Annotated in this window: 51 protein-coding genes and 1 tRNA gene (2 of these 52 cut by a window edge); 35 read left to right on the top strand and 17 right to left on the bottom strand. The window is 66.0% G+C overall.

What is annotated here, in order from left to right; all coding sequences use genetic code 11:
* From rplM to G452_RS0105950, 3 genes are all read left to right on the top strand, one after another.
* Positions 1-334, top strand: the 3' portion of a protein-coding gene (gene rplM, locus G452_RS0105960) for a 50S ribosomal protein L13 (protein ID WP_022661350.1). 95 nt of this gene lie to the left of the window's left edge; the window shows 334 of its 429 coding nt (coding positions 96-429); its start codon lies beyond the left edge, outside the window; it ends in the stop codon at positions 332-334.
* Positions 335-349: 15 nt separating this feature from the next.
* Entirely contained in the window at positions 350-742 is a 393-nt protein-coding gene (rpsI, locus tag G452_RS0105955) for a 30S ribosomal protein S9 (RefSeq protein ID WP_040368340.1), read from the top strand.
* A 190-nt stretch (positions 743-932) separates the two neighbouring features.
* On the top strand, positions 933-2,198 hold the full coding sequence (locus G452_RS0105950; protein ID WP_022661348.1) for a radical SAM protein: 1,266 nt from the start codon (positions 933-935) through the stop codon (positions 2,196-2,198).
* Positions 2,199-2,292: 94 nt separating this feature from the next.
* On the opposite strand, the gene purM is transcribed toward G452_RS0105950, so the two are convergent.
* The 3 genes from purM to G452_RS18280 are packed head-to-tail and all read right to left on the bottom strand — an operon-like array spanning position 2,293 to position 7,067.
* Entirely contained in the window at positions 2,293-3,342 is a 1,050-nt protein-coding gene (gene purM, locus G452_RS0105945) for a phosphoribosylformylglycinamidine cyclo-ligase (protein WP_022661347.1), read from the bottom strand.
* A 59-nt stretch (positions 3,343-3,401) separates the two neighbouring features.
* On the bottom strand, positions 3,402-5,987 hold the full coding sequence (locus tag G452_RS20465) for an ATP-binding protein (protein ID WP_022661346.1): 2,586 nt from the start codon (positions 5,985-5,987) through the stop codon (positions 3,402-3,404).
* Positions 5,988-5,993: 6 nt separating this feature from the next.
* Positions 5,994-7,067 (bottom strand): ABC transporter substrate-binding protein, encoded by a 1,074-nt coding sequence (locus tag G452_RS18280; RefSeq protein WP_040368291.1) that lies wholly within the window; start codon positions 7,065-7,067, stop codon positions 5,994-5,996.
* A 194-nt stretch (positions 7,068-7,261) separates the two neighbouring features.
* Between G452_RS18280 and G452_RS0105930 the strand changes: the two genes are divergently transcribed.
* The 4 genes from G452_RS0105930 to G452_RS0105915 all read left to right on the top strand — a co-directional run bounded on the left by G452_RS0105930 (position 7,262) and on the right by G452_RS0105915 (position 9,625).
* On the top strand, positions 7,262-7,651 hold the full coding sequence (locus tag G452_RS0105930) for a hypothetical protein (RefSeq protein WP_022661344.1): 390 nt from the start codon (positions 7,262-7,264) through the stop codon (positions 7,649-7,651).
* A 99-nt stretch (positions 7,652-7,750) separates the two neighbouring features.
* Entirely contained in the window at positions 7,751-8,764 is a 1,014-nt protein-coding gene (gene amrS / locus G452_RS0105925; RefSeq protein WP_022661343.1) for an AmmeMemoRadiSam system radical SAM enzyme, read from the top strand.
* 99 nt (positions 8,765-8,863) lie between these two features.
* Positions 8,864-8,940 (top strand) — tRNA-Pro (locus G452_RS0105920).
* Between the two features lie 271 nt (positions 8,941-9,211).
* The gene (locus tag G452_RS0105915) at positions 9,212-9,625 is read left to right on the top strand and encodes a cupin domain-containing protein (protein WP_022661342.1); all 414 of its coding nucleotides are present in this window, start codon (positions 9,212-9,214) and stop codon (positions 9,623-9,625) included.
* A 66-nt stretch (positions 9,626-9,691) separates the two neighbouring features.
* Here the strand turns inward: G452_RS0105915 and G452_RS0105910 are convergent, their stop codons facing one another.
* Complete coding sequence (locus G452_RS0105910) at positions 9,692-10,192, bottom strand: GNAT family N-acetyltransferase (protein WP_022661341.1); 501 nt, start codon at positions 10,190-10,192, stop codon at positions 9,692-9,694.
* Positions 10,193-10,268: 76 nt separating this feature from the next.
* On the bottom strand, positions 10,269-10,436 hold the full coding sequence (locus tag G452_RS0105905; protein ID WP_155887569.1) for a hypothetical protein: 168 nt from the start codon (positions 10,434-10,436) through the stop codon (positions 10,269-10,271).
* Positions 10,437-10,517: 81 nt separating this feature from the next.
* On the opposite strand from G452_RS0105905, the gene G452_RS0105900 reads away from it, so the two are divergent.
* Positions 10,518-11,609, top strand: coding sequence for an autotransporter outer membrane beta-barrel domain-containing protein (locus G452_RS0105900; RefSeq protein ID WP_022661339.1), 1,092 nt, complete (start codon positions 10,518-10,520; stop codon positions 11,607-11,609).
* Positions 11,610-11,741: 132 nt separating this feature from the next.
* Here G452_RS0105900 and G452_RS21660 read toward each other — a convergent pair whose 3' ends face one another.
* Complete coding sequence (locus tag G452_RS21660) at positions 11,742-12,557, bottom strand: alpha/beta fold hydrolase (RefSeq protein WP_022661338.1); 816 nt, start codon at positions 12,555-12,557, stop codon at positions 11,742-11,744.
* 192 nt (positions 12,558-12,749) lie between these two features.
* On the opposite strand from G452_RS21660, the gene G452_RS21655 reads away from it, so the two are divergent.
* Positions 12,750-13,547 (top strand): potassium channel family protein, encoded by a 798-nt coding sequence (locus G452_RS21655; RefSeq protein WP_022661337.1) that lies wholly within the window; start codon positions 12,750-12,752, stop codon positions 13,545-13,547.
* A 14-nt stretch (positions 13,548-13,561) separates the two neighbouring features.
* On the opposite strand, the gene G452_RS0105885 is transcribed toward G452_RS21655, so the two are convergent.
* Positions 13,562-14,827, bottom strand: a complete 1,266-nt coding sequence (locus G452_RS0105885; protein ID WP_022661336.1) for an HD domain-containing protein — start codon at positions 14,825-14,827, stop codon at positions 13,562-13,564.
* 170 nt (positions 14,828-14,997) lie between these two features.
* On the opposite strand from G452_RS0105885, the gene G452_RS0105880 reads away from it, so the two are divergent.
* On the top strand, positions 14,998-15,447 hold the full coding sequence (locus tag G452_RS0105880; protein ID WP_022661335.1) for a universal stress protein: 450 nt from the start codon (positions 14,998-15,000) through the stop codon (positions 15,445-15,447).
* A gap of 76 nt (positions 15,448-15,523) precedes the next feature.
* On the opposite strand, the gene G452_RS18265 is transcribed toward G452_RS0105880, so the two are convergent.
* On the bottom strand, positions 15,524-16,282 hold the full coding sequence (locus tag G452_RS18265) for a substrate-binding periplasmic protein (RefSeq protein WP_022661334.1): 759 nt from the start codon (positions 16,280-16,282) through the stop codon (positions 15,524-15,526).
* A 187-nt stretch (positions 16,283-16,469) separates the two neighbouring features.
* Entirely contained in the window at positions 16,470-17,831 is a 1,362-nt protein-coding gene (gene rlmD, locus G452_RS0105870; protein ID WP_022661333.1) for a 23S rRNA (uracil(1939)-C(5))-methyltransferase RlmD, read from the bottom strand.
* Between the two features lie 189 nt (positions 17,832-18,020).
* Here rlmD and G452_RS0105865 point away from each other — a divergent pair, with 189 nt between their 5' ends.
* Entirely contained in the window at positions 18,021-18,326 is a 306-nt protein-coding gene (locus tag G452_RS0105865) for a hypothetical protein (RefSeq protein ID WP_022661332.1), read from the top strand.
* A 21-nt stretch (positions 18,327-18,347) separates the two neighbouring features.
* Here G452_RS0105865 and G452_RS18260 read toward each other — a convergent pair whose 3' ends face one another.
* Positions 18,348-19,106 (bottom strand): DUF3108 domain-containing protein, encoded by a 759-nt coding sequence (locus G452_RS18260; RefSeq protein WP_235619589.1) that lies wholly within the window; start codon positions 19,104-19,106, stop codon positions 18,348-18,350.
* 268 nt (positions 19,107-19,374) lie between these two features.
* On the opposite strand from G452_RS18260, the gene G452_RS0105855 reads away from it, so the two are divergent.
* Both G452_RS0105855 and G452_RS18255 read left to right on the top strand, forming a co-directional pair.
* Positions 19,375-20,157 carry a DUF4198 domain-containing protein gene (locus G452_RS0105855; RefSeq protein WP_022661330.1) on the top strand — a complete coding sequence of 261 codons (783 nt, stop codon included), beginning with the start codon at positions 19,375-19,377 and terminating at the stop codon, positions 20,155-20,157.
* Positions 20,158-20,511 carry a hypothetical protein gene (locus tag G452_RS18255; protein WP_022661329.1) on the top strand — a complete coding sequence of 118 codons (354 nt, stop codon included), beginning with the start codon at positions 20,158-20,160 and terminating at the stop codon, positions 20,509-20,511.
* An 88-nt stretch (positions 20,512-20,599) separates the two neighbouring features.
* Here the strand turns inward: G452_RS18255 and G452_RS0105845 are convergent, their stop codons facing one another.
* Together G452_RS0105845 and pyk are read right to left on the bottom strand one after the other, a co-directional pair.
* Positions 20,600-21,613, bottom strand: a complete 1,014-nt coding sequence (locus G452_RS0105845) for an HD-GYP domain-containing protein (protein WP_022661328.1) — start codon at positions 21,611-21,613, stop codon at positions 20,600-20,602.
* A 1-nt stretch (position 21,614) separates the two neighbouring features.
* Positions 21,615-23,036 (bottom strand): pyruvate kinase, encoded by a 1,422-nt coding sequence (gene pyk / locus G452_RS0105840; RefSeq protein ID WP_022661327.1) that lies wholly within the window; start codon positions 23,034-23,036, stop codon positions 21,615-21,617.
* 292 nt (positions 23,037-23,328) lie between these two features.
* On the opposite strand from pyk, the gene G452_RS0105835 reads away from it, so the two are divergent.
* Genes G452_RS0105835 through G452_RS0105760 form a run of 16 tightly spaced genes read left to right on the top strand, consistent with a single transcriptional unit; the run spans position 23,329 to position 42,029 of the window.
* The gene (locus G452_RS0105835; RefSeq protein WP_022661326.1) at positions 23,329-23,775 is read left to right on the top strand and encodes a division/cell wall cluster transcriptional repressor MraZ; all 447 of its coding nucleotides are present in this window, start codon (positions 23,329-23,331) and stop codon (positions 23,773-23,775) included.
* A gap of 9 nt (positions 23,776-23,784) precedes the next feature.
* Entirely contained in the window at positions 23,785-24,768 is a 984-nt protein-coding gene (rsmH, locus tag G452_RS0105830) for a 16S rRNA (cytosine(1402)-N(4))-methyltransferase RsmH (protein WP_022661325.1), read from the top strand.
* Positions 24,765-25,088: a hypothetical protein gene (locus G452_RS0105825; protein WP_327077704.1), complete on the top strand. Its 324-nt coding sequence runs from the start codon at positions 24,765-24,767 to the stop codon at positions 25,086-25,088. The genes rsmH and G452_RS0105825 overlap by 4 nt, the downstream gene beginning before the upstream one ends.
* A gap of 31 nt (positions 25,089-25,119) precedes the next feature.
* A complete protein-coding gene (locus tag G452_RS18250) occupies positions 25,120-27,108 on the top strand; it encodes a penicillin-binding transpeptidase domain-containing protein (protein WP_022661324.1) in 1,989 nt (662 codons plus the stop codon).
* Positions 27,109-27,127: 19 nt separating this feature from the next.
* Positions 27,128-28,588 carry a UDP-N-acetylmuramoyl-L-alanyl-D-glutamate--2,6-diaminopimelate ligase gene (locus G452_RS0105815; RefSeq protein WP_022661323.1) on the top strand — a complete coding sequence of 487 codons (1,461 nt, stop codon included), beginning with the start codon at positions 27,128-27,130 and terminating at the stop codon, positions 28,586-28,588.
* On the top strand, positions 28,585-29,988 hold the full coding sequence (locus G452_RS18245) for a UDP-N-acetylmuramoyl-tripeptide--D-alanyl-D-alanine ligase (RefSeq protein WP_022661322.1): 1,404 nt from the start codon (positions 28,585-28,587) through the stop codon (positions 29,986-29,988). Before G452_RS0105815 ends, G452_RS18245 begins: the two co-directional genes overlap by 4 nt.
* Complete coding sequence (mraY, locus tag G452_RS0105805; RefSeq protein WP_022661321.1) at positions 29,985-31,061, top strand: phospho-N-acetylmuramoyl-pentapeptide-transferase; 1,077 nt, start codon at positions 29,985-29,987, stop codon at positions 31,059-31,061. The genes G452_RS18245 and mraY overlap by 4 nt, the downstream gene beginning before the upstream one ends.
* A gap of 5 nt (positions 31,062-31,066) precedes the next feature.
* Positions 31,067-32,383, top strand: a complete 1,317-nt coding sequence (murD, locus tag G452_RS0105800; RefSeq protein WP_022661320.1) for a UDP-N-acetylmuramoyl-L-alanine--D-glutamate ligase — start codon at positions 31,067-31,069, stop codon at positions 32,381-32,383.
* Positions 32,380-33,501 (top strand): putative lipid II flippase FtsW, encoded by a 1,122-nt coding sequence (gene ftsW / locus G452_RS0105795; protein WP_022661319.1) that lies wholly within the window; start codon positions 32,380-32,382, stop codon positions 33,499-33,501. The genes murD and ftsW overlap by 4 nt, the downstream gene beginning before the upstream one ends.
* Positions 33,502-33,506: 5 nt before the next feature.
* Positions 33,507-34,604 carry an undecaprenyldiphospho-muramoylpentapeptide beta-N-acetylglucosaminyltransferase gene (murG, locus tag G452_RS0105790; protein ID WP_027189051.1) on the top strand — a complete coding sequence of 366 codons (1,098 nt, stop codon included), beginning with the start codon at positions 33,507-33,509 and terminating at the stop codon, positions 34,602-34,604.
* Complete coding sequence (murC, locus tag G452_RS0105785; protein WP_022661317.1) at positions 34,601-36,049, top strand: UDP-N-acetylmuramate--L-alanine ligase; 1,449 nt, start codon at positions 34,601-34,603, stop codon at positions 36,047-36,049. Before murG ends, murC begins: the two co-directional genes overlap by 4 nt.
* A gap of 1 nt (position 36,050) precedes the next feature.
* On the top strand, positions 36,051-36,947 hold the full coding sequence (gene murB / locus G452_RS0105780) for a UDP-N-acetylmuramate dehydrogenase (RefSeq protein ID WP_022661316.1): 897 nt from the start codon (positions 36,051-36,053) through the stop codon (positions 36,945-36,947).
* Positions 36,944-37,777, top strand: a complete 834-nt coding sequence (locus tag G452_RS0105775; RefSeq protein WP_022661315.1) for a cell division protein FtsQ/DivIB — start codon at positions 36,944-36,946, stop codon at positions 37,775-37,777. The genes murB and G452_RS0105775 overlap by 4 nt, the downstream gene beginning before the upstream one ends.
* A gap of 55 nt (positions 37,778-37,832) precedes the next feature.
* Positions 37,833-39,068, top strand: a complete 1,236-nt coding sequence (gene ftsA / locus G452_RS0105770; RefSeq protein WP_022661314.1) for a cell division protein FtsA — start codon at positions 37,833-37,835, stop codon at positions 39,066-39,068.
* A 30-nt stretch (positions 39,069-39,098) separates the two neighbouring features.
* Positions 39,099-40,352 carry a cell division protein FtsZ gene (gene ftsZ / locus G452_RS0105765; RefSeq protein WP_022661313.1) on the top strand — a complete coding sequence of 418 codons (1,254 nt, stop codon included), beginning with the start codon at positions 39,099-39,101 and terminating at the stop codon, positions 40,350-40,352.
* 30 nt (positions 40,353-40,382) lie between these two features.
* A complete protein-coding gene (locus G452_RS0105760) occupies positions 40,383-42,029 on the top strand; it encodes a radical SAM protein (RefSeq protein WP_022661312.1) in 1,647 nt (548 codons plus the stop codon).
* 49 nt (positions 42,030-42,078) lie between these two features.
* On the opposite strand, the gene G452_RS0105755 is transcribed toward G452_RS0105760, so the two are convergent.
* Positions 42,079-42,288 (bottom strand): FmdB family zinc ribbon protein, encoded by a 210-nt coding sequence (locus tag G452_RS0105755; protein ID WP_022661311.1) that lies wholly within the window; start codon positions 42,286-42,288, stop codon positions 42,079-42,081.
* Positions 42,289-42,550: 262 nt separating this feature from the next.
* On the opposite strand from G452_RS0105755, the gene G452_RS20460 reads away from it, so the two are divergent.
* From G452_RS20460 to G452_RS0105735, 4 genes are all read left to right on the top strand, one after another.
* Positions 42,551-43,039: a Spy/CpxP family protein refolding chaperone gene (locus G452_RS20460; RefSeq protein WP_022661310.1), complete on the top strand. Its 489-nt coding sequence runs from the start codon at positions 42,551-42,553 to the stop codon at positions 43,037-43,039.
* A gap of 152 nt (positions 43,040-43,191) precedes the next feature.
* Positions 43,192-44,013, top strand: coding sequence for a DUF4405 domain-containing protein (locus G452_RS0105745; RefSeq protein ID WP_022661309.1), 822 nt, complete (start codon positions 43,192-43,194; stop codon positions 44,011-44,013).
* Between the two features lie 24 nt (positions 44,014-44,037).
* Positions 44,038-46,056, top strand: coding sequence for a sensor histidine kinase (locus tag G452_RS18235; RefSeq protein ID WP_022661308.1), 2,019 nt, complete (start codon positions 44,038-44,040; stop codon positions 46,054-46,056).
* Entirely contained in the window at positions 46,043-47,413 is a 1,371-nt protein-coding gene (locus G452_RS0105735; RefSeq protein WP_022661307.1) for a sigma-54-dependent transcriptional regulator, read from the top strand. Before G452_RS18235 ends, G452_RS0105735 begins: the two co-directional genes overlap by 14 nt.
* A gap of 92 nt (positions 47,414-47,505) precedes the next feature.
* On the opposite strand, the gene G452_RS0105730 is transcribed toward G452_RS0105735, so the two are convergent.
* Positions 47,506-48,558: a tRNA dihydrouridine synthase gene (locus tag G452_RS0105730; RefSeq protein WP_022661306.1), complete on the bottom strand. Its 1,053-nt coding sequence runs from the start codon at positions 48,556-48,558 to the stop codon at positions 47,506-47,508.
* 120 nt (positions 48,559-48,678) lie between these two features.
* Here G452_RS0105730 and G452_RS0105725 point away from each other — a divergent pair, with 120 nt between their 5' ends.
* Positions 48,679-48,900: a NifU family protein gene (locus G452_RS0105725; RefSeq protein ID WP_027189046.1), complete on the top strand. Its 222-nt coding sequence runs from the start codon at positions 48,679-48,681 to the stop codon at positions 48,898-48,900.
* A gap of 134 nt (positions 48,901-49,034) precedes the next feature.
* A complete protein-coding gene (gltX, locus tag G452_RS0105720; protein WP_022661304.1) occupies positions 49,035-50,447 on the top strand; it encodes a glutamate--tRNA ligase in 1,413 nt (470 codons plus the stop codon).
* Between the two features lie 139 nt (positions 50,448-50,586).
* Here the strand turns inward: gltX and G452_RS18230 are convergent, their stop codons facing one another.
* The 3 genes from G452_RS18230 to G452_RS20455 form a co-directional block, all read right to left on the bottom strand.
* Positions 50,587-52,743: an ATP-binding protein gene (locus tag G452_RS18230; protein ID WP_022661303.1), complete on the bottom strand. Its 2,157-nt coding sequence runs from the start codon at positions 52,741-52,743 to the stop codon at positions 50,587-50,589.
* A gap of 77 nt (positions 52,744-52,820) precedes the next feature.
* The gene (locus G452_RS18225; protein ID WP_022661302.1) at positions 52,821-53,279 is read right to left on the bottom strand and encodes a C-GCAxxG-C-C family protein; all 459 of its coding nucleotides are present in this window, start codon (positions 53,277-53,279) and stop codon (positions 52,821-52,823) included.
* Between the two features lie 46 nt (positions 53,280-53,325).
* Positions 53,326-56,496 carry the 3' portion of a PAS domain S-box protein gene (locus G452_RS20455; protein WP_022661301.1) on the bottom strand. The gene runs 456 nt beyond the window's last position, so only the last 3,171 of its 3,627 coding nucleotides appear in the window; its start codon lies off the right edge, out of view; its stop codon occupies positions 53,326-53,328.

Below are 56,496 nucleotides of genomic sequence, written 5' to 3'. Positions count from 1 at the left end.
CACCCGTCGTCTGCTTGGCAAACATAAGCCCGAATTCGCCAACCACATGGACAACGGCGACTTCGTGGTTGTGGTCAATGCCGAGAAGGTCAAGGTCACCGGCCGCAAGATGGAGCAGAAGCGCTACTACAAGCACTCCGGCTTTCCCGGCGGACTGAAGACCAAGACCCTGGCTGAAATGTTGGAAAGAAAGCCTGAAAACGTCCTGCTCAAGGCCGTTCGCGGCATGCTTCCCAAGACCCGTCTCGGTCGGCAGCAGCTCAAGAAGCTGAAGGTCTACGCCGGTCCCGAGCATCCGCATCAGGCCCAGCAGCCCAAAACTCTCGATTTTTAACGCAGGTGGATGACCATGAGCGATTTTAGCTACGGCACCGGCAGACGTAAGGAATCCGTCGCCAGAACCCGCCTCTACCCGGCGGGCAGCGGACAGATCCTTGTGAACAACAAGCCCGTGAGCGAGTATTTCCCGCGCAAGGCCCTGCAGATGATCATTGAGCAGCCCCTGAAGCTCGTGCGTCTGCTGGACAAGGTCGACATCAAAGTCACCTGCGCCGGCGGCGGCATGTCCGGACAGGCCCAGGCCGTCCGTCACGGCATCGCCCGCGCCCTGGAGAAGATGGATCCCGAGCTGCGCCCGGCCCTGAAGCGCGCCGGCCTGCTCACCCGCGACGCCCGCACCAAGGAACGCAAGAAGTACGGTCAGCCCGGCGCCCGCGCCAAGTACCAGTACTCCAAGCGTTAAGCCGCTCGCGGCCACGCAAGGTTGTTCGAAAGGCCGATGCGCATGCGCATCGGCCTTTTTCATTGCCCCCGGCCCGGCCAGGCTTCGCCCGGCCCCCGCTCCTTCCTTGCTGCCCGGCGTCCGATCCTCCCTGGCCGACCGTCCCCCTTCCCCTCTTGCCGTCCCGCGCCCCATCCACTATGGTCCGCGCATGGCGAAACGCGAAAAACCCCGTCCGCACCTGCTGGTGGCGGACAAAGACGGCAATATCTACGACCACCCCGATCTCCTGATGCTTTGCCGCCGGGGAGGCGAGCTGACCCTGCCCCGGCCCGACGAGATCATGCCCCTGCCGCCGGAGAGCGAGTTCTTCCTCCTGCCGGGACGGCACGCCGTGGGCTTCGACGACGAAACCGGCGAGATCGAGGTCATGGAGGATCTCGCCGTGGCGGCGTTCGCCAGCCCGGCGCACACGGTCACGGGCGTGGCCGCCTATGCCCAGGATCCGGACGCCCCCGCCCTGCCGCTGCTCTCCTATGCGGCCATCGGCTTCGCCGAGGACAAGTTCTGGGTCTGCGCCAAGCAGGTGGACGAGGACAAGCGCCAGATCTTTTCCGGCATCGACCCGGAGCGCATCCGCGCCGGAGCGCACAACCTGCTCAAGCGCTTCCCGGAAAACCGGCTCATGCGCCACCTGGCGAGCTGCGCCCTGAACTACGGCTGCCCCGCGGCCAAGAACCTTTCCCTGGGCCGCTTCGAGTGCCCGCTGCCCACGTCCAAAACGTGCAACGCCCGCTGCGTGGGCTGCATTTCCCTCCAGCCGGAGGACTCCGGTTTCCCCTCGCCCCAGAACCGCATCGCCTTCACCCCCACGGTGGACGAAATCGTGGAGGTCATGCTCCACCACGGCACGCGCGAAAAACGCCCGGTCTTTTCCTTCGGCCAGGGCTGCGAGGGCGAACCCCTGACCAATTGGAAGCTCCTGGCCGAGGCCACGCGCACCTTCCGCGAACGCGGCGGAACCGGCACGGTGAACGTGAACACCAACGCCTCCCTGCCCGACGCCATGCGCCCCCTGGCCGAGGCGGGCGTGAATTCCATCCGCGTCAGCCTGAACGCGGTGCGCAAAAAGCCCTACGAAGCCTACTACCGGCCCAACGGCTACGCCTTCGAGGACGTGCTCCAGTGCATCCGGGAAGCCAAGAAGAACGGGCTGTTCGTTTCCCTGAACTATCTTTTCTTCCCCGGCCTGAACGACACCGAGGAGGAACTCGAAGCCCTTTCCGCGCTCGTGGACGAAACGCGCCTGGACTTCATCCAGCTCCGCAACCTGAACCTGGACCCGCAGCTCGCCCTGGACCTGCTCGGCCCGTATTCCCCCGGCCCGGCCATGGGCCTGATCAACTTCCGCAAGCGGCTGCGCAAGGCGCACGACTGGCTCAAGTTCGGATATTTCAATCCGTACCTTGGAGAATGATCCGGGCGTTGCACCACGAGACGAAAAAGGGCGCGCACCATTGCGGTGCGCGCCCTTTCGGCTTTCCTGAAGCGGGAATGAATCCGCTCCGCGCCTAGAACACGATCTCGACCTGCTCCTCGCGGCCTTCGCGCTCCACAATCTCGCCGATGACCGACGCGGTCACGCCGTGCCCGGCCAAGACCTCGATGGCCTTTTCCGGCTCGGGGGTGATGGCGATGTAGCCCACGGAGCAGTTGAAGATCTGGAGCATCTCCGGCCAGGAGAGCCCGCCCTGCTCACGCAGCCAGCGGAACACAGACAGTATTTCCCAGCTTCCGAAGCTGATCTTCGCGGCAACGCCGTCCGGCAGGACGCGGGGAATGTTGTCGTAGAATCCGCCCCCCGTGACGTGGACCATGCCGCGCACCTCGGCGTGCTCCAGCAGATCGAGCACGGGCTTGACGTAGATGCGCGTCGGCTCCAGCAACGTCTCGGCCACGCTCTTGGTCCCGCCGGGGAAGGGGTCGGAAGGCTTCAGCCCGGACTGGTCGAAGAGCTTGCGCACCAGGGAATAGCCGTTGGAATGCACGCCGGAGGAGGCCAGGCCGACAATGGCGTCGCCGGGGCGCACGCTCTTGCCGTCCACCAGCTTCGGCCGGTCCACGATGCCCACGCAAAAGCCCGAAAGATCGTATTCGCCGTCCGGGTAGAAGCCGGGCATCTCGGCGGTCTCTCCGCCGAGCAGCGCGCAGGCGGACTGGCGGCAGCCTTCGGCCACGCCGGAAATGACGGCTTCGGGGACGCCCTGGGTCAGCTTGCCCGTGGCGAAATAATCAAGAAAGAACAACGGGGCGGCGCCCTGCACGAGCACGTCGTTGACGCTCATGGCCACGAGGTCGATGCCCACGGTATCGTGTCTGTCGAACTGGAAGGCGAGCTTGAGCTTGGTGCCCACGCCGTCCGTGCCGGACACGAGCAGCGGCTCGGCCATGCCCGCGAGGTCCGGCCGGAACAGGCCGCCGAAGCCGCCGATTTCCGTGACCACTCCGGGGGTGAAGGTTGACTTGACCATATCCTTGATGCGCCCGATGAAGGCGTTTCCTGCTTCGATGTCCACGCCCGCTGCCTTGTAGGCGTCGGCGCGTCCCTTGGCATCGCTCATGTCTTGTGCTCCTTGGGGGTTGTCGGAAGGCCGGATGATAGGCGGGTTGGGCCTGGAGTTCAAGCCTTGCCGAGCCGGGAGGCGATCTCGTTCAGCACGGCGGCCAGCCGGTTCGCCTCCAGCGGCTTGCTCAGGTAGTCGTCCATGCCCTGGGCCATGAACTCCTCCCTGTCCCCGCTGCGGGAATAGGCGGTCAGGGCCACGATGGGGATGTCCGCCCGAATCCCCTCCGTTGCTCCGGAGCGTATGCGCCGCGTGGCCTCCAGACCGTTCATCACCGGCATCTGAATATCCATGAGCACCGCGTCGAAGGATTCCTCCCGAAGCGCGGCAAGCACCTGCTCGCCGTTCTCCACGGCGCGGACCTCGTGCCCGGCCTTTTGCAGCAGCCGCTCGGCCAGCAGGCGGTTGGTGCGTTCGTCCTCGGCCACCAGCACCCGCAGCCGGACGTTCGGCGCTTCGCTTGCGGGCTCGGGCTCGGCATCGGCGCGGTCCTGCGGCTCGTCCAGCACGGCGGGTTCGTAGGGCACGGTGAAGACGAAGCGGCTGCCCTCGCCGAGAACGCTCGAAACCTGGATCGTGCCGCCCATGAGTTCCACGAGCTGCTTGCTGATGGCCAGTCCGAGCCCCGTGCCGCCGTAGCGCTTGGTCAGCACGTCCTCGCCGAGCACGAAGCTCTCGAAGATGGTTTCCAGCTTGTCCTCCGGGATGCCCATGCCCGTGTCCGTAACCGTGAATTCCAGCATGGGCCGCGCCCCGCCGCCCTTGGCGGGCAAACGGCGCACATCGACCATGACCACGCCCCGTTCCGTGAACTTGACCGCGTTGTTCACGAGATTGATGAGCACCTGCCGCAGCTTGCCCAGGTCTGCGCGGATGGCGACGGGCACGTCCGGCTCGATGTTCTGCTCGCAGAGCACGCCCTTCTTGCCCGCGAGCACGGCGACCATGCTCCGGGCCGTGGTCAAGCCCGCGCGCACGTCGAACACTTCCGGCCGCAGCTTGACCTTTCCGGAGAAAAGGCTGGAAAGCTCCAGAAGCTGGGTCACGATGCCCAGGAGATGCTCGGCGGAATCAAGAGACATCTTCACGAGGGAGGACTGTTCGCCGGAGAGCGGGGTGTCCAGCAGCAGCCGCGACATGCCGATCACGCCCGAAAGCGGGGTGCGCAGCTCGTGGCTCATGTTCGCCAGGAAGAGGGTCTTGGCGCTGTTGGCCTGCTCCGCCTCCTCCTTGGCCCGCACGATCTCGCGTTCCATGCGCGTGCGTTCGGTCACGTCCTGGACGATGAGGAAAATCGCCTCTTCGCCCTGCAGGTGCAGCGCGCTGCCGAAGACCTCCACGTCGCGGACCTCGCCGCTGGCGAGCTTGTGCCGGGTGCGGATCAGGTTCCTCTTTCCCTCGCGCATGATCTCGACATTCCGGAGCACTTCCGCAGTCGGCTGCGCGGAAACGAACTGGCGATGCAGACCGATGAGCTTCTCGCGGGGATGGCCGTAGAACTCGACCGCAGCCTGGTTGGCGTCCAGAACCTGCCCCGTGGTCGCGTCGATGAGCAGCTGGACGGCGGCGCTTTCCTCGAACATGGCCCTATGCCTGCTCGTGCTCTCGACAAGGGCCTGCTCGCGTTTGCGAATCTCCTCGATCATCCCGGCGAACTCGCCTTCCACGGCGTCCAGTTCCGCGAAGCTGGAAATCCGCTCCAGGGATTCCCGGTAGTTGCCGCGCGCCGCTGCCCGGATGTTTTCCACGAACGAGTCGAGAGGCCGCAACAGCATCCGATCCAGCGCCGCCTGGAAGCGCAGAAAAACCAGCGAAGCGAGCAGGCAGAGCACGGCCAGGAGCAGTCCCATGGTCCGCAGCGCCGGCAGGACCAGGGCGGCGAGGGGCCGGGAAACGACGAGGACCAGCCCATGCTCGCCCACCCTTCTGGAAATGCCCACGTGCAGGGTTTCGCCTTCGGTGAAAAACGACTCCAATATGCCCGAAGAGCCGGAACCGGGGAAAATGTTCAACTGCCCGACGTTCTCCTGCTCCTCCACCAGGAATTTCTCCGGATGCACGAGCAGGTTGCCGTTTTTGTCGGCGAGCATGATCCGGTACCCTTCGGGCGCGAGTCGGAGCAGGTGCATGCGCAAGGCTCCCAGGTCCAGCTCGGCGACCAGCGTCGCGCCTCCGTTCCGGCGGTGGGCCATGTAGACCACCACCTTGCCGCTGTGGGCCGAGGAACGTGGCCGGGAAAGCAGATCGCCTTCGCCGTCGAGTTCAGACATCAGCTGCGGATAGGCAAGCCCTTCGCCGCCCGGCGGATAGATGGCCAGGGCGCGGCTTTCGGAGTCCAGCCAGAGCAGGCGGTCGAAGTGCGGATACAGTTCGAACAGATCCTTGAGCTGGGTCCGAAGCTTGTCCGCATCACTGTCGTTGCTTCTTTCGCTGAAAATGCGCAGGTGGCGCAGACTGTCGTCCACGTAGTCTTCCACGACCCGGGACACGGCCCCGGAGAGCAGTCGGCTCGTGGTCCGAAAATCGGACAGCAGTTCATAGGCCACGACGGCTCCCGCCGCCAGAATGCTCAGCGCACCGGGGAGCACGATCCAGATCAGGAATTTGCTTCGGACGATATCCTTGAAGGAAGGCAAGGGCATGGACACCTACTGCTGGTTCACGAACTCGCCGTTTTCAACGCGGATGATCCGGGTGCTGCGAACCACATCCCCATATTCGTCGAAACGCAGCTTGCCGTAGACGCCTTCGAACTCCCCTGTCCGCGAGAGGAAATCGCGGAACGAGTCGGGTGAATCCGCACCCACTTCCAAACCCCGCAGCAGAATCGTCGCCGCCTCGTAGCCGTAGGCCGCGGCGAAGCTGGGATTGTAGCCGTAGCGCGCCTGATAGTCCCGCTGAAACTTCACCAGGGGCGGATAATCCGAGTGGTCCACGAACCCGGTGGCGAAGACCGCGTTCTCCACGGCCGGACCTCCGAAGAAAAGCAGATCCCGGCTTGCGGGCCAGGTCGGCCCGAGCAACTGGATGGGAGAACGGCGCACGGCGACCTTCCGGGCGATGTCCGCCGCATCGCGCGCCGATGTCACCAGGAGCAGTCCGTCCGGCGAATACGTATCCAGGGTGTCCAGAAGCGGCTTCCAATCGTCGCGATCCCCGGTCCGGAAAAAAATCTGCGCGGCGATTTTTCCGCCCAGCTGGGTGAAGCGGCGCTCGAAAGCCTCAATGAAGGTCTTCACATATTCGGCGTTGTTCTTGTCGCCGACGGAGACGATGGAACGCAGCCGCAACACGTTTGCGGCATAGTCGGCCAGGGCCTCGCCCCAGTCCACGTTGGTGGAAATGACCCGGAAAAAGAAATCCCTGCGCCCGCTCAGGCTGGGAGTCGCCACCGTGGGGGAGATGATCAGCCCGTCGAAGTCCTGCATGACCGGCCAGGCGGCCACGGCCTGTCCGCTCGTCATGGGGCCGACCGCAGCCCGGACTCCCTGGGACGCGAGGGAGCGAAAAGCCTCCAGCGTCCCGTTCGAAGTGCTGAAGTCGTTCACCGCGAGCAGGCGCACGGGCCTGCCGCGCAATCCGCCCGCCTCGTTGACGTGCTCGATCGCCAGCCGCACGCCGTTTCGCCCCTGAACGCCAAGGTCCGAATATTTGCCGGTCAAAGGTCCGACATACCCAATCAGCAGGGGATCGCTTCCCTGGCAGGAAGCGAGTGCGCCCATGAAAAAGACGAGTATTGCGACGACGGCCCTAGTATATCGCATATACCTCCCGGCACGGTGGATTCCAGAGCGAGGCTAGCACCCCCATCTCTTTCTGTCCATAATTCCTCCCAAGCGGGCGTGTTTTTCGGTCCGGCGCTTGCATCCATGCAGTCAAATGAAATTCGCGCCCTCTGCCGGGCAAAGGGGTAATCATGCGTTCCAGATTCGCCATGCTTGCAGCGGCATTCGCAATGGTGGCCGCTTTTTTGCTTTCCGCCGGTCTGGCGCACAGCCAGAACAAATTCCCCAACAGGGACACCGCCAAGAACCGCCAGGACGACACCTGGGGCACCCGCAAGAGCGAGGGCCGCAGCTATTTCGGCACGGACCAGAACGAAAACGAGGTCTGGGGCTACCAGCCCGCCGATCCCAAGGAGCCCGTGGACTGGTACGACAAGATCGTCATCACCGTGGACCCGAACGTGGACTGGCCCTCCGGCGGAAAAACCAACACCACCACCCAGAGCAGCACGAGCGTCACCTCCGGGGGGGAAACCAACTCGACCACGACCACCACCACGACCAGCACGCCCAACGAGTAGCGCCCTGATACGGAACATGGCGAAGCAGCCGGAACGGACAAGGCCATGGTTCCCTTTTTCCCGCGCTTGCCGTAAAAGCGGAAAACAGGGAGGTGGAACATGCGCCGAGCCGAACTCTGGGAGCCCATCAGCGAAAACAGGGTCCACTGCCGTCTGTGCCGTCAATATTGCGTCATTCCCGACGGGGAGACCGGACTCTGCGGGGTGCGCGAAAACCGGGGAGGCGTGCTCCATTCCCTGGTCTACGGCAAAGTCGCGGCCCTGAACCTCGACCCCGTAGAGAAGAAACCGCTTTATCATTTCCTTCCGGGATCGCAGACCTTTTCCTTCGGCACGGCGGGCTGCAACTTTTCCTGCGCCTTTTGCCAGAACGAAACCCTCTCCCAGACGCCGCGCAACGGCGGCGGCGTGCCTGGACGCTCCGCCTCGCCGGAGGAGCTGGTCACGGCCGCGCTGCGCAACCAGGCGCGCTCCATCTCCTATACCTACTCCGAGCCCACGGTCTTCTTCGAGTTCATGCGCGACACCGCGGCCGAGGCCCAAAAGGCGGGCCTCAAGAACATCCTCGTCTCCAACGGCTTCCAAAGCCCGGCCTGTCTGGAGCAGCTCGGCCCGCTGATCCAGGCCGCCAACATCGACCTCAAGGCCTTCACCGACAAGTTCTACAAGGAACTCTGCGGCGCGCGCCTGGCGCCCGTGCTGGAAAACCTCAAGACCATGCGGGGAATGGGCTGGTGGCTGGAGATAACGACCCTGGTCATCCCCGGCTGGAACGACTCGCCCGAGGAGCTGGGCCGGATCGCGGACTTCATCGGCCAGGAGCTGGGCAGGGACACGCCCTGGCACGTTTCGCGCTTCCACCCGCAATTCCGCATGGCCACCACGCCGCCCACGCCCGTGGCCACGCTGGAAACGGCGCTCCAGGCCGGAAAGGACGCCGGGCTGCGCTTCGTCTACATCGGCAACGTGCCCGGTCACGATGCGGACAACACCTACTGCCGGGACTGCGGGGCGCGGCTGCTGGAGCGGGTCGGGTTCGGCGTCGCGCGAAACGACGTGCAGGACGGCAAGTGCGGCAGATGCGGCGTCGCGGTCCCCGGCGTCTGGAAATGATCGACGCAGGCAGGCGGACAGCGCGGACAGGCGCGCAGGCGACAAGCCAAGGCCACGGTTGCCAAGGCCCGGCATTTTCCGTATCAGTAGCGTCCGCGTCGGGGCGTGGCGCAGACCGGTAGCGCGCCTGCTTTGGGAGCAGGATGCCGGGGGTTCAAATCCCTCCGCCCCGACCATGATCGTACCGACAGCCACGGCCAATGAAGTATTTTCGCTTCATTGGCCGTTGGTACGAACAGGTCCAGACGACTTTTCCCTCGGCCTCGCATCCGCATCCTCCTGAATCTTTTCACATCTCCGCAATCCCGCAGGAACCGGCACGCGCCGTGGGTCCGGCAGGCCGGAGGCTTCCGGCGGGAGCCTCCCCGTTCGTAGCGGGTTTTGCCCTGCGGGCGATCATGCTAGGGGATGTGAAACAATCACGTAGCAACCCCAAAGGCAGGAAGCATGATCGCTAAAAATGTCAAAGAGGTCCAAGGCATCCAGGTCAAGGAAACGAGCTTCAAGGGACAGCGCCGCGAGGTCAAGGGCGTGACCGTCCGCTGGCTCTCCAAAGCGGGCAGGGACGCGGAAGGCCAGCCCGAATACGGCCTGCGGCACTTCACGGTGGAGCCGGGCGGCGTCATCCCTGCGCACGACCATTTCTATCTCCAGACCATGTTTATCGAATCCGGCGAGTTCGAGTGCTACGCCTACGATCCGGAAACAGGCGAGCCCGTGGAATCGCGCGTCTGCCGCCAGGGAGACTGGGTCTATACCTCGGCCCGCGAACCGCACGGCATGCGCAACATGAGCGCAACGGAACCGGGAACCTTTCTCTGCTGCATCTGCAACGTGTACAGCGACGAAGACACGCTCTGAGGCAACGGGCGCTCCGCGCTCGGCGTCCTTGCGGATCATGCCGGGCGCGCGCTCTCGCCTCCGCCCCTAGAGCCGCATCCGCATTTCGTGCCAGGCCGCGCCGCCGTGCGTGGAGGCCGAAAGCCCGCAGTGCGCGAATCCGAGCTTCTCATAGAAGCCGATATGAAAGTCCTTGCAGAGCAGCAGGACGCACGCCTTGCCCTGGGTGCGGGATTCCAGGACGAAGCGCTCCATGAGCTGCCGGGCAATGCCCTGCCCCTGCCATTCGGGCCGCACCGACAGGGAAAAGACCACCATGTTCCTCCCGTCCGGGTCGTGGCCCACCAGCTTCTTGAAGGCCTCGTCCGTGATGTCGTTCCTGCTCGTGGCCCCGCTGTTGATCATGCCCGCGATTACGGAATCCGTCCCGGAAATGTCCTCGGCCACGTAGAATCCCTGCGGGAAAACCCTGATGCGCTCGGCCACCGAATCCGGCTCCGCAGCCTCGTCCGGAGGAAAACAGGCCGCCTCCACAGCGCAGCAGCCTCGCCAGTCGCCCTCTCGCACCCGCCGTATCAATACGCTCATCCAGTCTCCTTTCTGTCGTGCGCGGCCCGCCGCGCTTTTTCCGCAGCCTCGCCGCCGCATATCGCGGACAAGCCGCTTATATTTTCCCCATCGCCGCGCCGCAACGCTTCTGTCCTGTCAGCACCCGCGCATCTTCCTCTTCGCCATATTTCAACCCTCGGATTTCATGTCGAATTCCCATGACATGGTATGGACTGATGAAACATTTTATTTTATCAAGAGCAACGGACTGAAGCAGTTGCATTGCAATCTTCTCGCCGACGCTGTTCTTGCTGAACCCAGATTTTCGCATCGCGCCAGCGCGCCCTGACACACGGAGCTTTCCATGCGCACGACGACACGTTTTCCCGGCTTTCCCGTCCTGTCCAGCTGCCTTTGCGCCCTCGCCTGCGCGGCAATCCTGCTTGCGACCCCGGCCCTGGCCGACGCTCCCCCTGTCAGCGTGGACGACCCCATGGGCAGCAGCGTTTCCAGCCTCGGCCTGACCTCCATGGGCTGGCTCGGCGGAGTCAGCAGCGGCCAAGGCACGCACTTCAGCCCGACCAGCGTCGCCGAGGCTTCCGGCGCAGAAACCGGACTCGCCGCAGGCGACGAGAACACGGGCCGACTGGACGCCTGGTTCATAGGCTCCCTGGCGGGGAACATCGAATTCGACGGGAAGGATTCCGGCCTGAACGGCGGAATCGGCCTGACCTGGGATACCGGGGACGAATGGCGATTCGGCGGCGGCCTGTTCGCCAACTCCCGCGACCTGGAAACCAATTACACGGGCTCCCAGCAGATCGACGCCTTCGGACCGGGCGTGTTCGCCGTCTACAGCCCCGCGGGCACCGGGTTCGAATTCAGCGTCAACGCCCTGTGGCAGACCGTGGACCTGCGCCTGGAGCGCGGCTATCTGCAGACCGGAGTCGAGCGCACCTCCACCGGCACCACGGATGCGGAAGTCTTCGGGCTGTCCGGCCGCGTGCAGTGGACCACGGCCGTCACGGACGACGTCTCCCTGACGCCCTTTGCCGAATATCTCTGGCAGAGCGTGCACATGGACGGCTATTCGGAATCCGAAGGCCCCACCCTGGCCAGCTTCGACTCCCGCGACGACCAGAGCAATCTCACCCGTCTGGGCCTCCAGGCGGACTGGAACCTTTTCGACGGCGCGGACACCTGGGCCTGGCTGGCCTGGAACCATCGCTTCGAGGATGAATCCTCGTCCCTGACCGGCAGCACCACCGGCATCGCCTCGTTCCACCGCAAGGGCTCGCCCCTGGACCAGAACTGGGGGGACATGGGCGTCGGCGCGAGCTGGCAGCTCACGGAACGCCTGAGCGCCACCACCAGCCTGGGCTACGCCTTTGGCTGTTCCGACTATACCGTGCCCGACCTCACCGCCACCGTGGGCCTGAACTGGCGCATCTGGTAGCGCTGCGACCGAAACTTCTCGGCCAAGCAGCCGAAACCAACGGGGGACGCCTGAAGCGAAGGCGTCCCCCGCTGCTTTTTCCGCTTCGCGGCAAACCGGGAACGCAAAGGCCGCCGGGAGTCGGGTTCGCATTCACCTGCCGCTTTTCGGCAAGGCAAGCTCCCGCAGCAGTTCCGGCCAGCGTACGGCCCAGGCCGAGCCGTCATGATCCAGCCCCGGCACGACCACGATTCGGACATCCGTCCCCTGCGGCAGGGCGCGGCAGAAACTGCGGGCCACGGCTTCCGGGACCACGGCGTCCCGCTCTCCCACGAAATGCCGCTGCGGAACATTTCCCAGGCGCGGAGCCGCGTCCAGAGCGTTCAGCGACCCGCTCAGCGCAGTCACCCCGTGCAGACGGGTCCAGAGGGCGTGGTCCAGGTTCCCGGCGACCGTGACCAGCCCGGCCACGTCGGAACGCTCCGCCGAGAGCAGCGCCGCCACGGCCCCGCCCCCGGAATAGCCGAACAGCACCGCGCGCTCGGCCCCGGACGTCTCCATGGCCAGGGTCAGCAGGGCGTCCTGGGCCTGGATCGCTTGCGGAGCGAAACGCCGGACCGTCCACCAGCCCGGCTCGCACTCCCCGGCGCAGACGTATTGGCACGGGCGGCCCAGATAGGCCACGGCAGGAGCGGGATCTGCCAGGGCGAGAAGCAGGGCCGCCGGGACTCCGGGCGTGGGATCCAGGGAAGGACTGGAAGAGGTGGCATAGGCCGCGCCGTCCCCTTCGATGTAGACGTGCAGCTGCCTTGCGCTGCCGCGCAGCCATCCCGCAACGGGAAGCGGGGCCGCGACGCCGATGCGCGCCCAGGCCGGATCCGCGTCCATGCGAGCGGCCCAGCGGTGGCCCCCGGCGGCGCATCCCGCGACTCCAAGCAGCACCAGCAGCGCGGCGCAGATCCGTTTCATGCTCGATGCCTCCTCCGGTTGCCCGGCAGGCCGGGACGCCCGCCGAAGCCCGCCTCCGCATTCGGCGACGCCCTGCGGAAGCCACGGCGCGCGCGCCTCTCACGACGCTTGCGCACTCCCGGCTTTCGTGAAACATTCGCCCCGCTCCTGGCCGCCCTCCCACTTCGGACAGGCCGGACAAAGGATACGATGATGATCAAAAAAACCTGCCGGGCCATTTCCAATCTGCTGGCCAAGGTGCCCAGCCTGGGCTGGGCGATTTGCTTCCTGGCCCTGATTCCCGTGTTCGCGGGCATATTCACCCTGCACAGCGACGGCTTCTACCACACCACGGTGCGCCACGAACAGTCCTGGCACGACCTGCGCCAGCGCATCGCCGCGGGCGTGCACGACTCCATCGCCCGCTCCGCGGGCTTCGCCTCCGAGGACAAAATGGCCCGCCGGGCAGGCAAGGCCGTGGACCCGGAAGGGATTCTCGTGACCAGCGTGGAGCCGGACGACGAGGGGCTCAGCCTGCGGCTGCTCCTGCCCGTGGTGGACGAGCTGCGCAACACGGCGGAAACCCGGCCCGTGGGCGTGCTGCTCACGGACGTCTACGGACTGAAGAAGGACGTGCAGGGCAAGACCGTGCACTATTACCTGGCCGTGCCGCAGGGCGGGGAGCCTTGGCCCGTGCCCGCCTCGGCCATCTTCCCGGGCGACGCGGCCTACCCCGGCGGGGACGCGGCCATACTGCCCGTGCCTTCGGCCCTGCACCGCGACATCCGCACCCTGCTGGACTCGGCGCGCGGCTTCCCCTCGGACAACGAAAACGTCTTCTGGCGGATGTTCTACCTTTCGGCGGTGTCCATCACGACCCTGGGATACGGCGACATCGTGCCCATCAACAACACCACGCGCTGCCTCGTTTCGGCCGAAGCCATCCTGGGGCTGGTCCTGGTGGGCCTGTTCCTGAACTCGCTCTCCCACGAGCGCGACCGCCAGGAGTAGCCGGGCCGCCCGGCTCAGTCGAAGTCGGCCAGGAGCGCGCCCACCTGGACCCCGGCGATCTCCGAGGTCTCGCTGTAGAGCCCGCGCAGACGCCAGACCGCCTGGTGCAGCTGGTCCGCGCTGATGCCGTTCTTGATGGCGGCGTAGGCCTCGATGAACGCGGCCACGCTGTCGCACATCTTGAGCAGCTCGCCGTCCTTGGGGTCGAAGCCGTCCGCGTTGAAGCGGCGCGAAAGCTCCTCGCTGCCGACCTTCTGGACCTTGCCCCCGCGCATCACGCAGGCCGCGAATTCGGAGCCGATCTCCTTGCCGAGATAATATTCGAGCCGGGCCGCGATGTCCTCGTAGCCGCCGCTGCGCAGCGGCTGCAATACCTGCCGCTCCAGCTCCTTGTCCTCGTATTCGTGGATCAGCCCCGCTATTTCCGGCGCGGATTTCTTCACCGGGGAAATGATGTCCCGCGTGAGCAGCTCCGGCAGGTCGTGAAACAGGCCCGCGAAGAAATTGTTCTGCCTGCGGGCGCGGCAGGCCCCGATCTCCAGGCTGAAGAGCCAGGCGTAGGCCGCCACCAGAAAAACATGGCCGAGCACCGTGGTTTCGGGCACGCGCGGCGTCTGGGACCAGCGCTGCTGGAAGCGCAGGTGGCCGCAAAGCGCGGCCAGACGGGCCATGGCCCCGGCGTCGGCCTCGTCGCGCAGGCCCGCGAGCAGCTCGGACACGCCGACCACGTCCTGCAACGCCTCCAGGCGGTCCAGAAAGCTGCGCTCGATCTCGTCCATGTCGTAGCCGGACGGGTTCAGCCCCTTGATGAGCTTGAATTCGGAATAGCTGGCATAAAGGTGGGCCGAGGTGAGGATGCGCCGGGCCAGGGTCGAGTCTTCCGGCACGGCGAGCCATTCGGACATGCGGCGGTTGAACTCCTCGCCCATGGGCGCGAGCAGCGGGCGCAGCGTCTTGAGCACCCAGCCGGAGAGCTTTTCGTAGTGCTCCGGATTGGCCTTGATCTGATAGAACACCGGGGGCTTGATGTCCGTGATCACCAGCCGGAAGAGGTAGTCGTACATGCCGCCCTCGACCACCTGCTCGCCCAGGGCCAGCCGCGCGCCGTCGTCCAATCCCCGGCTGTTGAGCGTGAAGAGCAGCCAGGCCACGATCATCTTGTGCGACTGCTTGTCCACTTCCACCAATTGCAGCGGCCGCAGCTTGTCGTTCCAGCGCTTCATGTAGGCGCCGGAAAAAACGAGATCCAAAAGTCCCTTGCGTATCGTGGGGCGGTTCATGCGTCTCTCCCTGTTGCTCCGTCTCTACATGGCCCCGGCGTCAAGCTCAAGCCGCGACACGGGACGGCTCGCGCGTTCCGCAACGGCACCGTTGCCTTTTACGCAAAAAAAAACTAAATAAGTTCAGAACGAAAAACCGATTCCATCCCAAGCTCCAGGAGGACCACCGCATGGCCATGAAGAAGATCATGCTCGGCGCCGACGGCTCCGAACACTCCAAGCACGCCGCGCGATACGCCGTGGACCTGGCCAAGGCGTTCGGCTCCAAGGTCGTGATCGTCTCCACGTATCGCGGCCAGACCATCGTCACCGAAGACCCCGCGCACCAGTACACCATGAAGGAGATGCGCCGCAGGGCGAAACACATCCAGGCGTGGTATCAGGAACTGATGGTCAAGAACGAGGTCGAGCACGAAAGCCTGCTCCTGGACGGCCCCGCAGCCCAGGCCATCGCCGACGCGGCGGAGCGCGAGGAAGCCGACATCATCATCATCGGCTCGCGCGGGCGCTCGAACATCGTGGGCATGATCCTCGGCAGCACCGCGCACATCCTGCTGCACATCGCCCGCTGCCCCGTGCTGGCCATCCGGCTCAAGCACCGTCTGCCCAGCGACAAGTAGCCGCCGGACAACAAGAAAAGGCCCGGAGCGCAATGCGTTCCGGGCCTTTTTTATTTCCGTTGCGGTCTAGGCGGGATCAATTGGCCGCCGCTTCCCGCGACGCCCCCGCCCCGACATACCCGCTCACGATCCTGTCCACGGTGCCGTCATCAACCATGCGCCGCAATTCCCGCTCCAGGGCGTCGAAAAGCGCCACATTGGGAGAACGCCTGGAAACGCCCAGGTACAGCTTGATGCGCTCATCCGGATGATATTTGGTCTTGACGATGCGGCTGAGAAGCCCAAGCTGCCGAAGGTGGTAGTCCACTTGGCAGTCCGTGCCGACGAACACGTCGATGTGCTCTTCGAGGAGCATGTCGATGAGCATCTGTTCCTGGGCCACCATGACCTTACTCAGGCCCTCGTCCGAATCGAACGGGTCGAAATATGCCGAACCGCGAGTAAAGCCGATGCGCAGACCGCGCAGGTCGCCGTAGGTGCCGACCTCGCCGTCCTTTGCGTCCGCGAGCCGGTAGAATGCCGGCGCGCACATATAATAGGGTTCTTTCGCATAGCGGACGTAGACCTCGCGTTCCGGAGTCCTTGCCAGCCCGGTCATGAGGTCCACACTGCCGCCTTCCATGTTCACGAGGCAGCGTGCCCAGGGCATGATTTCGAATTTCATCTCGATGCCCAGGCGCTTCGAGAGAACGTTCATGAGGTCGACGTCGATTCCGCCGAGACCCTCTGGCCCCCGGATGCGGAACGGCGGCCAGTAGTCCGTGGCCACGGACAGGGATTGCCCGGCTCCGGCGGGCACCGGGTTCAGGCTGGCCGCGGCCACGGCAAGGACCATCAGCGAAGCCGCCAGACTTCGCCATGCCGTCCGGACGAGGCGCCTCTGCAACGTTTTCCAGCCACTATACGGCGCTGCGCTCCTTTTTCGCATGTCACCCTCCCGCAGATGTATGGAAAGAGCAGTTACCCTACCCTACCACACTCCCGCGCCGAGAGCAGCTTTTTTTTCCGGATGCGCGTCGCTCCTACGCCTCCGCCCGTTTCAGCAGGGCCACGCATTCCACATGCGCGGTATGCGGGAACTGGTCCACGGCGAGCAGGCGCACGGGCTCGTAGCCCAGCAGGGCGATGTCACGCGCCAGGGCGGGCGGGTCGCAGCTCACGGCCACGATGCGCTCCGGGGCCATCCGCTTCAGCGCCTCCACCAGGGGCACGGACATGCCGCCGCGCGGCGGATCGCAGACCACCACCTCGGCCTTGGGCAGCCGGACCGGCTGCTCCGGTCCGCCGTCCAGGTCCACGACCTTGAATTCGCAATTGGTCAGGCCGTTGGCCTCGGCGTTCCTGCGCGCGTCGAGCACGGCGGCCTCGACCATCTCCAGGCCCAGGACGCTTTCGGCCTTGCCGGCCAGGGCCAGCCCGAAGCCGCCCGCCCCGCAGTAGAGGTCGAGCACGCGCTCTCCTCCCTGGAGATCGGCGAAATCGAGGGCCGCGGCGTAGAGGATCTCGGCGGTGTCCGTATTGGGCTGGAAAAAGGCGTCCGCGGAAATGTTGAAGCGCAGTTCGCGGTCCCCGGCCTTGATGCGTTCGGTGAGCCGCTCCAGGCCGAGAGTCAGGATGCGCCGTTCGCCGAAGGCCAGCTCCTGGGCGCTCTTGCGCGTGGAATGGGCGAAGCCGTCCACCCCCACTTCGGCCACGAGGTATTCGCCCAGGGCGGCGGCCGCTTCGTAGTGTTCCTTTTCCAGCGAGGTGATCAGGTGGACCAGGATGCGCTCGTCCGTCCGGCTCTGGCGCACCACGAGATGCCGCCAGAAGCCCTTGCGGTTCTTGGGCGACCAGGAAGGCGCGCCGCTCTCGCGGCAGAATTCCCCGGCCTCGCGCACCACTTCGATGGCCTTGTCCGACATGAGCCCGCAGGCGGGCACGTCCACAACGCGCTTGCCCCCGCGCACGCGCAGGCCCAGGGCCAGCCCCGCGCCCACGCCTTCGAAGGCGAACTCCATCTTGTTGCGGTAGGCGCGCGTCCGGGGCGAGCCCACCGGGGGCAGCACCTCGGCGAACTCCACTCCGCCGATGCGGCGCATGGTCTCCTCGACCTGCGTGCCTTTTTCGCGCAGCTGCGCCTCGTAGGCCAGGTTCTGAAACAGGCAGCCGCCGCACTCGCCGAAGTGGCGGCAGAACGGCTCGGCAGCCTCGGGCGAGGGGCTGACCTGGTCCACGAGAACGGCCTCGGCGAACCGCTTCTTGACCTTGGTCAGGCGCGCGCGGACCTTCTGGCCGGGGACGGCGCCCTCCACAAAGACGACGCGGCCGTCCACGCGGGCCACGCCCCGGCCGCCGTAGGCCAGGGACTCGACGAGACATTCGATGATTTGATCTTTTTGCATGATTCGCAGTGTATGCCTTGCGGCGTGCCGGGGAAACCCTTTTCGGATGATAAGGGCCGATTCCGGGCGCGCCGCGGTTATGACGTTGTGCTGGGAATTCGAAACGCGGGCGCGGGAACCGCCGACGCAGGCCCCGCGCGTCTCCGGCGCATTGACACGACCGGGCCGGATTCCTTAGCCTCTTTCCGCATGATCGACAAGGCCACCGCCCTTGAGGATACCCTGCGCCGCCTGGACAAGCTGCCCGTGGGCCACTGTCTGGACCTGCGCAGCTACAAGCGCGACCGCTCGCTGCTCCTGCGGCGCGTGGGGCCGGACGCGTTCGAGATCCTGGAGGACGGATTCGTGCGCGAGCGGCACGAGTCCGACGCCAAGGGATTGCGCCGTCTGCTGAAGACGCTGCTGAAACGCGAATTTCCGCGCTCCACCAAGCTGCGCCTCTACCAGCTCGGCGACGGCGACCCTGAGCAGTCCCGAAGCCTGAAGAAAATCTGATTCGTCGGGCAGCTCCGCCCGTTATTTCCCGCCTTGCCCAAAACCGGGCACTCCCCGCACGTCCACCAGCTCCAGCGAAAAATGCCCCACCGCCACCTGGCTGCGGATGCGCACGGGAATGCGCCGCTCGTCCGCCGTGAACCACATCTCGATGCGGGCGTCGTCGCTTTTCTTGAAGACCCCGCCGATGTCCCTGGTGTCCGGCTCGACCCGGAAGCAATCCAGGTCGCCGAAGGGCGTTTCTATGGTTTCGCGCCCCACCACCCGGCCGGAGCCGGGCACGATCTTGCGCCCGTCCGTGACCAGTCCGCTGATGACCCGGTCCTGAAAGAGTCCGTGCGTGCGGAAATGGAAGAGCACGGACAGGGAATCGAGCACGTCGCCGGGCAGGTCCAGGGTGTTCTTAAAGCCCTGGATGCCGCGATTTTCCAGGGTCATGCCCTGCCAGTCGAAGCTGAGCAGGGTGTCCTTCTCGTAGTCGCCCTCGCGCTGGCGCTGCTCGAACCTGAGCGTGCGGTCCACGGCCATGTCCGTCCAGGAATCGATGGTGTCGCGCACCTTGTAGAAGGAATCGATGAAGTCCGACGTGCGCGCCTCGGCGTGAAAGTGGCGCGCGGGCACCCCCTGGATCTCGGTGTCCGGCATGATTTCCAGCGTGGCCTGGCCCGCGTAGACCACGGTCCAATAGATTTCATAGGTGAACTTTTCGCCGGGGCCGTATGGGTAGGTCCGCTTCAACCCGGCGAGCGCCGGAGAGGCGAGCAGGAGCAAAAGCGGCAAAAGCCACAGGACACGGGCACAGCGCCGGAGCGTTGGTTGGTTTGCGCACATGCCCTTCCATGCGTGCGGAGACCGGTTTCGTCAAGCCCTGCCCGGAATGCGCGGAATGGGAGCGGTCCGGCTATTGCGTCCTGCGCGCCTCTTTCGGCGGAGCGTCCATTTCCTACTGCATGGGTAGCACTTTTTATTTTTTATTGACACGATCTCGAAACGCTTCTAGCTTTCGTAACACAAAAATCATCTTGATAACACAAAACGGAGGTAAACCATGAAATCGTATCCGCGCACGTTCCTGCCGCTCCTGCTCGCCCTGGCCGTCCTGGCCCTGGCGGTTCCGGCGCAGGCCCACGAATTCCTGCTCAAGCCGGTCAAGCTCACCGTGAAAAAAGGCGAAACCGTGCCCTTCTCCGTGGTTTCGTCCCACGTGATGATGATTTCCGAGGAAGTCGAGCCCGTGGACCACGTCAAGCTGTCGTTGGTGGAAGGCAAGAAGTCCGCTCCGCTGAGCGTGGCTCCCAACCCGGCCCTGCTGACCCTGGACGGCCAGTTCGCCCCGACGCGCGAGGGCACGGCCATCCTGGCGGGCGACCGCGAGGGCATCGTCTGGACCCAGACCACCGCGGGCTGGGTGGAAGGCTCCAAAAAGGGCCAGAAGGGCGTCATTTCCAGCAATCTCTATGAGAAATTCGCCAAGACCCTGATCACCGTGGGCAAGGGCGACGACGGCTGGAGCCGCGTGCTCGGCCAGAAGCTCGAAATCGTGCCCCTGTCCGACCCGACCGCGGCGCGCGTGGGCGACGAGATCGGCTTCAAGTTCCTCTACGACGGCAAGCCCTTTGCGCCGGAAAACGTTCTGGCCACCTACGACGGCTTTTCCCTGGAAACCATGACCTTCGCCTACTCCACGGAACCGGGCGACGACGGCACGGCCAAGGTCAAGATCACGGCGCCCGGAGTCTGGATGGTCCGCATCCAGCACAAGATCGACAAGCCCACCGCGGACTACGACGGCATCGCCATGCGCGCCGTGCTGGTCTTCGAGGTGCGCTAAATGACGCGAGAGGTTCGGAAAACCGCGCTGGGGGTGCTCGCGGCGCTGCTCCTTCTCGGACTGGGCCATGCGGCCCTGGCCTCGGCGCACGGCATCCGCAGGATTCACTACGAGCAGACGGCCACGGTGATCGAAACGGCCTTTTCCGACGGCACGACCGCGAGCTTCGCCCAGGTGCTGATCTACGCTCCGGGCGGCGGGGACACGGAATTCCAGAACGGACGCACCGACGCCCGGGGAAGATTCGCGTTCCTGCCGGACCGGCCCGGCGTGTGGCGGGTAAAGGTCGATGCGGGCATGGGACACGGTTTTGACATGGAAATCGAGGTTCCGCCCGAATCGTGCATGCCCTGAGGCGTTCCCCCGCTCCGGGCAAAAGCGAACCGCCCGCGCATCCTTCCGGGTGCGCGGGCGGTCATTTGCTTCGGCCTGGCCGCGGCGGCTAGTGCTTCATGCGTTCCACGAGCATGAGCTGCATCTGCTGGCCCAGCTGGCGGTCGTAGCCGGAATCTTCCATGAGCGCGCGCAGGGCCGCCATGGGCTCCATGGCTTCGGCGTAGACGCGCTTGGTGGTCATGGCGCACCAGGAATCCACCAGGCCGCAGATGCGCCCGATCTGGGTGATGTTGTCCGCGTTCTTCTTCTGCGGATATCCGGAACCCGTGAGCCGTTCGTGATGTTCCAGAACGCACTGCTCCAGTTCCGGATGCTTGATGTCCAGCTTGGCGAGCATCTCCACCCCGTGCATGGGATGCTGGAGAATCTTGTTGCGCTCGTCCGTGGTCAGCGGCTTGTCCTTGTCCAGGATGAACTTGGGCACCTTGCTCATGCCCATGTCGTGCAGGAACAGGCCCAGGGTCAGGCGGTCGAAGAAGGTGCGCTTGACCCCGCCCTCCTCGAAGTTGTTCGAATTGATGAAGCCGTAGAGCGCGAGCCCGGCCACTCCGCAGTTGAAGCTGTGCTTGGCCAGGGAATGTTCCTTGTGCAGACGCCGCAGCAGCGCGCGCACGCGGTGGATGTCGAAGATGAGGTACTCGGTAAGCACCATCAGGTCGGCGTAGAGCTTCTCGAAGACCGGCTTGACCGGCTGGTCCAGAAACTCCTCCATGCGCCGGGTCAGGGCCTGGGTGAAGATGTCCGCGATCTCCCGCTCGTGCAGGTTCTTGTCGATGAGCACGAGGTCGAGCTGATAGCTGATGTGCTTGACGTAGACCGCGTGGTCCTTGCGCGAGACGAAGATCAGGCCCTGCTTGGTCAGCTCGGGCAGCTCCTCTGCCTGCTGCGTGGTCAGCCGGCCGCCCACCTTGTAATAAGGGAGCAGGCGGACAACGTCCTCCTTGAGCCGGAAGAGGTCCAGGGGCGGGCGGAACTTGTTGAAGCTGCCGAGGATGTCCTGATTGACCTGGTAGTATTCCTCGTTCAGCCCGTCGGGAACGTCGCTTTTCGGCTTGGCCATGCTATTTCTCGTATACCTTGACCACGTTGGTCTGGGTTTCGAGCTGCCGCTTGTTGGTCGGCTGCCCGGCCGTGAGGATCACGGAGTCGCCTTCAAGAAACGCGGCGTGCTCCCGGATGAACCGCTCGCAGCGCTCCTGGTGATTGCTCTCGTCCTCCGGCGGCACGGCCGGGATCACGCCCCAGGAGAGCTGCGTGAAATGTCGCGTCCGATCGTCGCCGCTCAGGGCGTAGATCGGCTGGCGCGGTCTGCATGCCGAGAGAATCCGCGCCGTGGAGCCGGTCCTGCTGTGGCAGACGATGGCCCTGGAGCGGGTCTTGTCCGCGAGCAGGCAGGCCGCGTAGGCCAGGAACTTGCCCGGCTGGTCCTCGTAGTCCGGGGCCACGGGACGCGCCGACGTGTCCTCGAAATGAAAGGCCTCGGCCTGGATGGCGATCTCGCCCATGTAGCTCACGGTTTCCGAAGGGTAGCGGCCTATGGCCGTCTCCTCGGAAAGCATGATGCAGTCCGCCCCGTCCAGAATGGCGTTGGCCACGTCCGTGGTCTCCGCGCGCGTGGGCATCGGGCTGGAAACCATGGATAAAAGCATCTGGGTTGCGACTATAACGGGTTTTCCGGCACGGTTGCAAGCGCGGATGATCCGCTTCTGCAATGCGGGCAGCGTGGGCAGGTCGCACTCCAGGCCGAGGTCGCCGCGGGCCACCATGACCCCGTCCGACTCCTCGATGATGCGGTCCAGATTCTGGATGGCCTGGGGCCGCTCCAGCTTGGCCACGATGGGCAGCACCCTGCCCTTCTCGCGCATCAGCGACTTGAGCCGGGCCACGTCCTCGGCCTTCTGCACGTAGCTGATGGCGACCATGTCCACGCCGAGATCCAGGCCCACGTCCAGGTCCGCCCGGTCCTTGGCCGTGACGGCCTCCAGGCTGATGGACTTGCCGGGAAAGGAGATGCCCTTGCGCGGCGGGGCGATGCCCGCGTTCACCGCGACCATGCGCACGAGCAGGTCGCCGATGCGCTCCGTGACCGTGAACCGGAGCATGCCGTCGGAAAGGGCCACGACCTCGCCGGGCCTGAGGCTGCGCAGGATGTCGGGCTGGTCCAGGCAGATGACCATTTCCTCGCGGCCTTCCTCCTGGCCGGGCGCGCCGAGCAGGATCTCCGCGCCCTTGGTCACCTCCAGCGTGCCGAGGCCGATGTCGCAGGTGCGGATCTTCGGTCCGGAGAGATCCTGGAGAATGGCCAGCGTCTCGCCGGTTTCCTTTTCCAGGCTCCGGATGATGGCCACGAGCTTCTCGAACCCCTCGCGTCCGCCGTGGGAAAAGTTCAACCGGAAAATGCGTGCCCCGGCACGAACCAGGCCTCGGATCGATTCAAGAGTGTCCGTGGCCGGTCCCAGTGTGGCGATGATTTTCGTGCGCATGTCGTTCTCGTCCTCCTCCGCCCTCGCGGGCGGCGTTGGTCGTTTCTTTCCTTCATTTCTACGGTGCCTCGGAATGACTGACCATTATTTATGGGCAGGCGCGCGGAACTCTCTCGGACCCGGCCGCGAAAACTCCCGCAAGCAAGGTATATTCTCATTTTCCGGAAAGGTGAAAACCTTTTTCCTGTTGACAATGTCGCCTAAAAGGGGCACGGGGTGGTGAAAGGGTGTAATTAAGTGGGAAAATGAGGGGACAAGTGGGATCACCCGGAACGGACGTGGGAACCAAAGCATGAAATTTCGAGGGCACGCGCATCGCAATCTGGACGCCAAAGGGCGTCTGATCCTCCCGCCGGACTTCAAGGACCTGCTCCTGAAGGACAAGGCGGAAGGCTCCGTGGTGCTCACGCTCTTCGACAAGCACGTCATCGGCATGACCCCGGAGCAGTGGAGCGCCACGGAAAGCGAGCTGGAAAAGGTCAAGAGCCCCAGCCGGGAATTCCAGCTCATGAAGCGCATCCTCTTCTCCGGATACGTCGAGGTGACCCTGGACGGCCAGGGCCGGCTGCCCATTCCCGCGCATCTGCGCAAGAGCGGACGGCTGGACAAGGAAGTCGTGGTCATGGGTTCCGGGCATCGCTTCGAAATCTGGTCCGCTCCCGAACACGAGGAACTGCTCTCCATGGATTTCGACGTGTCCGGGGAAATGGCCGAAAACGGCGTCAACCTCCCGTTCTAGGCGGCGACCATGCACGATTGCGAATCCACCGACCCATCCCAGGTACACACCTCGGTTCTTTTACAGGAGACGATCGAGTGGCTGCGCCCCAGGCCAGGCGGCCGCTACCTCGACGGCACCCTGGGCATGGGCGGCCACTCCAAGGCCATCCTGGACGCCGCGGGCAAGGATGCGCAGCTGCTCGGCCTGGACAGGGACGAAGAAGCGCTGGACCTTGCTGAAAAGCGGCTCGCGGCGCACGGCGAACGCGCCCAGCTCTACCATCTGCCCTTCAGCCGCTTCGAGGACGCCCTCGACGCCGCGGGCTGGGAAGGGGTGGACGGAGCCGTGCTCGACCTGGGCGTTTCCTCGCTCCAGCTGGATCACCCGGAGCGCGGTTTCAGCTTCAAGGAATCCGGGCCGCTGGACATGCGCATGGACCCCGCGAGCGGACTGGCCCCGGCCCGGACACTGGTGAACAAGGGCTCCTACTCCGACCTGAAGCGGATTTTGCTGCTCTACGGGGAGGAACCGCAGGCCGGGCGCATCGTCAAGGCCATTCTCCAGGCCAGGGACGAGGCCGAGATCGACGACACGCTCCAGCTGGCCCGCATCGTGGAGAACGCCTACCCCGCCAAGTGGCGGGCCAAGTCGCGGACCCACCCGGCGACCCGCACCTTCCAGGCGCTGCGCATCGCCGTGAACAAGGAGCTGGAGGAACTGGACATGTTTTTGGACCACATCGCGGACCGTCTCAATCCCGGCGGCAGGGTGTGCGTCATTTCCTTCCACTCGTTGGAAGACAGGGCCGTGAAGCGCGCGTTTCTCAGGGCCGCCAAGGGGTGCATCTGCCCGCCGAGGCAGCCCCTTTGCACCTGCGAACGCAAGCCCACGCTGAGGATATTGACGAAAAAGCCCCTCGGCCCCACCGAGCAGGAAGCCGAGTGCAACCCGCGCAGCCGAAGCGCCAAGCTGCGCGTGGCCGAGCGCCTGGCTCCGGGAGGCTCGGCATGAGCATGGGACAGGCCGCGCCCGGAACCGCCGCGGGCGACGCGGGAAAAAGCGTCGCCACCTGGATGCTCGTGGCGCTGGTGCTCGCGGCCCTGGGGTTCCGGCTGGCATCGGTCTGGCTGAACATCGAGCGCACCGACCTGGCCTACGGCATCGAGCAGGCGGAGAACGACATAGAAAAGATTTCGAAGCACGTGGCCAAGCTGGAAGTGGAGCGCGACAACCTGCTCTCCCCGTTCCAGCTCAAGGAACTGGCGCTGAAACATGGGCTCGGCCCGGCCGAACCCGGACAGATCCGCAGGCTGCCCCTCCCGGCGGAATGATTCGGGGAGGCAACCGCAAAGGAAGCAAGGCATGAGAGCGAAGAGAACGCACAAGCGACCCGGCCCCAGCAGCACCAAGCTGGTTCTGGCGGGTGTGCTGTTCGCTCTCGTCTGGGCCGCGCTCTGGGTCAGGACCGGGTGGATTCAGCTCTACCAGGGCCCCCAGCTCGAACGCCTCGCCGCCAAGCAGACCCTCTCCACCGAATTCGAGCGCGGACGGCGCGGACGCATCCTGGCCCGCGACGGCGAACTGCTCGCCACCAGCGTGGAAGCCAAGTCCGTCTACCTCCGGCCCCTGGAGATTCAGGACCGCGCCGCCACGGCCAAGGCCCTCTCCGACCTGCTGCACATGCCCCGCGCCGAGGTGGACAAGGATCTCGCCTCGCGCAAGAACTTCGTCTGGGTCAAGCGGCAGGTCATGGACCGCGAGGCCGCGGCCCTCGACCGCGAAGACCTTCCCGGCGTCTACCTCACCAGCGAGCACGTCCGGCTCTACCCCCAGGGCAGGCTGGCCGGGCAGCTTCTCGGCTTCGTGAACATCGACGGCAAGGGACTGGAAGGGCTGGAGCGCTCCTACGAAACCCGGCTCGCCGGGGGCAAGGCCGAGCAGGTCAAGCTGCGGGACGCCTCCGGCCGCAGGCTCTACCTCGACGCCCAGGGACGCGAAGTGGACATCGACGGCCAGGATCTGCGCCTGACCATTGACACCCACATCCAGGACGTGACAGAGCAGGCCCTGGCCGACACCGTGGAAAAATACGAGGCCAAGGGCGGCGTGGCCCTGGTGGTCGACATTCCCACCGGCGAGATCCTGGCCATTGCCAACTATCCTTTTTTCAATCCCAACGCCTACCGAAGCTCCACGGCGCACGACCGGCGCAACCGCGCGGCCATGGACGCGCCGGAGCCCGGCTCGACCATGAAGCCGCTGCTCTTCGCCGCGGCCCTGGACCAGGGCGTGATCACGCCGGACAAGCTCATTGACTGCGAGAACGGACGCTACAAGGTCGGCCCCCACGTCATCCGCGACCACCACAGCTACAAGTGGCTGCCCGTGAACAAGGTGCTGCGCTATTCGTCCAACATCGGCGCGGCCAAGATCGGCGAGGCCCTGGGGGCCCAGAACTACTACGACTACCTGCGCAGGCTCGGCTTCGGCGAACAAACGGCTCTGAACCTGCCCGCCGAATCGCCCGGCATCCTCCGGCCCGTGCAGGAATGGAACGAGTTCGACCTGGCCGCGGCCTCGTTCGGACAGGGCATCGGCGTCACGGTCCTGCAACTGGCCCAGGGCTTTTTGACCATCGGCAACAAGGGCGTGCTGCGGCCCCTGCGGCTCGTGCTCGATCCCCAGGATCCCGACTACGCGCCGCCCCGCCGCATCTTCAGCGAATCCTCGGCCAAGCTCGTTCTCGGCATGATGCGCGAAGTGGTCCAGGAGGACGGCACGGGACGCTTCGCCAGGATTCCCGGCATCACCATGGCCGGCAAGACCGGCACCGCCCAGCAGGCCGAAACCCAGGGCGGCTACGGCGACAAGTATCTTTCCTCCTTCGTGGGCATGATTCCGGGCGAAGATCCGGAACTGCTCATCGTGGTCATGGTGGACGAGCCCGGCCCGGTCAACGCGGGCGGCAAGGTCGCCGCACCCGTGGTCCGCGAGGTGGCCATGCGCACCCTGGCCTACTACGGAAAGCTGCCCGACCCCAACGAGGCCGCCTTCGAGCCGGATTCCGAAGGCGAGGCCGTGGCCGAGGCGGCCATGGCCCAGCAGGCCGCGGGCACGGGCCACCTGGATCCCGGCCCCGAGCCGACCGCCGCCTTTGTCGGCGGCGCGGCCCCGAACGTCACCGGCATGCCCCTTCGCCGCGCCATGGAAATCCTGGCCCGCGGCGGCATCGTTCCCGTGCTCAAGGGCCAGGGCATGACCGTGACCGGACAGGAACCCCGCGCGGGCCAGAAATGGCCGCAGCAGGAAAAGGAAGGGGGGCAGGATGTTTTTATTCTCTGGCTCTCATAACGAAAGGCGCAAGAAGAACATGTCCACACCCCAAGAAGCGGCCTGGTCCGAGCTGCTCGAAGCCGTGGCCAGGGGACTGCGCGTCCGCACGGACTCGCGCAAGGTTCTGCCCGGCGAAGTCTTTGTGGCGCTGCCCGGCAGCAAGGTCGACGGAACGGACTTCATCCGCGCGGCCCTGGAACGCGGAGCGAAATACATCGTCACCCAGCGCGACGGGCAGTGGACGCGCGGACTCGACGCCGCCCTGCTGGTCCGGCCCGACGCGGCCGAAGCCCTGGGCGAGCTGGCCCGCGCCCATTTCCACGCGGACGGCCAGCACCTCAAGCTCGTGGCCATCACCGGCACCAACGGCAAGACCACCACGGCCTTCATCATCGAGCATCTGCTGGCCGCCGTGGGCCTGAAGGCCGGACTCATGGGCACCGTGGCCTACCGCTGGCCCGGATTCTCCCTGGACGCGACCCTGACCACGCCGGATTGCTGGACGCTGCACGAACTGATCAGCAACATGGCCCGCAGCGACGTGGACGCCGTGGTCATGGAGGCGTCGTCCCACGCCATCGAGCAGCGCCGCGTGGCCGGGCTGCACTTCGACGTGGCCGTGCTCACCAACGTGACCCAGGATCACCTCGACTACCACGGCGACATGGAAAGCTATTTCAACGCCAAGGCCGAGCTGTTCCGCGCGCGGCCCAAGACGGACAAGACCTGGGTGCTCAACCACGACGATCCCTATGGCCGCCGCCTTCTGGCCGAAGCGCCCCAGGCCCTTTCCTACGGCCTGAGCGAAGCTCCCGAAGGCTGCAACGCCCTGCGCGGGGAAATCCTGACCTCGTCCTCGGCCGGGCTCACGCTGCGCATGCACCACCAGGGCTCGACCTGGGAAATGAGCTCTCCGCTGATCGGACGCCACAACGCCCAGAATCTGCTCGCGGCCCAGGCCGTGGGCCTCTGCCTGGGCCTCAGCCAGCGCGACCTGCGCAAGCTGGAGGATTTCGCCGGGGTTCCGGGCCGCCTGGAGCGCGTGCCCAACGAACACGGCCTGGACATCTTCGTGGACTACGCCCACACCCCGGACGCCCTCGTCAACGTGCTCGGCGCCCTGCGCGAGCTGACGCGGGGTCGGCTGCTGACCCTGTTCGGCTGCGGCGGCAACCGCGACAAGACCAAGCGCCCGCTCATGGCCGAGGCCGTGGCGAAATACGCCGACGTGGGCGTACTGACATCGGACAACCCCCGTCACGAAGATCCCCTCGACATCATTACGGATGCGCGGCCCGGACTGGCGGACTGCCGCCTGTCCATCGAGGAGCCGGACCGCTACGCCGCCATCGTCCGCGCCGTGGGGCTGATGGAGCCCGGCGACGTGCTCCTGGTGGCCGGAAAGGGACATGAAAATTACCAGCAGATCGGCGACGAGAAGCTTCCCTTCTCGGATGTGGAAGCCGTCGGCCGCGCCCTGCGGGAGGTTCTCGGTTGAATCTGACCCTGCGCGCTGCGGAGCGCATTCTCCTCGGCGGAGCGGATACCGCCCCTGAAAACGACGTGACCTTCGGCAACGTCTGCACGGACAGCCGCGCCGTGGAGCGCGGCGACCTCTTCGTCTGCATCGAGGGCGAGCGCTTCGACGGGCACGAGTTCGCCGAGAGCGCCGTTCGCAGCGGAGCCGCCGCCGTCCTGGCCTCGCGCATGCTCGATCTGCCCGTGCCCGTGCTCATGGTCCGCGACACCGTGCGCGGCATGGGCCTGCTGGCCCGCGCCTGCCGCGACCAGGCCAAGGCCAGGGTCGTGGCCGTGACCGGCTCGGCGGGCAAGACCACGGTCAAGGAAATGCTCGCGACCGTGGCCTCGCGGGAATGCAGGGTCAGCCGCAACGCGGGCAACCTGAACAACCAGATCGGACTGCCCCTGTCCATTTTCCGCGCGGACCCGGAATCGGATCTCTGGGTGCTGGAACTGGGCATCAGCCGGGCGCACGACATGGACGAACTCGGCCCGGTGGCCTCCCCGGACATGGCGGTGATCCACAACATCGGTCCGGCCCACCTGGAGGGTCTCGGCGACCTGCGCGGCGTGGCCCGCGCCAAGGCCTCGCTGCTCAGGCACCTGCGCCCGGACGGGCTCGCCGTGATCAACGCGGACCATGAACTCCTGCGCGAGCAGGCCCTGTTGCTGCGTCCGGACGCGACCCTCTACTCCACGAGGGACGAAAATTTCCCGTATTTCTGCACGTTCCTGGGCGTCCAGGCCGACGGCCAAGGGCGCTACCTCGTGCGCACGCCCGACTTCGAGCTGGAGGCGGACCTGCCCTTCTGCGGCGCGCACTTCGCCGAGAACATCGGAGCCACGGCCGCTTCCGCCCACCTGCTGGGCCTTTCGAAGGAGTCCCTGCTCCTGGGACTGGCCGAGGCCCGTCCCCCGGCGCAGCGTTTCGCCTGTTCCCACCGGGGCGGCGTGACCATCATCGACGACACCTACAACGCCAATCCGCTGTCCATGCGCGGCGCCGTGGCAACCGCCCGCGAAATGGCCGTCTCCGGCGGCGGCTGCCGCCCGCTGGTGCTGGTCCTCGGCGACATGAAGGAACTCGGCTCCGGCGCGGCGGAAGAGCATGTCGGCCTGGGGCGGCATCTGCGCGCCATGGACCCGGCCGCCGTCTTCTTCCACGGCGAGCACGCCCTGGACGTGGCCCGCGGCTACGGCGAAAACGGCAGCGCGGTCGAACCCGTCGCCTCCCCCGAAAACCTGCTCCGCCGCTGGCGTCAGCTCGGCCTGAGCAATGCCGTGGTGCTCTTCAAGGGCTCCCGCTCCTGCCGCATGGAGGACTACGCCGGGGCGCTCTGCCGCGAACTCGACAGCACAGGGGAGGACGGGCGATGATCTACCATCTGCTCTACCCGCTCTCGGACACCATCACGGTCTTCAACGTCTTCCGGTACATCACGTTCCGGTCGATCTACGCGCTGCTCACCGCCCTGGTCATCTCCATCCTCTTCGGCCCGCGCATGATCCGCTGGCTGAAGCGGGTCAAATGCGGCCAGTACATCCGCGAGGACGGCCCCGCGCACCAGTGCAAGGAAGGCACCCCGACCATGGGCGGGCTGATCATCGGCATGTCCGTGATGATCAGCACCCTGCTCTGGGGCGACCTGACCAACGTCCATCTCTGGCTGACGCTTTTCGTCTACATGGGCTTCGGCGCGGTGGGCTTCGCCGACGACTACATCAAGGTCGTCAAGCGCAGGAACCTGGGGCTTTCGGCCAAGGCCAAGTTCAGCGGCCAGATGCTCGTGGCCATGCTCGCCGTGGCCGGGCTGCTCTCCATGCCCGACTATACCACCACCCTGGCCGTGCCCTTCTTCAAGAATCTCCACCCGGACCTGGGCTGGTTCTACCTGCCCATGGCCGTGTTCGTGCTCGTGGGCACGTCCAACGCCGTGAACCTCACGGACGGTCTGGACGGGCTGGCCATCGGGCCGTTCATCGTCAACGCGGCCTGCTTCGCGCTGTTCATCTACGTGGCGGGCCATGCCAGCATGGCGGGCTACCTGAACGTGCTTCCCGTGCCCGGTGCGGGCGAAGTGACGGTCTTCTGCGGCGCGCTCGTGGGCGCGGGCCTCGGCTTCCTCTGGTACAACGCCTACCCGGCCCAGGTCTTCATGGGCGACGTGGGCTCCCTGAGCCTGGGCGGCGCGCTCGGCTTCCTGGCCGTGCTGGCCAAGCAGGAGCTGCTGCTGGTCATCGTGGGCGGCGTGTTCGTGTTCGAGACCGTCTCGGTCATCCTCCAGGTGGGCTACTTCCGGTTCTCCGGAGGCAAGCGCATCTTCCGCATGGCTCCGCTGCACCATCATTTCGAACTCAAGGGCATCCCGGAATCCAAGATCATCATCCGGTTCTGGATTCTGTCGATACTCCTGGCGCTCGTGGCGCTTTCCACGCTGAAGCTGAGGTAAGACGAATGGATCGTTTGCTCGAAGACATCCGCGATCGCGAACTGCTCCGGGGACGCAAGGCCGTGGTCGTGGGCGCGGGCCGCTCCGGCCGCTCCGCCTCCGCGCTGCTCGCGGCCATCGGCGCGAACGTTCTTCTGGCGGACACCAACGAGACGCTGGATCCGACGCTGGTCCGGGAACTCGGCGAAAACGTGCGCCTGGAGCTCGGCCCGCACAGCCGCTCCCAGTTCGCGGACGCCGAGATCGTGGTCCTCAGCCCCGGCGTGCCCGTGCGGCGCATGGCCGACGTGCTCGCGGACGTGCCCCCGCGCAAGATCGTGGGCGAGCTGGAGCTGGCCTCCTGGTTCACCAACAGCCCGATCCTGGCCGTGACAGGGACCAACGGCAAGACCACGACCACCACGCTCATCGGGGAGATTCTGCGCCGCTCCGGCCGCAGCGTCTTCGTGGGCGGCAACATCGGCACCCCGCTTTGCGAGCACCTGCTCGGCGGCGGACGCGCCGACGTGATCGTGCTCGAGGTTTCCAGCTTCCAGTTGCAGAACGTGCATCTTTTCAAGCCCCAGGTGGGCGTGCTGCTCAATTTCGCGCCCAACCACCTCGACTACCATGAAGACCTTGAGGAATATCTTTCGGCCAAGCTGAACCTCTTCGCCCGCATGGACGAAAGCGGCGCGGCCATTCTGCCCGCTTCCATGCGCGGGGAGCTGGAGTGCCGCGACTTCACCCAGGCCCGCAAGCTCTGGTTCGGCCCGGACGACGCCGAATCCTCGAATTTCGAAGCCCCGCACCTGCCGGGAGCGCACAACCGCGCCAACATCGCCGCGGCCTGGCTGGCCGTGAAACAGCTCGGCGTCACCCGCGCGCAGGCCGCCGAGGCCATCCGCGAATTCTTCCCCCTGCCCCACCGCCAGCAGCCCGTGGCCGAGGTGGACGGCGTGCTCTTCGTGGACGACTCCAAGGCAACGACCCTGGACGCGGTTTCCGCGGCCCTGCGCAGCTTCGACCGCCCGGTGCGGCTTCTGCTCGGCGGCGTGTTCAAGGGCGGGGACGTCGCCCGCGAGCTGGTCCCGGCCATGCGCGGCCGCGTGGTCCAGGTCGGGCTTTTCGGCGCGGCGCGCGAGATTTTCGAGCCCGCCCTCGCGGACGAGTTCGACACCTTCTGGGAAGCGGATCTGGAAAAAGCCGTGAAGCGCTTGTTCTCCTGCGCCCGCTCCGGCGACGTGATCCTGCTCTCCCCGGCCACGGCCAGCTTCGACAGCTACAAGAGCTACGGCGAGCGCGGCGACCACTTCAAGCGCATCGCGGAGGAGCTGGCATGAAGAACGTACGCCTTGCGGGAAGCAGGCAGCTCCCTCCCACCGACTACTGGCTGCTCATCGCCGTGCTGCTCCTGGCCGGCATCGGCCTGATCATGGTCCTCTCCTCCAGCGGAATCATGGCCGAGCGCTTTTTCGGGGACAAATACTTCTTCTTCAAGAAGCAGGCCCTCTTCTTCCTGCTGGGCACGTTCCTGATGTACGCCTGCTACCGTCTGCCGCGCGTGGTCTTCTACGACCTGACCTATTTCTGGCTCGTGGTCGCCGTGGTCCTGCTGGGGCTTTGCGCCTTCACCCCCCTGGGCATCAAGGCGGGCGGGGCCAAGCGCTGGATGAGCCTGGGCGTGGCCAACATCCAGCCCCTGGAGTTCGCCAAGTTCGCGCTGGTGCTCTATCTGGCCTATTTCTTCGCCCGCAAGCAGGAAAAAGTCCGCACCCTGAGCGTGGGCATGCTGCCCCCGTTCCTGGTCACGGGCATGCTCTGCATCCTGCTCCTGGCGCAGCCCGACTTCGGCGGGGCCGCCTTCCTGGCCTCGATCCTCTTCTTCATGTGCCTCGTGGGCGGCACCCGGCTGACCTATCTGCTCGGCTCCTTCACCTTCATGGCCTGGGGCGGCTGGCTGCTGATCATGCAGGAGCCCTACCGCTACAAGCGCTGGACCGCGTTCCTGGACCCCTTCAAGGTCGCGCGGGCCGAGGGCTACCAGCTCGTGCAGTCCCTCTACGCCTTCGGTTCCGGCAAGCTCACGGGCGTCGGCCTGGGCGCGGGCAAGCAGAAGCTCTTCTTCCTGCCGGAAGCGCACAACGACTTCATCATGGCCGTGGTCGGCGAGGAACTCGGATTTCTGGGCATGTCCATGATCTTCCTGCTCGTGGGCTTCATCATCTTCCGGGGCCTGCGCATCGCCCTGCTCCAGGAAGACCTCCAGGACCGCTTCACCGCCTTCGGCATGATCCTGATCATCACCCTGGGCTTTCTCTTCAACCTCGCCGTGGTGCTCGGCACGGTGCCGCCCAAGGGCGTGCCCATGCCCTTCATGAGCTACGGCGGCTCCAGCCTGATCGTCTCCTTCATGTGCGTGGGCGTGCTCCTGAACCTCTCGCGGAGGGGCATGGCATGAGCGCGCTGAAGTCCCTGATCGTGACCACGGGCGGCACGGGAGGCCACATCTTCCCGGCTCTGGCCGTTGCCGCCGAGGTCCGCGAGCGCAATGCGGACTGCCGCGTGCTCTTCGCGGGCGGGAGCGGGCCGGAGGGCGCGCTGGCGCGCAAGGCCGGGCTGGAGTTCGTGCGCCTGCCCGCGCGCGGGGTGCTCGGCACGGGCCTGCGCAAGCTGGCCGCCCCGTTCTGGCTGGCCGGAGCAGTGGTCAAATCCCTGGCCCTGCTGCGCAGGACCAAGCCGGAAGCCGTGCTCGGCTTCGGCGGATACGCGGGCTTCTGCCCCGTGCTGGCCGCCGGGCTGACCGGCATCCCCGCCGCCATCCACGAGCAGAACTCCGTGCCCGGCGCAGCCAACCGGACCCTGCGCCGCTTCGCGGACGAGATGTATCTTTCCTTCGAGGAAAGCCGGGAATGGTTCCCGGCGGACCGCTGCGTGGTCACGGGCAATCCCGTGCGGGCGGACATCGCGGCCGTGGGCCGCAGGCCAAGGGTCCGCAGCCGGACCCTGCTCGTGCTCGGCGGAAGCCAGGGAGCGCGGGCCATCAACGACGCCGTGATCGAGGCCCTGCCCGCCCTCGGCGATGCGGACGTTTCCGTTCTGCACCAGACCGGGCCTTCGGACCTGGAGCGCGTGCGCGCGGCCTACGTCGCCGCCGGATTCGATCCGGACGGCCCGCGCTTCCGGGTCTGCGGATTCATAGAGGACATGGCCTCCGCCTACGCGGAAGCGGGATTGGTCTTTTGCCGTTCCGGCGCGAGCACGGTCTTCGAGGCCGCCGCGGCCGGACGCGCCTGCGTGTTCGTGCCCTTTCCGCACGCCACGCACGACCACCAGACCCGCAACGCCCAGGCCATGGAACGGGCGGGCGCGGCCAGGGTGCTGCCCCAGGACGGCCTCAGCGGCGGCACGCTTGCGGGCACGGCCGTGGGCCTTTTCAACGACGAAGAAAAACTCGACCGGATGTCCGAGGCCGCGCGCGGCTTCGCCAGACCGGACGCGGCCGCCGGGATCGTGGACCGTCTCGAACGGCTGGCCGCCAAGAATAAAGGAAGGCAGGCATGACAGCGGCGCAAGGCCCCAACGTGAATCTGGCCCCGACGCCCTCGCGGCACATGATGCGCAGCCGGGTCAACCATATCCACATGGTCGGCATCGGCGGCTCCGGCATGAACGGCATCGCCGAAGTGCTCATCAACATGGGCTTCAACGTCACCGGCTCGGACCTCGCTGCCGGGACTGCCGTGCGCAGGCTCCAGCGCCTGGGCGCGAACATCTTCATCGGCCACGGCGCGAACAACGTCGAGGGCGCGGACGTGGTCGTCAAGTCCACGGCCATTCCGGAAACCAATCCGGAAATGATCCGCGCGCGCGAGCTGAACATTCCGATCATTCCCCGCGCCGAAATGCTCGCGGAGCTGATGCGCCTCCAGTCCGGCATCGCCGTGGCAGGAACGCACGGCAAGACCACGACCACCTCCCTGCTGGCGACCATCTTCACCGAGGCGAACCTGGATCCCACCGTGATCATCGGCGGCAGGCTGAACACTTACGGCGCCAACGCGCGCCTGGGCGAGGGCGAATACCTCATCGCCGAGGCCGACGAATCCGACGGCTCCTTCCTGCTGCTCGCCCCGGTCATCTCCATCGTCACCAACGTGGACCGCGACCACATGGACCACTACGCGGACCAGCAGGCCATCGACGACTCCTTCACGGAGTTCATGAACGCCATCCCCTTCTACGGCATGAACGTGGTCTGCGGGGACGACCCCGGCGTGCAGCGTCTGCTGCCGCGCATCAAGCGCCCCTGCCTGACCTACGGCCTGGGCGGCAAGAACCGTCTGCGCGGCGAGATCATCAGCGCGGGCCTGCGCAGCGTCTTCAACGTCTACCTCGACGAAGAATTCTGGGGCGAGGTCAATCTTTCCCATCCCGGCCACCACAACATCCTCAACGCCCTGGGGTCCATCGGCGTGAGCCTGGAAGCGGGCCTGGCCAAGGACGCCATCCTGCGCGGGCTGGCCAATTTCGGCGGAGTCGGCCGCCGCTTCGAGCGCAAGGGCGAGCGCAAGGGCGTGCTCGTTGTGGACGACTACGGGCACCACCCGGCGGAAATCGCGGCCACCTTGAATACGGCCAAGGCCTGCTACCCGGACCGGCGGCTCGTGGTGGCCTTCCAGCCCCACCGCTTCTCGCGCACCCAGGCCCTGTTCGGCGAGTTCTGCAAGGCGTTCGAAAAGGCCGACCTGCTTCTGCTCACGGAAATCTACCCGGCGGGCGAATCGCCCATTCCCGGTGTGAACGGACTTTCCCTGGCCCAGGGCATCCGCCAGGTCAGCGCCACCAAGGTGACCTTCTACGAGAATTTCGAGATGCTCGAACAGGAGCTGCCGCTGCTGCTCTCGCCGGGCGACCTCTTCCTGACTCTCGGCGCCGGCAGCATCTGGCAGGTCGGCGAAAACTACCTCGACGCGGGCGAACCCGCCCCGGAGGAAGGAGAAGAGTGAGATGAGCCTTCAGGTCCGCAGACCAGGGCCCGCCATGCGGGACCGCACCACGCTTCGGCTTGGGGGAACGACCCTGGCCGAGGTGCTGCTGCGCGCCGACGCCGACCTGGACCACCTGCCGCAGTTGCTGGCCACGGAGGGCGGACGTTTTCTGGCGCTGGGCGCGGGCAGCAACCTGCTCTGCTCGGACGAGGTGCTTCCCCTCGTGCTCTGCACCGTGGGGAACCAGCGCGCCCCGGAAATGGAACCGGGCGAAAACTGCGTGCTCGTGCGGGCCGGAGCCGGACTCAAATTCCCCGTGCTCCTGGGCTGGACTTCGCGCAACGGCCTCTCCGGACTGGAAAACCTCACGGGCATTCCCGGCAGCGTGGGCGGCGCAGTGGCCATGAACGCCGGATCCTACGGCACGGCCATGGCCGACGTGATCAACCGGGTTCGCGTCTGGACGCCGGAAAACGGGCTGAACTGGGTTGACGCCGCGGACTGCTGCTTCGGCTACCGCCGTTTCTCCCTGGGAGAAAACATGTGCGCCCCGGAAGGATTCTTCCTGGTCTGGGACGTGGAACTGCGGCTCCAGCCCTCGGTGCCGGACAAGGTCAGGGCGGCCATGCGCTACACCATGGCCCGCAAGCGCGCCTCCCAGCCGGTGAACGCCTGGAGCGCGGGCTGCGTGTTCAAGAATTCGCCCGAAATGAGCGCCGGAAAGCTGCTCGACGAGTCGGGCATGCGCGGAAAGCGTCTCGGAGACATGTCCTTCTCCGAAATGCACGCCAATTTTCTCGTGAACCTGGGCAAGGGTACCGCTTCCCAGGCCCTGGAGCTTCTGGAGACGGGTCGAACCGCCGTGCGGGATCGGTTCGGCATTGAACTGGAAACGGAGGTCATCGTCCTGCCATGAGCCGGATCAACGGTCCGACCTACCTGAAGAGCGGGAGCCGCCCGCTCAAGCAGCGCTCAAACCGCTACCGCGCTCCGCGGAGCGGCGGACTCTCCGGTCCGTCCTCCCCGCTGCTGCGGCGCGGGCTGCTTTTCCTGGGCGGCCTCGGCTTTCTGGCAGCGCTCATGGCCGGGCTGTACTTCGGCTATCGCTGGACCACGACGACGGACGCCTTCGCCCTGGAGGAAATCCGCGTGGAGGGCAACGAACGCCTCTCCTACGGGGACGTGCTCCTGGCGGGCAAGGTCCGGCTCGGACAAAACTGCCTGGGCCTCAACGTCAGCCGCGTGGAAGCGCTGCTGGCCAAGAACCCCTGGGTGGAGAACGTCTCCGTGCGGCGCGAGCTGCCCGGCAGGCTGATCGTGAACATCACGGAAAAGAAGCCCGCGTACTGGATCCGCCGAGGCGGCATTCTCTACTACGCGGACGAAAGCGGGGAGCTGATCGTGGCTGTATCCCCGGCGGATTTCCGGTCCCTTCCGGTGCTGGACGTGGATTCCGCCGCTCAGCCGCACATTGCGGAGATCCCGGAGATGTTGGAAACGCTGCGGCGGGGGGGACTGCCCCTTTCGTCCTCGGCGCTGGCCTGGATACGGCTTTCCGGAGCCGGGCAGGCGGAGATGTTTCTGGACGACGCGAACCTGACCCTGACCTTCGCCCTGGAGGACTGGAAATCGGAGCTTCGCCTCGTGCGCGCCGTCAGCATGGACCTTCGGCGGCGCGGCGAAATGGACGGCGTACGGCGCATCACCGCCTCGGGCGGCAAGGTGTGGGTCGGGAAAGCGCCCTGACAACGATAGGATGGAAACCGGGCCAGCAGCCCGGATAAGCAGAAGGAGAGCGTCAATGGCCAAAAACGACCTGGTCGTCGGACTGGACATCGGCACCACCAAGATTTGCGCGGTAGTCGGCGAGCCGAGCGACAGCGGCGTGGACATCATCGGCATCGGCAAGGCCCCGTCCACGGGGCTGCGTCGCGGCGTGGTGGTGAACATCGAGCAGACCGTGCAGTGCATCAAAAAGGCCCTGGAAGAGGCCGAGCTCATGGCCGGCTGCGAAATCCGCTCCGTGTACGCGGGCATCGCGGGCAGCCACATCAAGGGCTTCAACTCCCACGGGGTCATCGCCGTCAAGGGCGGCGAAGTCACCCAGAAGGACGTGGAGCGGGTCATCGAAGCGGCCAAGGCCGTGGCCATCCCGCTGGACCGCGAGGTCATCCACACCCTGCCCCAGGAGTTCATCGTGGACGACCAGCGCGGCATCGCCGACCCCCTGGGCATGGCGGGCGTGCGGCTGGAAACCAAGGTCCACATCGTCACCGGCGCGGTGACCTCGGCCCAGAACATCATCCGCTCCTGCCACCGGGCCGGGCTGGACGTCGCCGACATCGTGCTCGAGTCCCTGGCCTCGTCCAAGGCCGTGCTCTCGGACGAGGAGCGCGAGATCGGCGTGGCCATCGTGGACATCGGCGGCGGCACCACGGACCTGGCCATCTTCTCCAACGACTCCATCAAGCACACTTCGGTGCTGGCGCTGGGCGGGAACAACCTGACCAACGACATCGCCTTCGGTCTGCGCACGCCGATGCAGGCCGCCGAGGAGATCAAGATCCGGCACGGCTGCGCCCTGGCGGACATGATCGAGAACGACGAGTTCATCGAGGTGCCGAGCGTGGGCGGCCGCGAGAGCCGGGCCATGTCCAAGCGGGTGCTCGCGGAAATCTGCGAGCCGCGCATCGAGGAGATCCTGGCCCTGGTGGACCAGGAACTGATCAAATCCGGGTTCAAGAAGATGATCGCGGCGGGCGTGGTGCTCACGGGCGGCACGTCCATGATCGAGGGAATGCAGGATCTGGCCGACCAGATTTTCGACCTGCCGGTGCGCATCGGCTATCCGTCGGGCATCGGCGGGCTTACCGACGTGGTGGACAGCCCCAAGTACGCCACGGCAGTGGGCCTGCTCAAGTTCGGCTGCGAGAAGGAACGGACGGGCCTGGAACGCCGTTCCTTCGGCATCCGGGACGAAGGCACGTTCAACCGCATCCTGGGCAGGATGCGGAAGTGGTTTACGGACATCGCATAGGAACGCACAGGGAACAAACGGAGGAGAGTCATGGAATATTTTGAGATCGAGCACGACACGAGTGCCAAGATCAAGGTCATCGGCTGCGGCGGCGGCGGCGGAAACGCCGTGAACAACATGATCCAGTCCGCGCTCAAGGGCGTGGAGTTCATCGTCTGCAACACGGACAACCAGGACATTGAAAAAAGCCTGGCCGACACCAAGATCCACATCGGCCAGAAGCTGACCAAGGGGCTGGGCGCGGGCGCGAATCCCGAAGTGGGCCGCAACGCCGCCATGGAGAACATCGACGAGATCCGCCACGCCCTGGAAGGCGCGGACATGGTCTTCATCACCGCGGGCATGGGCGGCGGCACGGGCACGGGCGCGGCTCCGGTCGTGGCCGAGGTGGCCCGCGACCTGGGCGCCCTCACCGTGGGCGTGGTCACCAAGCCCTTCTTCTTCGAGGGCAAGCGCCGCCTGGGCGCCGCCGAAAACGGCATCCAGGCCCTCTCGGACGTGGTGGACTCCATCATCACCATTCCCAACGACCGCCTGCTCCAGCTCGCGGCCAAGAAGGCCTCGTTCACCGAAATGCTCAAGAAGGCGGACGAAGTGCTCTACTTCGCCACCAAGGGCATCGCGGACCTGATCACCGTGCACGGCCTGATCAACCTCGACTTCGCGGACGTCAAGGCCGTGATGTCCAATTCGGGCCTGGCCCTGATGGGCACCGGCTTCGCTTCCGGCGAGGGCCGCGCCAAGGAGGCCGCCCGCATGGCCATCACCTCCCCGCTGCTGGAGGACGTGTCCATCGAAGGCGCCAAGGGCGTGCTGATGAACATCACCTGCTCGCCGGACATGCTCATCGAGGAGGCCGCCGAGGCCGCCAACATCATCTCCAGCGAAGCGGACGAGGACGCCCAGATCTTCTTCGGCACGGTTTTCGACCCGGACGCCGGGGACGAGATGCGCATCACGGTCATCGCCACGGGCATCGAACAGGCCGCCAGCAAGGCCGAACGCGCCCAGTCCAAGCAGTCCCTGACCCTCGTCTCGGGCAAGCAGGTCGCCGAGCCCGCCGCGGGCAACGGCAAGCGCCGCGTGCACCGCTCCGTGCTGGGCCAGAACCGCAACGTTCCCGCCTACCTGCGCTACCGCGACGGCGGAGAGGACGAAATCATCGAGGAGGCTCCCAAGCGTGTTTCCCGCCGCGCGGCCATGGCCGGTCCGGGCGAGGAGCACTTCGTGTTCGACCAGGATGAGCTGGATATCCCGGCCTTCATCCGCAAGAACAGCGACTAGGAGCAAGGGTAGGGAAACGGGAACGCGAACATGCGCACCGACCGCCTGTATTACGGCGCGAGGGAGCCGGCTCCCCGGGAAACCGGCGGACGCTTGCCCACGGCCCTGGTGGTGCCCATGGAACGGCCCGTGGCCCTTTCGACCCTGGGGTGGCAGGCGGTCTATCGCCTGCTGGCCGACGATCCGGGCATGGCTCCGGAGCGCTGCTTCACCCTTGGGCGCGACGGCGAACCCGTCACCCTGGAAAGCGGTTCGCCGCTCTCCGGCTTCCCTGTGCTGGCGCTGAGCGTGAACTTCGAGGAGGATCTCCTCCACCTCCTCAGGGCGCTCAAGGCTGCGGGCGTTGCTCCCCGAAGGGAGCAACGCCCCGATTTTCCCCTGGTCCTGGTGGGAGGGCCGCTGGCGTTCATGAACCCGGCGCCCCTCGCCCCCATGGCCGACTGCTTTTTCGTGGGCGAGGCCGAAGCGGGAATGGCCGATGTCTTCGCCAAATTCCGCGAAGTCTGGCTCGCGGGCGGCACCAAGGACGCCATGCTCGACGCCGTGGCGGGGATGTCCGGAATCTATGCGCCGGGACGGTCCAAGACGCCTGTCCGCCGCGTGGTGGCGTCCGGGCCGAGCCTTGCCGACCCCGCATACTCCTGCTTCACGGGAAGCGACGCGGTCTTCCGCGACACCCTGCTGCTGGAGGCCAACCGGGGCTGCCCCTACGCCTGCCGCTTTTGCGCCGCCGGGTTCATCTACCGCCCGCCCCGGCAGGCCACCCTGGCGGAACTCCAGGATATCGTGGAGCAGACCGACCCGCCCAAGGTCGGACTCGTGGGCACGGCCCTCACGGATCTCCCCGACCTGCTGCCCTTCCTCACCTGGCTGCGCAGCCGGGGAACCAAATTTGCCCTCTCCTCCATCCGCGCGGACGGCGTTACCGAAGAACTGCTCTCCTTTCTGCGCCAATGCGGCATTCGGACCATCACTCTGGCCCTGGAAGGCCCGAGCCGCCGCCTGCGCCAAAGCGCCAGCAAGAAACTCGACGAAGCGGACTTCCTGAACGCCGTGGTCCTCTGCGCACGGCATGGGGTCAACCATCTTAAAAGCTATTGCATTCTCGGCTGGCCGGGCGAAACGGACGAGGACTACGAGGAACTTGGGGATTTTCTCGGACAGATCGCCCGCACGCGCGACGAAAACATCAAGCGCAAGAAGGAATTCATGCGCTTCACCCTGGGCACGAGCAGCCTCGTGCCCAAGCCGAACACCCCTTTTCAATGGGCTCCCATGGCCACGGAAGAGGCATTGGAAAACCGCCAGAAGATGCTTCGGGACATCGTCAAGCCGCTGAAAGGATTTCGGGTTGAGTCGGACAAGCCCTTCCAGGCCCGGCTCCAGGGGCTGCTGGCCCGCGGGGACGAGAGCCTCTTCGATTTCGTGGAACTGGCAGCGGAGAACGGCGGTTGGAAAAAGGCCCTGCGCCTCTGGGACGGCGACATGTCCGACTGGTTGGATCGGGAGCGCAGCTTTGACGACCCCCTGCCCTGGGATGTCATTGACATCGGTGTGACCAAAGCCCATCTCTGGGAAGAATGGCAACGATCCAAGCGCTTTGTAGCTTCGCCCGGCTGCCCGGACCACGGATGCGACGGCTGCCGCCGCTGCGGCATGGACGAATTTCTTTCCTGATTTTCCCTTCCGAACGACGGTCCCGAACCGGGAACGCGACCGCTCAGCCTCAGGTGAATCCCCCGCCTCCGCACCCCGCGCTTGCCGCGGCCGCGCCGCCGCCCGATGCGGAAGCATCGCCCAGGGAAAATCCGGAGAGCAGCCTTTCCGGGTCCGGCGCTCCGCACTCCGGGCAGGCCAGGGGCGCATCCCCCGGTCCGAGAACCAACTCCTCAAAGACCTTGCCGCACTTCTCGCAACGGTATTCGTAAATCGGCATACGCGTCCTCCATCGAGTTCATCTATTTCAAAATGAGCACGCCACCCGGATCGGTCAAGGCTCCTCACTCTGCACATGCTGCACGTTTATGTGCAATTTTTCGTGCAAATCATTGCACAATAAATCGCCGCAGAGCAAGCAACTCATCAGAATAAATGTGAATACAAATTATGGCACGCCCAATGCTTTATCCTGATCAACCGTCACACTTCGCAAACAGGCATGAGCCTGAAAACTCTTTTTCAACGATAATGGAGGATCCATGAGCAAGAAGACGACCATCGCATCCCTGACCGTCATCGCCGTCCTGGCCCTTTCGGCCATGGCTTTCGCCGGACAGGGCTGGCATCATGGCTACGGCATGATGAACGGCTACGGTCCCGGCTATGGCATGATGAACGGCTACGGCCCCGGTGCGCAGATCGCCCCGGAACAGCAGGAAGCGTTCCAGAAGATCTTCGACAAGCATCAGGAGAAGATGGAGAAGCTGCGCAACGAGATGTGGTCCAAGAACCTGGAACTGAACGCGCTCACCGAGAGCGGCAAGGCCGACAAGTCGGACATCCGCTCCCTGGTCGCCGAGATTTCCAAGGTCCGTGAAAAGATGCAGGTCGAGCGCGAGTCCTTCTACAACGACCTGGACGCCGCGGGCATCCAGCCCCAGTCCGGTCCCGGCTACGGCATGGGCAACGGCCGAGGCTACGGCATGATGAACGGCTACGGCCCGGGCAACGGCCCCTGCGGCTGGTAGCACAACAGCGTCGACGAAGCGTGGTTACTGCGGGCGGTCGGATTGGGGAAAGCTCCGACCGCCCTTTTCACTTCCAATCCTCAGGTTGACAGAGGCGGCGGTTGCGCGGAATATCGCAGAATCGGAATACCGAAACGCAACGGAGTACGTCCATGTTCCGCAAAACAGTCTCCCTGACAGGCTTTCTCTCCTTCGCGCTGCTGCTGCTCACCAGCGCGGTTCTCTATTATGAACCCCAGGGCCGCGTGGCATACTGGGCGGATTGGCGTTTCATGGGGCTTTCCAAGGACCAGTGGGACGCACTGCACCTGTCTCTCGGCATTCTTTTTCTTCTCAGCGGACTGGTGCACATCTGGTACAACTGGAAGTCCGTGACCAACTACATGCGCAACCGCGCCCGCGAACTCATCGTCCTGACCCCGCCTCTGGTGGCGGCCCTGGCCGTGACCCTCTATTTCACCTTCGGCGCGCTCTTCGGCCTTCCCGGAGTGCAGCAGCTTCTCGACTTCAGCGCCTGGCTCAAGAACGGCCATGTGGCGACCTACGGCAATCCGCCCTACGGACACGCGGAGCTGTCCAGCCTTGACGAGTTCGCGAAAAACATGGGAATTGATTCGGGCGCCGCCCTGGACGCGCTGAAGGCGCGGGGCATCAAAGCCGCTCCGGAAACGCCGCTCAAGGATATCGCGAAAGAGGCCGGGAAAAGCCCCCAGGACGTCTACGCGACGATCCGGGCGGCTCTTGGAGGCGACCCCTTCGAAGCGCTGCCCATCCGCCCGCCGGAAGGCACGGGCATGATGACCCTGGCGGAGATCTGCAACAGCTACGGCCTGCCCCAGGCCACGGCCACGGAACGCCTGCGCATGGCCGGCGTGGAAACCGACGCGGGAATGCCCTTCCGGGAATTGGCCGAAAAGAACGGCATGAACCCCAAAACGTTGTACGATATCCTGCGCACGGGCAAACGGCAGTAGCCGCGCCCGGCCAAGCGAGCATCAATGGAAGTCAAGGCGAAGCAAAACGAGCGCGGTCCCATCATCGCCGCGGTGCTGGCGCTCATCGTGCTGGGCCTGGGCAGCCTGTTTTTGACATGGCAGTCCATCAAGCACCAGCGCGCCGTGGTCGAGGAGCACATGGTTCTCTCCGGCCGCGTCATCGTGCGCGGGGTCGAGGCCAACCTCGTGCGCATCATGCGCTCGCTGCGCAACAATCCCGCCCTCTCGCAGATCTTCCCCTCCCTGGCCCAGGAACTCTTTCAGGAAATCACCGCCTCCGGCGAGGTGCTCTTCGTGGCGCTCTATGCTCCCGGCGGGCAGCTCCTTCTGGCCTCCACCCACGGCGACGTGGACATGGAGAAGCTGCTCCCGCGCGGGGCCTTCGACGCCCTGGACCAGCTCGGCCACTGGCACGGCATGGCCGTGTACGGCAAGCAGCAGGCCCTGGTCATCGGACTTCAGGCCCGGCCCGGCGTGGCCAGCGTCTGCGGCATCGGCCAGCCCGGCGGCGCAGCCCCCGCGCCGGACGACGGCCCCGACATGGACAACGGCATGATGGGTCCGGGCATGATGGGACCGGGCATGATGGAACCGGGCATGATGGGGCCGGGCGGGAACGCGGGCGGCGAACATCACGGCATGGGCCAGGGCAGAGGCCAGGGCAGAGGCCGCAACCGGCTCGGCCAGGCCCAAAGCGCGCCCGGCGACGAAACGCCCATCTATTTCGTGGCCGGTCTCAACGCCGAAAAGAACCTCGCCCAGTTCCACCTCTACCGCCGCGCCGCCCTGCTCCAGACCGGATACGTCTTTCTCGCCGCCGTGGTGCTCTGGTCCCTGGCCTTCGCCTACCTGCGCCGCCGCGACCAGGCCTCCCGCGTCGGCAGGCTGGAACGCTTCCAGTCCAAGCTGCTGGACAACATGCCCGACGGACTCGTGACCCTGGGCCTGGACGGCGAGATTCTGGCGGCCAACGGCTCGGCCCGCAGGCTGCTGACCCCCGTAGCCGCGCCGAGCCCCGAAGACGCGGACGCCCCGCGCCCCGATCCCGACGCCAAAGACGAGGCGGGCGGCGGAACCGGCGATGCCGAAAAATCGGAGCCGGGCGTGCTGGCCGGGCGGAATTGGAACGAGTTTCCCTTCGCCGACCTGCGCGACGGCATGGAATGGAAGCAATACGAATATCACAGCCGCCGCCTGGAAATGCTCTGCGTGCCCGTCCAGGACGCCCAGACCCCGCGCGAGGAAGGCGAGCCCGTGTTCGAGGAACGGCTGATCCTCATCCGCGACCGGACCAAGCTCAAGAGCCTGGAGGAAGACCTGGCCGAGGCGCGGCGGCTGGCCGCCATCGGTTCCCTGGCCGCGGGCGTGGCCCACGAGGTGCGCAACCCGCTCAGCTCCCTGCGCGGCTTCGCCCAGTTCTTCGCGGACAAGTTCAAGGGCAAGAAGCCCTTCGAGGACTATGCCGCCACCATGGTCCAGGAGGCCGACAGGCTCAACCGCGTGGTCACGGACCTGCTTTTCCTGGCGCGGCCCCGGCGGCTGGCCCCGGTGCGCGTGGATCTCGCCGAGACCGCGGCCGGGCTGGAGCGGCTGATGCGCTTCGACCTGGAACACAAGCATGTGCGGCCGCTGCTCGACATCCAGGCCGACACCGTGCTGGCAGACCCGGACGCGCTCAAGCAGGTGCTGCTCAACCTCGTGACCAACTCCCTGGACGCCCTGCCCGAAGAGAACGGCCTCGTGCGCATTTCCTCGCGCAAGGACAAGGACGGAACCTGGGTGGCGGTCGAGGACAACGGTCCCGGAATCCCGGCCGAGCAGCGCGAACAGGCCCTGGAGCCGTTCTTCACCAGCAAGAAGAAAGGCACGGGCCTGGGACTGGCCATCGTGAACAACATCATGCGCGCCCATCGCGGACGCGCGCTCATCGAAGACAGTCCGGAAGGCGGGGCCGCAGTGCGGCTCTTCTTCCCCGACACCCCGAACCGGACGGAAAAAGCGGACGAAGATGCAGGCGAATAAGAGAACCGTACTGGTCGTGGACGACGAACCGGGCCATCGCCAGATGGTCCGGGCCGTGCTGGAAGTCACGGGCTGGCGCGTGCTGGAGGCCGACTCCGGCGAAGCCGCCCTGGACGTGCTCTCCCGCGAGACGCCCCACACCGCCCTGGTGGACATGCGCATGCCCGGCATGGACGGGCTCACGCTCCTGCGCGAAATCCACGCCCGGATGCCCGGCCTGCCCGTGGTCCTGCTGACCGCCTTCGGCAGCGTGGGCTCGGCGGTGGAGGCCATGAAAAAAGGCGCCTACGACTACCTGACCAAGCCCGCGGACAACGAGGAACTCAAGGCCGTGCTCCAGAAATGCTGGGAGTACAGCCGCCTGCTTTCGGAAAACGCCCGCCTGCGCAAGGAGGCCGAAGCGGGCAGCGAGGCCCGCCAGCTCATCGGAGCCACTCCGGGCATGCACCAGGTCCGGGAGCTCATCGAGCAGGCCGGGCCGAGCGAAGCCTCGGTGCTCGTGCTGGGCGAGTCCGGCACGGGCAAGGAACTGGTGGCCGAGGGGCTGCACCGCGCGTCCATGCGCGCCGGACGGTCGCTGATCAAGGTCAACTGCGCGGCCCTGCCCGCCGACCTTCTCGAATCCGAACTGTTCGGCTACGTCAAGGGAGCCTTCACCGGCGCGGTCAAGGACAAGCCGGGCCGCTTCCAGCTCGCCAACCACGGCACCCTCTTCCTGGACGAGATCGGGGAGATGCCCGCCGCGCTCCAGGCCAAGCTGCTGCGCGCGCTTCAGGAGAAGACCATCGAGCCGCTGGGCGGGGTCGAGGTGGTCACGGTGGACGTGCGCATCATCGCGGCCACGAACCGCGACCTTCAGGAGGAAATCAGGGCCGGACGCTTTCGCGAGGATCTCTACTACCGTCTCGCCGTGCTGGAAATCCGCATCCCGCCCCTGCGCGAGCGCGTGGCCGACCTGCCCCTGCTCGTCTCCCACCTGCTGCGCAAGCTCGGCAAGAAGAACAACAAGTCCGTGCGCACGGTTTCCCCCGCCTTTCTGGACGCGCTTTCCGGCTACGGCTGGCCCGGCAACGTCCGCGAGCTGGAAAACGTGCTTGAGCGCGCCCTGATCCTCTCCCGCTCGGACGAGCTGGGCCCGGACCTGCTCCCGCCGCAAATCTCCGGCGCTTCGGAGTGCGAGCCCGCAAGCCCGCCGCCCCCGGACAACAGCCACGCCCTGGAGGACGCCGAGCGCGAGGCCATCGTCCACGCCCTCGACCAGCACAACGGCCACCGCGAGCGCACGGCCGACGCGCTGGGCATTTCGCGGCGCACGCTCCAGTACAAGCTCAAGAAGTACGGATTAACGCGCAGATAGTCGCGCAGATAAGCGCGCACCTGGGCACGCACCTGGGCACGCACCTGGGCACGGAGAGGACGCGGACGCCCGGCAGCCGGGCCTCGGCCGCTTCAGCAGGTGAAGAGATGCACGCTTGGCCGCCCGGACACGGCCGGGTCGCCGGAAAGCAGCGCGCGCACGTTGGCGCGGAAGTCGTCCAGGCAGGCTCCCCGCGTCAGCTTCGGCAGCATGTCGTGTCCGTACCGGAAGTTGGCCGCCAGATAGACCGCATATTTCTTCCAGCGCTTCAAGGCCCGTTGCGGGTCGAAGTGCTCTTCCAGGGCGTCCAGCAGGGCCAGGGCCGTTTCGCGGTACACCTCCGGCCCGAACGACGCGCCCAGCCCCCACTCCGCGAAGAGCCACGGACGCGCCACGGCCATGCGCCCCACGCTCACGCCCGCGCAGCCCGTCTCCTCGAACATCCGCAGGCAGTCCCCCGCGGTCTGGACGTTGCCGTTGCCGAACACGGGCACGCCCACGGCCTCGGCCACGAGCCGGATGTGCGCCCAGACCGGAGGCCGGGTGCGGCGGTCCGGAGCCACGCGCGGATGAAAGACCAGGGCGTCCGCTCCGGCGTCGGCCAGAAGCCGGGCCATGTCGCAGGCCGGGCCTGGATCCGGGCTCCAGCCCGTGCGGAACTTGACCAGCACGGGCATTTCCGGGTCCGCGGCGTCCACGGCGGCGCGCACCTCCCGGACCACGGCAACGGCTTTTTCCGGCGCGCGCAGCAGGGCCGCGCCCGCGCCGCGCTTGGTCATGGCCGAGGCCGAACAGCCCATGTTCACGTCCACGCCGAAAAAGCCTTCGCGGGCGACGCGGCCTGCGGCCAGGGCCATCTCAGCCGGGTCCGCCCCGGAAATCTGGATGACCAGGGAATCGGCTTCCTCGTCCCGCCAGCGGAAATTCGGCGAAGACTTGCGATTCTCCGTATCCAGGCCCCGCGCCGTGCACATCTCGCTGAAAAGCAGCCCGCAGCCGCCGAACCCGGCGAGCACGCGCCGGAAAGCCACGTGGCCCAGCCCGGCCATGGGCGCGAGCCAGAGCCGCCCGGAAGCCGTCCGGCCCCGCAGCGGCAGCGGCCGCGCCAGCAGCGCGCGCAGTCGTTCCCGTTGTTCTTCGGTCATGCGTCCTTCCCGCCCGGCCGCGCCGGGACGGACAAGCGGATATCCCGGTCCGCTCCGTTTGACAAGCCGCACGCAAGTCATTAGTTCCAGCACATCCCTATCATGGAGGCAGACATGGACATCAAGGAACAGGTGGAAGCCGCGCTGGACAAGATCCGGCCCGTTCTGCAGAACGACGGCGGCAACGTGGAACTGATCGAAGTGACCGACAACGGCGTGGTCAAGGTGCGGCTCCAGGGAGCCTGCCACGGCTGCCCCATGTCGCAGATGACCCTCAAGCACGGCATCGAGCGGGTCATTCTCAAGGAAATCCCCTCGGTCAAAAGCGTCGAGGCGGTTTAATATTTTCGGCGGGCTTCGGCCCGCCTGCGGGAACATTTTCCCCCACCGAAGCGCGCACCGGGCAATCCCGCGCCGCGCCGCTTCGTCCGGCGCGCCCGCGCCCGCGCCCCATGCACAACGAAAGGAGCTGAGCAATGTCCGAGATCGTCACCAGGTTCGCGCCCAGTCCCACGGGATATCTGCACATCGGCGGCGCGCGCACCGCGCTGTTTTCCTACCTGCTGGCCAAGAGCCTCGGCGGCAGATTTCTTCTGCGCATCGAGGACACGGACCTTGAACGCTCCACTCCGGAAGCCACCCAGGCCATCCTGGACGCCATGCAGTGGCTGGAGCTGGGCTCGGACGGCGAGATCGTCTACCAGCAGGCCCGCGCCGCGCGCCACAACGAGGTCATCGACCAGCTCGTAGCCGCAGGGCAGGCCTATTACTGCGAGTGCAGCAAGGAGCAGGTGGACGCCATGCGCGAGAAGGCCCGCGCCGAAGGCAAAAAGCCCAAGTACGACGGCACCTGCCGCGAACGGAATCTCGGCCCCGGCGAGGGCCGCGTGGTGCGGATCAAGACCCCGCTGGACGGCTCCGTGGCCTTCAAGGACATGGTCAAAGGCCCCATCGCCGTGGCCTGCGAGGAAATGGACGACATGATCCTGCGCCGCTCGGACGGCTCGCCCACCTACAACCTCGCCGTGGTGGTGGACGACCACGACATGGGCGTGACCCACGTTCTGCGCGGCGACGACCACGTCAACAACACTCCCCGCCAGATCCTGATCTACCGGGCCATGGGCTGGGACGTGCCGCAGTTCGGCCACGTGCCCATGATCCTCGGTCCGGACAAGAAGAAGCTCTCCAAGCGCCACGGCGCGCTCTCGGTCATGGAATACGAGAAGATGGGCTACCTGCCCGAGGCCGTGGTCAACTACCTGGCCCGGCTGGGCTGGAGCCACGGCGACCAGGAGATCTTCAGCCGCAAGGAGCTGGTCGAGTGCTTCAGCGTGGACAACCTGGGCAACTCGCCCTCGGTTTTCGACGTGCAGAAGCTGGAATGGCTCAACGCCCAATACATCATGCAGGCCGACCCGGACCGGCTCGCCGGGCTGGTCATGGACGTGATCCGCTGGGAAGTGGGCGAGGAAGAGGCCGCGAACGTGGACCAGGCCGTGCTGCGCAAGGCGCTGCCCCTGCTCCAGCCCCGCGCCAAGACCCTTGTGGAGCTGGCCGAGGCCAGCCGCTTCTTCCTCGTGGACGCCGGTTTCCTGCAATACGACGAGAACGCCGTGCAGAAGTTCCTCACCAGCGAGAGCATTTCCCTCCTGACCGAATACGCCGCCATCCTGCGCGGCCTGGACGAGTTCAGCGAGGAGAAGCTGGAGAGCGCGACCAAGAAATTCATCGAGGACCGCGGCCTCAAGTTCAAGGCCCTGGCCCAGCCCATCCGCGTGGCCATCACCGGCCGCACGGCCAGTCCCGGATTGTTCGAGACCATGCACGTGCTCGGCAGGAGCCAGACCCTGGCCCGGCTCGAACGGGTGCAGGACTTCGGGCTCTAGGTTCCGGGCTCTCGCCGTATTCTCGGCTCCGGCTCGGCGTTTTATCGCAAGAATACAACCGCCCGGCGTCCAAACGGATGCCGGGCGGTTTCGCGTCCGCAGGACCAGGCGCCCCGCAGCGGGACGCCGAGCCGAAGCCTCAGGCTTCGGACTTCGCGCGCATGGCCCGTGAAATCGCCGCCTGCAAGGCTTCCACGCTCACAGGCTTGGAAACGTAGTCGTCCATGCCTGATTCCAAAAACCGCTCCCGATCCTCGCTCATGGCGTAGGCGGTCATGGCGATGACGGGAATCCCGGCATTGGCCCGGTATTCAGGCTCCGTCCGCAGCAGCCGGACCGCCTCCACGCCGTCCATGACCGGCATCTGGATGTCCATGAGCACCAGGTCGAAGCGGCGCTCCCGGAGCGTCTCCAGGGCGGCCAGCCCGTCCTCGACCGCGTTCACCTCGTGTCCTGCCCGCTGCAGCTGGCGCGCCACAGCCAGGGAGCTGACCCGGTCGTCCTCCGCCAGCAGGATGCGAAGCCCGCGCGGCGACTCCTCCTCGATCCGCTGGGAATGCGTGCGCTTTTCCTGGCCGGCCTTGCCGAAAAGAACGCTGAAATAAAACGCGCTGCCCCTGCCCGGTTCGCTTTCCACGTGAATGCCGCCGCCCATGAGCGAAACGAGCTTCCTGCAGATGGACAGGCCGAGTCCCGCCCCCTGGTATTGCCGCTGGTAGCCCTTGCCTGCCTGGGTGAAGGGCTCGAACAGCTTGTCGCGCAGGTCTTCGGCGATGCCCGGTCCCGTGTCCCGGACGCAGAAAAGGATTCTGACCTTGTCCGGCGTCCCTGTCGGAAGCGGGGCAGCCTCGATCTCCACGCTCCCGGACTCGGTAAATTTGAACGCATTGCCGAGCAGGTTCGTGAAGACCTGCTGCAACCGGGTGGCGTCGCCCACGACCCGGCGCGGCAGCGAGGGATCGACGCGCCGACGCAGTTCAACGCCGGTTCGGGCCGAGGTGGGGCGAAAGAGGTCTTCGACCTGGTTCAGGATTTCCAGGAGATCGAAAGACTCCGGCTGGATCTGCATCTTGCCCGCCTCGACCCGGGAGATGTCCAGGATGTCCGAGAGCAGACGGGTCAGGCGCATGATGGACTGGATGGCCATCTCGTCATATTCCATCTGCTCCTCGTCCAGGTCCGTGCCGCCCAGAAGCTGCAACATGCCCAGCACGCCGTTGAGCGGGGTCCGCAACTCGTGGCTCATGTTCGCGAGAAACTCGGATTTGGCCCGATTGGCGTTCTCGGCGGCCTCCTTGGCCAGGGTCAGCTCCTGCTCGGCCCGCTTGCGCGCGGTGATGTCCGTGTGCGTGCCCACCATGCGCGTGGCCCTGCCAGCGGAATCGCGGTCCACGGCCCTGCCGCGCGAGGATATCCAAAGCCACTCCCCGCTCTTGGTCCGCATCCGGAATTCGATCTCGAATTCGTCCAGGCGGTTTTCCAGACAATCGACGTAGACCTGGAAAACGGCATCCCTTTCGTCCGGGTGCACCCGTTTCAGCCAGGAATCCACCGTGGGCGCGATCTCGTCCTGCAGATAGCCGAGCATGGAGGAATATCCCGGACTGTAGTAGATCTGCCCGCTGACGGCGTTCCAGTCCCAGAGCCCGTCCTTGCTGGCTTCCATGGCCAGCTGAAAGCGCTCCTCGCTGTGGCGCAGGGCCTGCTCCGTGCGCAGCCTGCCGAGCCGGTTGACCATCAGTCCGCCGAGCAGTGCCGTGCCGATCGGATAGATGAGCATGACCGGCAGGCCGATTCCGGCGAGCACGTGCCGGGCCACCTCCCAGGGCAGGGTCAGCATCAGGGCGAGCATGACCACATGGACCAGCAGGCCGAAGCAATACAGCTCCCCCCAGCCCGAACAGGACAGGGGTTCCTTTTTCATGTGCCGCCAGATCAGGCCGACCGCGCCCGAAGCCGCGATCACGAGCACGCCGGTCAACGCGCCCAGGCCGCCCTGATAAAACCGCAGAACCGCGGTCGCCGCGACCACGATCACCGTCGGAATGGTGCCGAAGAACAGGCCGACCACGCTGATGAGGATGGAGCGCGTGTCAAAGACCACGCCGGGCAGGAACTGCCAGGTGGAGAGCATCACGGCCAGCCCGATGACGGCCAGGGCGAGGCCGATGCCGATCTGCGAATGCAGGGGCTTCCGGACCTCCCAGCGCGACGCGCTGACGTCGAACAGCAGGGCTGCGGCCAGGAGCAGGGAGGCGTTCTGGAACAATCCCAAAAAAGACTGCATATTCATCATATTGCTTCCGAAACGATCAAGAAAAACATGAATCGATCCCCGGAGTCATTCGCCCAGGGCTGCAACCGTCCGAGGCTTCAATCCTTCAGAGCGTCCAGCGCAAGCACCACGGACTCGCGGATGAATTCGCGGCAACGTTCGTAGGCGTCGATCTCCTTGTAACGTTCCCGGCCCTCCGCCGTGGTCAGGTCGCAGCCGCACAGCGTCGTGCAGTCCGTCGCGCCGAAACGCTCCGCGAACCCGCGGACCACCTCCTGGACGCGCCCGTAATTATCGCCCAGTTCTTCAAGGGATTCGTCCGTGTGCGCGGGGTCGTTGCGCCCGGTGCAGAGGTTCACGCCGAGCACCGCGCCCATGAGCGCGCCGCAGGGGCCTCCCGTCCTTGCCAGTCCGGAGCAGAATCCCGTGGCGATGCGGGGAACCAGGGGAGAGACGACGCCTTTCTCCCGGGCCACGCTCCCAAGGACCGCCTCGGCGCAGAGGGGGCCGCTTCCGAACGAACGCGCCGCGTCCTCGGCGGCCTGCTTTCTCGTCATTGCCTTTCTCCTTTGCGGATCAATCCCGCCGTAGCCCGCATGATGCTCAGTCGCCCGCTCCAAGTTCGCGCACCAGTTCCTCCAGGGCCTGGGCCAAATCCGGGATCAGCTCTTTTGCCCGCTCCGGATTTCCCGCATGCAGCGCGTTCTCGACCAGACGCGCCCGCTCGCAGCACGCCTCCCCGCCGATCATGGCGCAATTTCCCTTGAGGGAGTGCGCCTCCAGCACGGCAGCGGAACGGTTTCCGCATTCGAGCGCGCTGCGCAGCCGTTGCAGCTTGCCCTCCCAGCTGCCAAGAAAGACCTCGCAGACCTCGCGGTAGAGCTTGCGGTTTCCGTCCATCCGCTCCAGGGCCATGGATTGGCCGGAAAGCGGTTCGCACACGGCGGTTCGGGCCTCTCCCGGATGCTCGGCCGGAGCCGGATCCAGCATTTCCGCTTCCGAATTGGGGTTTCCGAGCAGAATCGCCAGCCGCTTGAACGAAATGGGCTTGGGCAGATACTCGTCCATGCCCCCGGCCAGGCACTTTTCCCGGTAGCCGCGCAGGGCGTGGGCGGTCATGGCGACCACGGGAAGGTTGCGGGCGGACTCGCCTCCCTCTCCGGCCCGGATGCGGCGCGTGGTTTCGAACCCGTCGATGCCGGGCATTTCCACGTCCATGAGGACCACGTCGAACGCTTCGGATCGCAGCCGCTCCAAGGCGGCGAGCCCTCCCCCCACCGCTGCGGACGCGTGGCCGAGCCGTTCCAGAAGCGCCTGGGCCACGATCACGTTCTCCGGGTTGTCCTCCACCAGGAGAACGCGCAGATTCTTGCTGCGCAGGCCGAAGAGGCAGCTGGCGCGGTAAGGCTCCCCGGACGATGGCGCCTCCTCCTCGCAGGCGGGGCCGCCCACGCGCAGAGACAGCCGGAAATGGAAGCTGCTGCCTTGTCCCGGAACGCTCTCGACCTTGACCTCCCCGCCCATCATGGACACGAGCTGACGGCAGATGGTCAGCCCCAGTCCGGTGCCTCCGTAGCGCCGGGTGATGGAATCGTCGGCCTGGGTGAAGAGCTCGAAAATGTCGCGCACCCGCGACTCGGCGATGCCCACGCCCGTGTCGCTGACCCGGAACTCCACCGCCACGGCATCCTTGGGCTGGTCCTGTTCCGTCTGCGCCTTCCGCACGGTCAGGCGCACCTCGCCCTGCTCCGTGAACTTGATGGCGTTGCCCACGAGGTTGACCAGAACCTGCCGGAGCCGCACCGGGTCCGCGCACACCCATTGCGGCAGGCCGGGGTCCACTTCCAGCCTCAGCCCGACGCCCTTTTTCTGCACCTGCGCGTCGAAGATTCGGACCACGGAACGCAGCAGCGCACGCAGTTCCATGTTCTCCTCGTGTATCTCCAGCCTGCCCGCCTCGATGCGCGAAAAATCCAAAATTCCGTCGATGAGCCCGAGCAGGTGCGCGGCGGCTTCGCGGACCACCGCCAGATAGCCCCGCTTCTTGGGATCATCCATTCCGATCATGGCCAATTCGTTCATGTTGATGATGGCGTTCATGGGAGTCCGGATCTCGTGGCTCATCTTGGCCAGGAACTCGCTCTTGGCCCGGCTGGCCCGTTCGGCCTCCTCCTTGGCCCGCAGCAGTTCCTGCTCCCAGCGTGCGCGCTGGGCCGCCAGGGCCAGCAGGGAAGAAAGCCTGCGGGCCATGCGCAGGTGCCGTTCCCGAAACCCGCCGTCCACGTTGGCGAGGTTGATCATGCCCACCAGCTCGTCGCCGATGAGGGCGGGGGCCGCCATGAAGTTCTCGATGGGCACGTGCCCCTCCGGAACGCCTGCGGACTGCGGATGCGCCGAGGGGTTGTTCGCCACCACGGGATGCCTCGTCTTCATGGCCCAGCCCCAGAGACCGCAAGGCTTCTCGAAAACCCGGCTCTTGTCCGGAATCTCGCAGGCCTCCCAGATGTCGTCGGTCATGGTCGGGCAATCCAGGCTGCCGTCCTTGGGATTCACCAGCCCCACGAACCCGAAGCGCGCTCCGGTCACCTCCTGGGCCGTCTTCAGGACAAGGTTCGCGATCTTGCCGATGTCCGCCTTGTCGAGCAGTTCGCGGGCCAGGCTGGCCACGGCGATGTCCATGCGCCGCTGGGCCTTGAGTTCCCGTTCGGCCCGGCGCGTCTCGGTTTCGTCCAGCACGGCGCCGTGGTGCATCATGGTCCCGTCGGGCTCCCACTCCATCTCGCCCCAGCAGCGCAGATGCCGGACTTCCCCGTCCGTCCGCACGATGCGGAACTCGTAAACATACGGTTCCGGCCTGGCCCTTGCGCGCATGGCCTCGAACACGGGAACGAGCTTGTGGTCGTCGGGATGCAGATGCCTGAGCAGCAGCTCCATGCCGGGCTCCGCCTGGTCCGGCTCGTAGCCGAATATCCGCAGCAGCTGATCGGACCAGTAGCCTTCGCCTGTGGAAAAATTGCGGCGGTAGCTGCCCATGTTCGCCATGCGCTGGGCGCGAAGCAGGTCCATGCTGCCCCGGCGCAGATCCAGCTCCACCCGCTTGCGGACGCTGATGTCCCGGACGATGGCCCAATAGCCGCAGGGCTCCCCGCCCGCCCCCACGGAAAGATGCGTACGCAGGGCCACAGGCACGATCGCGCCGTCCTTGCGCAGATATTCCTTCTCGTAGACGCTCGAAAAGCCCCGCACGTCCACTTCCTCGCGCAGGATGCGGGCCTCCTCCCGCCGCCAGCGTTCCGGCGTGAGCGCGTCGTGGCTCAGGCCGCGCAGCTCCTCGTCCGTGTACCCGACCAGGTCGCGGAAGGCGTCGTTCCATTCGCGCAGGCCGCCCAGCCCGTCCACGGCCAGAAAGGCGTCCTGCATGTTCCGGGTCAGCTGCCGGAAACGCTGGCGGGAGTCGCGCAATTCCCTCTGGGCGGCGACCTGCCGGGTCATGTCGCGGGACACGCCCAGGAGCGCCGTAATCTTGCCCAAACCGTCGCGGATGGGGCTGAAACAGACTTCCCAATGCCGCACGCTGCCGTCCTGGTGCGCGAGTTCGCCCTCGAAGCGGGCCGTTTCCCCGGCGCGGGCGCGGTCAAGGGCCTGGCGGGCCAGCGGCAGCGCCGGGTTGTCCGTCCAGAAGGATTCGTACGGCAGGCCGAGCACCTGATCCCCGGATTCCAGGCCGAGGAGCCGAAGCCCGCCCGCGCTGAGGAACACGAGAACGCCTTCGAG

Origin of the sequence: Paucidesulfovibrio longus DSM 6739, assembly GCF_000420485.1 — a bacterium.
Taxonomy (GTDB): domain Bacteria; phylum Desulfobacterota; class Desulfovibrionia; order Desulfovibrionales; family Desulfovibrionaceae; genus Paucidesulfovibrio; species Paucidesulfovibrio longus.
The sequence above is the reverse complement of the archived record's forward strand: the minus strand, read 5'-3'. Positions and strand labels throughout refer to the sequence as shown.

Bases quoted from the DNA above. Each gene is read 5' to 3' on its own strand.
- rpsI (WP_040368340.1), top strand. From the start codon at position 350: ATGAGCGATTTTAGCTACGGCACCGGCAGACGTAAGGAATCCGTCGCC.
- G452_RS0105950 (WP_022661348.1), top strand. From the start codon at position 933: ATGGCGAAACGCGAAAAACCCCGTCCGCACCTGCTGGTGGCGGACAAA.
- purM (WP_022661347.1), bottom strand. From the start codon at position 3,342: ATGAGCGATGCCAAGGGACGCGCCGACGCCTACAAGGCAGCGGGCGTG.
- G452_RS20465 (WP_022661346.1), bottom strand. From the start codon at position 5,987: ATGCCCTTGCCTTCCTTCAAGGATATCGTCCGAAGCAAATTCCTGATC.
- G452_RS18280 (WP_040368291.1), bottom strand. From the start codon at position 7,067: ATGGGCGCACTCGCTTCCTGCCAGGGAAGCGATCCCCTGCTGATTGGG.
- G452_RS0105930 (WP_022661344.1), top strand. From the start codon at position 7,262: ATGCGTTCCAGATTCGCCATGCTTGCAGCGGCATTCGCAATGGTGGCC.
- amrS (WP_022661343.1), top strand. From the start codon at position 7,751: ATGCGCCGAGCCGAACTCTGGGAGCCCATCAGCGAAAACAGGGTCCAC.
- G452_RS0105915 (WP_022661342.1), top strand. From the start codon at position 9,212: ATGATCGCTAAAAATGTCAAAGAGGTCCAAGGCATCCAGGTCAAGGAA.
- G452_RS0105910 (WP_022661341.1), bottom strand. From the start codon at position 10,192: ATGAGCGTATTGATACGGCGGGTGCGAGAGGGCGACTGGCGAGGCTGC.
- G452_RS0105905 (WP_155887569.1), bottom strand. From the start codon at position 10,436: ATGCAACTGCTTCAGTCCGTTGCTCTTGATAAAATAAAATGTTTCATC.
- G452_RS0105900 (WP_022661339.1), top strand. From the start codon at position 10,518: ATGCGCACGACGACACGTTTTCCCGGCTTTCCCGTCCTGTCCAGCTGC.
- G452_RS21660 (WP_022661338.1), bottom strand. From the start codon at position 12,557: ATGAAACGGATCTGCGCCGCGCTGCTGGTGCTGCTTGGAGTCGCGGGA.
- G452_RS21655 (WP_022661337.1), top strand. From the start codon at position 12,750: ATGATCAAAAAAACCTGCCGGGCCATTTCCAATCTGCTGGCCAAGGTG.
- G452_RS0105885 (WP_022661336.1), bottom strand. From the start codon at position 14,827: ATGAACCGCCCCACGATACGCAAGGGACTTTTGGATCTCGTTTTTTCC.
- G452_RS0105880 (WP_022661335.1), top strand. From the start codon at position 14,998: ATGGCCATGAAGAAGATCATGCTCGGCGCCGACGGCTCCGAACACTCC.
- G452_RS18265 (WP_022661334.1), bottom strand. From the start codon at position 16,282: ATGGTCCTTGCCGTGGCCGCGGCCAGCCTGAACCCGGTGCCCGCCGGA.
- rlmD (WP_022661333.1), bottom strand. From the start codon at position 17,831: ATGCAAAAAGATCAAATCATCGAATGTCTCGTCGAGTCCCTGGCCTAC.
- G452_RS0105865 (WP_022661332.1), top strand. From the start codon at position 18,021: ATGATCGACAAGGCCACCGCCCTTGAGGATACCCTGCGCCGCCTGGAC.
- G452_RS0105855 (WP_022661330.1), top strand. From the start codon at position 19,375: ATGAAATCGTATCCGCGCACGTTCCTGCCGCTCCTGCTCGCCCTGGCC.
- G452_RS18255 (WP_022661329.1), top strand. From the start codon at position 20,158: ATGACGCGAGAGGTTCGGAAAACCGCGCTGGGGGTGCTCGCGGCGCTG.
- G452_RS0105845 (WP_022661328.1), bottom strand. From the start codon at position 21,613: ATGGCCAAGCCGAAAAGCGACGTTCCCGACGGGCTGAACGAGGAATAC.
- pyk (WP_022661327.1), bottom strand. From the start codon at position 23,036: ATGCGCACGAAAATCATCGCCACACTGGGACCGGCCACGGACACTCTT.
- G452_RS0105835 (WP_022661326.1), top strand. From the start codon at position 23,329: ATGAAATTTCGAGGGCACGCGCATCGCAATCTGGACGCCAAAGGGCGT.
- rsmH (WP_022661325.1), top strand. From the start codon at position 23,785: ATGCACGATTGCGAATCCACCGACCCATCCCAGGTACACACCTCGGTT.
- G452_RS0105825 (WP_327077704.1), top strand. From the start codon at position 24,765: ATGAGCATGGGACAGGCCGCGCCCGGAACCGCCGCGGGCGACGCGGGA.
- G452_RS18250 (WP_022661324.1), top strand. From the start codon at position 25,120: ATGAGAGCGAAGAGAACGCACAAGCGACCCGGCCCCAGCAGCACCAAG.
- G452_RS0105815 (WP_022661323.1), top strand. From the start codon at position 27,128: ATGTCCACACCCCAAGAAGCGGCCTGGTCCGAGCTGCTCGAAGCCGTG.
- mraY (WP_022661321.1), top strand. From the start codon at position 29,985: ATGATCTACCATCTGCTCTACCCGCTCTCGGACACCATCACGGTCTTC.
- murD (WP_022661320.1), top strand. From the start codon at position 31,067: ATGGATCGTTTGCTCGAAGACATCCGCGATCGCGAACTGCTCCGGGGA.
- ftsW (WP_022661319.1), top strand. From the start codon at position 32,380: ATGAAGAACGTACGCCTTGCGGGAAGCAGGCAGCTCCCTCCCACCGAC.
- murC (WP_022661317.1), top strand. From the start codon at position 34,601: ATGACAGCGGCGCAAGGCCCCAACGTGAATCTGGCCCCGACGCCCTCG.
- murB (WP_022661316.1), top strand. From the start codon at position 36,051: ATGAGCCTTCAGGTCCGCAGACCAGGGCCCGCCATGCGGGACCGCACC.
- G452_RS0105775 (WP_022661315.1), top strand. From the start codon at position 36,944: ATGAGCCGGATCAACGGTCCGACCTACCTGAAGAGCGGGAGCCGCCCG.
- ftsA (WP_022661314.1), top strand. From the start codon at position 37,833: ATGGCCAAAAACGACCTGGTCGTCGGACTGGACATCGGCACCACCAAG.
- ftsZ (WP_022661313.1), top strand. From the start codon at position 39,099: ATGGAATATTTTGAGATCGAGCACGACACGAGTGCCAAGATCAAGGTC.
- G452_RS0105760 (WP_022661312.1), top strand. From the start codon at position 40,383: ATGCGCACCGACCGCCTGTATTACGGCGCGAGGGAGCCGGCTCCCCGG.
- G452_RS0105755 (WP_022661311.1), bottom strand. From the start codon at position 42,288: ATGCCGATTTACGAATACCGTTGCGAGAAGTGCGGCAAGGTCTTTGAG.
- G452_RS20460 (WP_022661310.1), top strand. From the start codon at position 42,551: ATGAGCAAGAAGACGACCATCGCATCCCTGACCGTCATCGCCGTCCTG.
- G452_RS0105745 (WP_022661309.1), top strand. From the start codon at position 43,192: ATGTTCCGCAAAACAGTCTCCCTGACAGGCTTTCTCTCCTTCGCGCTG.
- G452_RS18235 (WP_022661308.1), top strand. From the start codon at position 44,038: ATGGAAGTCAAGGCGAAGCAAAACGAGCGCGGTCCCATCATCGCCGCG.
- G452_RS0105735 (WP_022661307.1), top strand. From the start codon at position 46,043: ATGCAGGCGAATAAGAGAACCGTACTGGTCGTGGACGACGAACCGGGC.
- G452_RS0105730 (WP_022661306.1), bottom strand. From the start codon at position 48,558: ATGACCGAAGAACAACGGGAACGACTGCGCGCGCTGCTGGCGCGGCCG.
- gltX (WP_022661304.1), top strand. From the start codon at position 49,035: ATGTCCGAGATCGTCACCAGGTTCGCGCCCAGTCCCACGGGATATCTG.
- G452_RS18230 (WP_022661303.1), bottom strand. From the start codon at position 52,743: ATGATGAATATGCAGTCTTTTTTGGGATTGTTCCAGAACGCCTCCCTG.
- G452_RS18225 (WP_022661302.1), bottom strand. From the start codon at position 53,279: ATGACGAGAAAGCAGGCCGCCGAGGACGCGGCGCGTTCGTTCGGAAGC.